Below are 45753 nucleotides of genomic sequence, written 5' to 3' on the forward strand. Positions count from 1 at the left end.
GCGCCGACGAACCCGACCGATGGTGTGCTTTGTGAACGTCAAAAGCGTGGACCGAATCATCTACTCCATTTTCCAGAGATTTACCCTGGAATGGAAAACCCGCACCCTCAAGCTATTTACACAAGCCGCGTGACATCACCCTTTTATCTTCCTTTCAGTTGAAACAGCGACACTTTCGTGCTGCAATATTTGCCGTCATGTCCATGCGGCTCTCCAAGGGCAAGCTGTCGCACAAGGTGCTTCAGGATTACTTCGAAGCGCTGGCCGACAGCCCGGAGCAGCCCAGCAGCAAGCAGCGCGCCCGCCAGTTGCTGGCGTCGTACGCTGAGTTGCGCTTCCGCCTCTCCGGCGGCAGCCGCTGCCCGCTATGCCGCGCGCACGTGCGCCATGTGGTGCCGGTCACCGTTTATCGCAAAGACGGCAGCATCGCCCACTTCGCGTGCCTCTGCCATCGCTGCCTGGAAGGCGAACGTGCCCAGGCCGAGAAGCTTGAGATGCGGATCGGCAACGCGGAATGGGTGATGTGATTTGTTATTGGCTGTCTGTTATTTGTGATTGTTGCGGGATCGTGGCTGCCTGCGCGGCCGTCGCAAATAGGAAATAACCAGTCGTCAATAACAAATGGGCTACTTCTCCGCCACCATTTGCTCGACGATCAGGTCAATCGTCTCGAGCGCCCTGCGGCTGGTGAGGTTGTGATTGTTGGCGATCACGGAGAACACCAGCGTGTCGCCCCCGGCGGTCTTCACGTATCCGCTCAGCGCGTTCACGTGGCCGAGCGAACCGGTCTTGGCGAAGACGTGGCCGAGCGCGGGCGAATTGCGGAAGCGGTCGGCAAGGGAGCCATCCATGCCGGCGACGGGCAGCGTGTCGCGAAACGCCGCGTACCAAGGCTGCACGGAAGCGTAGCTGAGCAGCTTCACAATGGCGTGCGGCGTCACCAGGTTCTGCCGTGAGAGGCCCGAGCCGTCGTAGAACACGTACTCTTCGCCCTGTATGCCGGCCTGGGTCAGGAAGCCGTGCACCACTTCGAGCCCCGATTCGATGGTGCCGTTGGCGCCCTTCTCGCGGCCGAGCAGGCGCAGCGTCAATTCAGCGTGCAGGTTCTGGCTTACCTTGTTGATCACGCGCAGGTCCTGCAGGAACGGCTGCGAGTCGTAGCTGGCCAGCACGACCGGCTTGGGGAACAGGTTGGGGGGCACTTCGCTGCCGCCGCCGCCGCCCTGGGCCGAAGCCGTCGTGGTCACGGTAATGGTCGAGAGCTTGGCCAGTTCGGTGTGGCGTGTCCGCGGGCGCCCGTACACCACCACGCCGCGCTGCTCCAGCAGGCTGCGGAACAGCTGCGCCGCGAAGTTCGCCGGGTCTTCGATGGCAAGCGCCTCGTGCGCGCCCGAATCGTCGAGCGGGATGTTGCCCCAGAAGGTGATTTGGTTCGAGCCCGGCTCGCGGTTGATGTAGATCTTGCGGGGCTGCGTGCCCGGCGGCGTGGTCAGGATGCGGTTGTCCACGCGGTAGTACTCGGGGAAGGGGTTCAGGTTGATGAACGCCTTCTCGCCCGCGCGATCGGCCGGCATGATGTCGACGAAAACGACGTTGTCGTTGATGGTGAGCGCGGAAACGGGCGCGCCCCACTCCCAGACGAGATCGTCCTGCGTCCAGCCCTCGCCGTAGCGCTCGAAGGCGTACCAGGAATCGTCGCCCACAATGTCGCCGTCCACGTATTTCAGGCCCTTCTGCACCACCTGGTCAGCCAAGTCGGCGAGCACTTTGGCGGGCGGAAGCTTGCGCTCGGTGCGCGTGTTGTAGGGCAGCGTGCGCCCGGAAAGGTTCGGATCGCCGCGCCCGACCAGGATGAGATCGCCATTCAGGCGGCCGTACTTATCAATGGCGCCAGTCGTCTCTACGGTGGTGCGGAAGCGATAGTCGGGGCCGATGAGCGCCATCGCCGTGGCCGTAGTGAACAGCTTGGTGTTCGACGCGGGCGTGAACAGCTTGTCGGCGTTGCGCGAGTAAAGCGTGGCGCCGCTGTTGAGCGAAACCACCTCGATGCCCCAGAAGCCGCGGGAAACGTCTGTCTGATCGAGGATCTTGTCGATTCGCGCGCCGAGGGTGCTCTTGGAATCTTTTTTCTTGTTTGCAGCCGGAAGCGGCTGCGCAATCAGCGCAATCAGCAGCAGGAAAACGGCGGAGTAGCGCGCGCGCTGCATCGGGGTGAGTAGAAGTTTAGCACGGTTTCGTGCGCCTTTTCAGCGGGCGCTTGGCACGTGCAGCCACTGGCCCCGGTGGCAGCATTGGTGCAGCCGCGGTTCTCGAGAGCGGTGCGAACGGTCCTCGGCAGCTCCCGAACGCGCTCGGAGGCACGCGCTGGATGTCGCGCTCGGCCCCTGCCAGAACTGGGGCGGATAAGACTGCTGCGATGCAATCAGGAATGCGAGCCGAAGAACCACAAACGCGACCGTGTGCTCACCGCGTATTCTACTGGTAAATGCGCCCGAACTTCACATGGCGGCTCCGCTCGCGCACGCTGGCGCTCGGCCAGCGCACGCTGGTGATGGGCGTGGTCAACGTCACGCCTGATTCGTTCAGCGACGGCGGGCTTTACGTCTCAGCCGAGCGCGCCATTGAGCATGCGCTACGGCTTGTCGGGGAAGGCGCTGACATCCTCGATATCGGCGGCGAGTCTACGCGGCCCGGAGCGGGCGTTGGCACGACCGCGGCGGTCAGCGCGCAGCAGGAATCCGATCGCATTCTGCCTGTCATCGAAGGCGTACGGCGTGCGCGGCCGGACGCGATCGTTTCCGTGGACACGTACAAGGCCAGGGTCGCGCGCGCCGCCGTCGTGGCGGGCGCGGAGATCGTGAACGATGTCTCCGCCGGGTTGTGGGACGCGGCCATGCCGCACACCCTCGCCCAGCTCGGCTGCGGCGCCGTGCTCATGCACACCCGCGGCCGGCCCGACGAGTGGCGCAAGTTGCCGCCGGTGGCCGACATGGTTGCGCTGGTGAAGCGCGACCTGGCTGACCGCGCCCGCGCTGCGCTCGACGCCGGCATCGCGCGGGAACGCATTGTGCTCGATCCCGGCTTCGGCTTCGGCAAGAACTTCGAGGAAAACTATCCGCTGCTCGCCCGATTCGCCGACCTGCGCGAGCTCGGCTACCCGCTGCTGGCAGGGACGTCGCGCAAGAGCTTCATTGGGCGCGCGTTGGCGCGCGACGGCAAAGACCTTCCCGCCTCCGAGCGGCTGTACGGCTCACTGGCCGCCGCAACCATGACCATGCTCGCCGGCGCGCACATCGTGCGCGCGCACGACGTGGCGGCGACGGTGCAGGCGGCGCGGGTGGTTGAGGCGGCGCTGAGCCCTGGTTTGTCATCCTGAGCGGAGTCCAGGGTCCGCGTCGCGGACTCTGGCGGGAGTCGAAGGATCCCTGCCACTACCCCAACGTCGCGGTCGAATAGGGACGCTTCAACTCGCCTTCGCTGACGCTCAGACTTCGCTCAGGATGACAAAAACGAAGTCAGAACAATTTTTCGCTGTCCAGCAAGATCGTCACTGGGCCGTCATTCACCAACTCGACCTGCATCATCTCCTGGAAGCGGCCGGTTTCGCAGCGCAGGCCGGTCTCGCGAATCGCCGCCACGAAGCGCTCATATAGAGGGCGCGCCTGCTCGGGGCGCGCAGCGGCGAGGAATGACGGACGGTTCTGGCCGCGGGCATCGCCCAGCAGCGTGAACTGCGAGACCGCAAGCACGGCGCCGTCCACGTCGGCGGCGGCCAGATTCATCTTGCCGTCGGAATCATCAAAGATGCGGAGCTTGCAGACGCGCGCGGCGAGCGCCGTCGCGTCGGCTTCGGTATCACGCGCGGCGACCCCGAGCAACACGAGCAGGCCAGGCCCGATCTCACCAGCCACTTCGCCGTTCACAGTGACGCGCGCGCGGGAGACGCGCTGGACGACGGCTCGCATGTGCGCGAGCTTAACAGAGCGCGTGAACCACAAGGACGCGGAAACACGGAGAAAAGCCGTTTCACGCGAAGCAGACAAAGGTCACACGAAGCCCTTCGGCGAAGCCTTTGTGTGAAGTTTTTCTCCGCGTCTCCGCGGTCCAAACTTCTATCCCCGCGCGGCCGACCCCGCCGGCGCCACCGCCGCCGCGGCGCGCAGGATTGCCGCCGCCGACATCTCCACGTCCTTCTCGCTGGTGGACCAGTTGGAAACCGAGATGCGCATCGCCGCCATCTTGTGCCACGTGGTGCCGCTCAGCCAGCAGGCGCCGTCGCGCTGCACGTGCTCGATCGCCGAGCGCGTGGCCTCGTCGGAACCGTGGAAACGAATCAGCACCTGGTTCAGCACTACGTCGTTCAGGACGCGGACGCCGGGCTGCCCGTCGAGCAGTTTGGCGAACTGCCGGGCGCGGGCGCAGCAGCGCTCGACGAGGTCGCGCACGCCGCTGCGGCCCAAGTGACGCAGCGCCGCATACACGGTGAAGCCGCGGGCGCGACGGGAGAATTCGGGGGTCCAGTTGAAGTTGTCGCGCTCCTGCTTCTCGGAGTGGATCAGGTACGCGGCGGTAATGCCCATCGCCGCCTGGTGCGCCTCCGGGTGCGCACAGATCAAGAACCCCGAGTCGTACGGCACGTTCAGCCACTTGTGGCCGTCGATGGCCCACGAGTCGGCCAACTCGACGCCGCGCACGAGGTGTCGCAGCCGTTCGCTCACCGCGGCCCACAGGCCGAAAGCGCCATCCACATGCAGCCAGGTGGGGTGCGACTTGTCGCGCGCGCGGACCGCCTCGCCGATTTCGGCCAGCGGATCGAATGAGCCGGTGTTTACGTTGCCGGCCTGCGCACACACGATGGCGGGCCCCTGGCACTTGGCCAGCACGGCCTCGAAGTCGCTCGCGACCATCCGGCCCTGCGCATCTGTCGGGACGCGATGCGCCCGGGTGCCGAGCCCGACCATTCGCAGGGCCGCGAGGATGGTGGCGTGCGCTTCGTCGCTGATGACGATGTTGATGCGTGGCGCGCCGATAAGGCCCGCCTCTTCCACGTCCCATCCTGCTTTGCGCAGCACGGCGTGTCGCGCCGCCGCCAGGCCAGTGAAGTTGGCCGTTCCCCCGCCGGTCACAAATCCGACGCTTGCGCTCGCCGGCAACCCGAGTAGTTCGACCAGCCACCCCGCTGCAATCTCTTCCGTGACGGAGGCAGCGGGCGAAGTGGCGTACAAGCCCGAGTTCTGGTCCCAGATCGAGGTGAGCCAGTCGGCGGCGGTGGTGACGGGCAGGCTGCCGCCAATCACGAATCCGAAGTAGCGCGGGCCGGCGCTGGCGACGATGCCGCGATCGGCCGCCTCGGCCAGGTGGCGGACGACTTCCACGGCGTCGAGGCCGTCCTCGTTGAGCGGACCGCCGAGCGCGGCGCGCAGTTCTTCAACCGTCACGCGCGGGAACACGGGCCCGGTGGCGTTGCGTTCTTCGCGGCGTTGGATGGCGTCGATCACCTGATGGAGCAGCGCGTGGGTCATGGTGAACATCCTCGCATGCCGAAGCGTGGGGGCCGCTATCCGGGAACCAATAGCCAACCAGATGTGCGGGAGCCCAGAATGATTCGAAGAGTTTTCTCCGCTTGTTGCAATCCGTTGCATCCTCCCAGGTTCATGCCGTTGTGGGGGCCGCACTCGAAGCTGGACGTGCGATTGGCCACCAGCGGATGAAAAGCCAGCCCTCTGAGGAGCTTCCTCGTAGCGCGTCGTCCCTGATTGACGCGTCCTGCCTGCGCCGCTACACTGCTTCGCTCCCTCGTTTGCAATCAGGAGTCCGATATGCCCAAACAACGCGCCCTGTGGGCTTTTGCGCTCACGGTGCTGTGCAGCGTGTCGCTGGCCGCGCAATCCGGGCCGAGCGCACCGGCTGTTCCGCAGCTCGCGCCTGCGGCTGCCGCGCCGCCGTCGCAAGACGTCGTTATCCGCGGCGGCACGGTGCTGACGGCGACCCACGGCACCATTCCCAACGGCAGCGTGTACATCCACGACGGCAAGATCGCCGCCGTGGGCGCCACGGTAAACGCGCCGGCCGGCGCCACCGTGATTGACGCGACCGGGAAATACGTTACGCCCGGCATCATCGATCCGCACGCGCACATGGCGCTCGACAGCGACGTGAACGAGGCCACCAGCCCCGTGGTGCCGCACATGATGATGCTCGACGCCTTCGATTATGAGGACAAGGCCATCTATCGCGCCCTGGCGGGCGGCGTGACCACGTCGCTGCTGCTGCACGGCTCGGCCGACATGATCGGCGGGCAGGCCGTGGTCATTAAGAACAAGTTCGGACTCGGCCGCGACCAGATGCTATTCCCCGGCGCGCCGCAGTCGATCAAGTTCGCCTCGGGCGAGAACCCCAAGCGCGTTTTCGGCTCGCGCAACCAGCTTCCCTCCACACGCATGGGCAACTTCGCGGTCATGCGCATGGCCTTCACCGAGGCGCGCGACTACATGCACGAGTGGGACGAGTACAACAAGAAAGTGCAGCGCGGCGACAAAGACCCGCGCATGCCGAAGAAAGACCTGAAGCTGGAGGCGCTGGCCGACGTGCTGCGCGGCAAGCTGCTCGTCCAGATCCACATCTACCGGGCCGACGAGTTCCTCACCGAGATCGCGCTGGCCAACGAGTTCGGCTACAAGATCCGCGCCTTCCATCACGCGCTGGAAGCGTACAAGGTGGCGCCGCAGATCGCCGCCGCCGGCGCCGCCATCGCGACCTTCAGCGATTGGTGGGGCTACAAGAACGAGGCCTGGGACGCGATTCCGTGGAACGCCGAAATCTCCATGCACAAAGGCGTGCGCGTGGCGCTGAAAAGCGACTCCAACGACTTCATGCGCCGCCTCAACCAGGAGGCCGGCAAGGTCCTCCGCTACGGCGGCGTTACCGAGGAACAGGCGTTGCAGATGATCACCCTGAATCCGGCGTGGATCATCGGCGTGGACAACCGCACCGGATCGATTGACGTGGGCAAAGACGCCGACATCGTCATCTGGAACGGTCCGCCGCTCTCCAGCTACGCGCTCGCCGACAAAGTGCTGATCGACGGCGAGGTTTACTTCGACCGCTCGCTGCCCGGACTCGGGCTCACGCACTTCCACGCGGAGGGACAATGAAAACGTCGTCGGTTGTTGGTCGCTGGTCGTTGGCTAAGGCGCGCACTGCATCCGCGCTGGTTGTGGTCCTTGCGGCGCTGCCCCTGCTCGCGCAGAAGCAGAAGCCCTCGCCTGGAACGGTTGCCACATCGCCGGCGCCCATCGCGATCCGCGGCGGCAAGCTGCTGACCATCACTCACGGCATTGTAGAGAACGGCGTCGTTGTCATCGAGAACGGGAAAATCACGGCCGTCGGACCGGTGAACGGCACCAACGTTCCCAGGAACGCGCAGGTCATCGATGCCACCGGCATGACGGTGTATCCGGGTCTGTTTGACGCTGAGTCGCACCTTGGCCTGACGGAAATCTCCGCCGAGCCGATGACGAACGACCTGGTCGAGATGAGCGACGAGATCATGCCGCACATGCACGTCTACGACGCGTTCCACGCCGAGAGCGAACTGATTCCGGTCACGCGCATGAACGGAGTGACCAATGCCGTGATCGCCCCGCAGGACGGCGACAGCATGCCCGGGCAGGATTCGATCGCCCAGATGGCGGGTGGGAACCGCGACGAGATGCTGATCGCGCGCGACGTGGCGCTGCCCATCAACTTCATCGGCGAAGTGCGGCGCGGCCAGCGCGGCGGCGCCGGCTCGGCGCAGCAAACACGCTTTCCGGAAACGCGCATGGGCGTGGCCGCGCAGCTGCGCCAGTCGTTCCTCGACGCGCAGAACTACGCGCAGAAGCTGGCGCGCGAAGAGCGGCGCCGGCAGACGGGCGACACGGCGCCGGCGGCGGGCGAGCCGTTCAAGCACGACCTGAAGCTGGAGGCGCTGCTGCCGTATCTGGACGGCAAGAAGCCGGTCGTGCTGGCGGCGCGGCAGTCCGACGAAGTGCTCACCGCCGTCTCGCTGGCGCGCGAGTTTAATTTAAAGATCATCCTCAACCACGTGGACAAGGCGCAGCGCCTGCTCGACCAGATCGCGGCGTTCAAGGTCCCGGTCATCGTGGGACCGATCTACACCTTTCCTGCTGACGACCAGCGCTACGACGCGGTCTACAGCCTGCCGGCGCAGCTCGCCAAGCGCGGCGTGAAAATCGCGTTCGCCAGCTACGATGACGACCACAACGCGCGCAACCTGCCGTACCAGGCCGGCTACGCCGTGGCGTACGGCCTGCCGTACGATGAGGCTCTGAAGGCCATCACCATCAACCCGGCCGAGATGTTCGGCGTGGCCGACCGCCTGGGTTCGCTCGACGTGGGCAAAGACGCCAATGTGGTGATCGCCGACGGCGACCCGCTCGACGTGAAGACCGACGTGAAGCGCGTATTCATCGCCGGCCGCGAAGTGCCGCTGAAGAGCAGGCAGACGGAGCTGCGGGACCGGTACATGGAACGGTGAAGGACCAAATAAGGCTTAGTTTGCAGCGGCTTATACACGCAAATCCAACCATCTCAGGCACGGCAGCATCTAATGGTATACGTAGTATACGCTGTTGGGTGGTAAGCTATTGACATCAAAACAGTAAGAGCTATTATTCGGTTCCCGCCTCCGCTCGGCGGGCCGAACAAAAAGAGAAGGGACTTTCATCATGGCAGACCGAAAGCAGCAGTTTTTCGGCGAGATCAAGCCCGACGCTGACTTGCGAAAATTGCTGGAGGCGTCACGCCAGACGCCGGTGACAGAGGCTGAACTGCGCGAGCAAAGAATCAGTTTTGCATTTGGCAACGCGCCAGCGGACGCGAAAGATATTACTAAGGACAGCGTTCGCCAAGCCTCCAAGCATATTCGACTGGTTCGCTAATCTCTGTGATCCGGCCCATCGCCGGGTCACTACTTACATATGTCGGTACGCGAGAAAGACGATCCCGCGCTTTTCAGACGTATTCAAGAACAAAACCTCCTTCGCCAGTACGACCTGTTGTCAAACTGCGTCGAAATTGGGCTAACGAAAGGGATAGAAGCGTTCGATAAGTACACACTGTGGGCTCTGAACTACACGGCCGTGGCGAATATTGCTCAATTCGGGGGCCGTTATCGCGAGGAGCCGATCTACGTCGGCAACCACACGCCACCGCATTTCGAGAAAGTCCCAAATTTGATGGACAGGTTCTTCTCTCTTATCCATGAAAACTGGACAATACTAGATCATCCCACATGGCTTGCAGGATATGCGCTTTGGCGGCTGAATTGGATTCACCCGTTTGTAGAAGGAAACGGGCGAACAGCGCGCGCTGCTTGCTACTATCTGATCTGCCTGAAGCATGGCGCGTTGCTCCCTGGTAAGAAGATCGTTCCGGAGCGAATACGCGAGAATCGCAAGCCGTACTATGACGCGTTGGCTGCTGCGGATCGTGCATGGGACGAAGGCAAGCTGGACGTTTCGGTCATGGCGAAGTATCTTGAGGAATTGTTGAAGGGCCAGCTTACGGATCAGTGAGTTTCGTCATCTGCGACCTTACAGTCTTTACACGCCCCACCCCGCCCATTACACTGAGGGGTTTGGTATACCGGAGCAGGGCAATTCTTCGCCCAGGAGGCGCACTCCCCATGGCAGCGGTTGAAGAAAAAGTTAAGCAGATCATCGTCGAGCAGCTCGGCGTGGACGAAGCCGAGGTCACGGCCAACGCCTCATTCGTGGACGATCTTGGCGCCGATTCGCTCGACGTGGTCGAGCTGGTCATGGCCTTTGAAGAGGCCTTCGACATCGAGATTCCTGACGAGGATGCGGAGAAAATCCGCACCGTCCGCGACGCCATTGATTACATCGAGAAGAAGGCCAAGGTTTCAAAGTGACCGCGTTTTGCGGGCGTGAGCGACTCCTGAAGAGCAGCGAAGGGAGGAGCGGGAGCCCGCAGCGGTCATCCTGAGCGCGGCGCGCGACCAGCGCGAAGCGAAGGACCTGTTCCACCCACCGCCGCAGCGCCATCCGCCCTGCGGCATTGTTCTGACGGGCGCAACCGTAAGGAGCCAGTTCGTGCGACGTGTCGTAGTCACCGGCCTCGGGCTCATCTGTGCCCTGGGCAACACCAGCGAAGAAGCCTGGAAGAACCTTGTCGCCGGCAAGAGCGGAGTGCGCCGGGTTACGCACTTCGACGTCAGCCAGTTTGCCTGCCAGATCGCCGCCGAGGTCCGCGACTTCGATCCGCTCAACTTCGTCGAGAAAAAAGAACTGAAGAAGATGGGCCGCTTCATCCACCTGGCGCTGGCCGCCACCGATGAAGCGATGAAGATGTCGGGACTCCGGGTGACGCCGGAGAACGCTACCCGTGTGGGTGTGCACATTGGCTCGGGCATCGGCGGGTTCGACGTGATCGAGCGCGAGCACTCCAACCTGATCAGCGGCGGCCCGCGCAAGATCTCGCCGTTCTTCATTCCGGCGGCCATCGTGAACCTCGCGGCCGGACACGTGAGCATCCGCTGGGGCGCCAAGGGCCCGAACGAGGCCACCTGTACCGCCTGCACCACCAGCGCACATGCCATCGGCGACGCCGCCAAGATCATCGCGCGTTGCGATGCCGACGTGATGATCGCCGGCGGCACCGAGGCCGCGATCACGCCGATGGGTGTGGGCGGATTTGCCGCCATGCGCGCGCTCTCCACCCGCAACGACGAGCCGGAAAAAGCCAGCCGCCCGTGGGACGCCGGGCGCGACGGCTTCGTGATCGGCGAAGGCGCAGGGATCCTGATCCTGGAAGAACTCGAGCACGCCCGCCGCCGCAACGCGCCGATTTTCGCCGAACTGGTTGGCTACGGCATGAGCGGCGACGCCTTCCACATCACGCAGCCCGCCGAAGACGGCGACGGCGCTTATCGCGTGATGCTCAACACTCTCAACGACGCCAAGGCGCGCCCCGAAGACGTGCAGTACATCAACGCGCACGGCACCTCGACGCCGATCGGCGACAAGCTGGAAACCATCGCCATCAAGCGCGCCTTCGGTGACCATGCGAAGAAAGTTGCCGTCAGCAGCACCAAGAGCATGACCGGGCACCTGCTGGGCGGCGCCGGCGGCCTGGAGGCCGGCATTACCGTGCTGGCGCTGCGCGACCAGGTGATCCCGCCGACCATCAATCTGGAAACGCCCGACCCGGAGTGCGACCTCGACTACGTCCCCAACCAGGCCCGCCACACCGAAATCAACCTCGCGCTCACCAACTCCTTCGGCTTCGGCGGCACCAACGGCTGCCTGCTGTTCCGCCGCTGGACGGAGTAATAGAAAAAGCGCGGCCTGCCCTCGCAAGCCGCGCTTTTCGCCGACACAGATCGGCTATTTGCCCTTGGCGGAAGTGCAGCTTTCGGAAATCATCTGCACGTCCTCTACCTTGTAGTGCTTTTCCTTTCCTTCCTTCTTTTCCGCGGTCTCGCCCATCGCGGCTGCGGTTGACGCCGTAGCCGTGATCTTCACCTCGTGGCCCACGTGGTCTTTCAACGCGTCGTTGCCGCCAATTTCAACCGTCTTGCCGTTCTTCGCGGTGAGCGTGTAGGCGCCATCGGCGTTCGGACCGCTCAGGCAGCCGGTCATGGTCTTGCCTTTATGGTCCTTGTGCTCCATGGTCTGCATACTGGAGCTCTGGTCGCTTTGGGGCTTGGCCTGGTCGCTTTCGGGTTTCGACTGGGTATGGCCGGGACTCGGGTTGGGTTGCTGGGCAGCCGGCGGGTTCTGATCGGAGGTGCTCGGGGCGCTGGGCGGCGCGCTCGTTTGCGCCATCATCGACAGCGCGAACAGCGACGTCAGGGCCAGGGTAAACAATGCCTTCTTCATAGAACTCTCTCCTTCCGGTACTGATGGCCTGTGCAACATCGACTCGTGGCGCGCCAAGAGGGATGCTGCGGCTGGAAAGCGGGTTGTCAGCCCGAGAGACGCTGCTGGCTCCTGGCTGCTGGCTTGAACCCGGCCGTGCGAAGCCGACAGCTAAGGGCGAAGAGCCAAGGGCGAAGAGCTGAAGAGCGCCCTTAGCTTTTCGCGGGAAACGGGAAACGGAAAGAGGGAAGCGGGAAACAGCCTTTTCAGAAAATGCGGAAGTGAATTGTCAGGTACTTCTTGGGATTCTCGCGAATGGCCTTCACCAGCGTCCGCGTCTCCACCAGCATCTGGTCGGCGTTGTTGTAGAGCGACGGATCTTTCAGCAGCTTGCCTGCTGAGCCCTCGCCGGCCTCGAGCCGGTCAGCGATCTTCGAAATGCGGTCGAGCGTGATGTCGAGCTTGCGCGCCAGTTCCTCGTCCTTGGCGAGCTTGCCGATGGCGCCTTTACCGGCGTTGATGTCGGCCACCAGGGTGTGCGCCTCGTTCACCGTGCTCTTCAGCTTCGCGGCCATCTCCTGGTCTTTGAGCAGGACGCCGACCGTACCCTTGCCGCCGTTGATGTCGTCCACGATCCTGTTCATCTTGTCGACGGCGGAATTCAGCTTCTGGTAGAGCTCGTCGCTGTAGATCAGCTTGCCCACCGAGCCCTTGCCCGAACTGATGTCGGCAACCATGCCCTGCACCTGGCCGAGCGTTTGCGTCAGCCGGTTGTAGAGCGTGGGATCGTTGATGAACTTGCCCACCGATCCCTGGCCGTTCTCAATCGTGCCCACGATCCGGTCCAGGCGCTGGACCAGCGTCTGGATGTTCTGCAGCGTGCCCTGGCTGGCGCGAACAACGTCCTGAATGTCGGGACGGTCGCGGATAGGCAGCTCATCACCATTCTGCGCCGGCGGCGACTTCTGCGCCTGCGTGCTGTCAATGTCCACGAATGTTTCGCCCAGCACGCCGGCCGTGCTCAGCGAGACCTGCGATTCCTTGCGGACGTCGAAGGCGTATCGCGTGCTGATCTTCATGCCGACTTCCACCGGCGTCTGCGGGCGGCCCGCCACGATCCGGATGGAGGTCACGTTGCCGATGTCCACGCCGTGCAGCCGAACCGGCGCGCCCACCCGCAGTCCGCCGGCGTTGTCGAAATACGCGCGAATGAAAATCTTCCGGGTGAAGATGCCGGTAGTGCCGCTCATCAGAAAGATGAGGACCGCCAGAGCGAGACTGGCGAAGATGACCGTCAGACCGACACGCAACTGCGACCATCTCACCTGTTTCTGGCTAGGCAACCGTCCTCCCAAGTTGAAGGGGCAGAGGCCGCGATTCTAGCAGATGCTCCGCGCATCGCAGCATCGGCGCCTTCCTCCATCCGCTGAGCGGCCGCCGCGCGCGGGGAGCGACACCGGACACGGGTGGCCTGTTAACTTCGCAACCGTGAGCGGCCGCCTGGCGAACGTCTGGATGGGAGTGATCACCGTGCTGTGGCTCCTGCCGCTCGTCGCCGTACTGCGGCTCGGCCTGGGCAGCCGCCCCATCCTTGCGGTCACAACCGTTGTGGCCGCGCTGGCGCTGGGGGCGGTCCCTCTGCTTCGGCAATTCGCGGCGTGTTTGCAGTCCGCGCGGGCGAACCTCGGCTCTACTGCCTGCCCGGCGTGACGCCCTCCGGCGATACGTGCTGGGCGGCAGCGCCTTCAACCGCGTCACGCGCCGGACAGCGCCACAGCACTGGATGGTTCGCGGCAAACGATCCCTGCTTGCCGCGGCAGCGCAGACCGTGGCCAGCGAGCGCGTGCACTGGTGCTGGTTGCTGTTCTCGCTGCCGTTTGTGGCGTTCTGCTGTGCCCAGCGATGGACCGGCTGGTCGGTTTCTCTGGCCTTGGCGAACGTGCCGCTGAACGCCTATCCGATCATGATCCAGCGCCTGAATCGCGCCAAGGTCGCGCGCGTGGAACAGCGACTGCACGCCCGGGCCCGCTTGTCTACGGCAGTTTTCTGTCGCGGACGCTAGCCGCCAGGCCGCCTGTGTGCATCTGACTTGAGTGCGCCTGCGGTACCCTTGCGAACGGCCCTTCCGAAGCAGGCGGTCCGCTGACATGGCCGAACGTTATCTCTGCATACACGCCCACTTCTATCAGCCGCCGCGGGAGAATCCCTGGCTGGAAACCGTCGAGATGCAGGACTCAGCCTACCCGTTCCACGACTGGAACGAGCGCATCACGGCGGAGTGTTACGCGTCCAACGCCTCTTCGCGCATTCTGACCGCCGACAACCGCATCGCGCAGATCGTGAGCAACTACTCGAAGATCAGCTTCAACTTCGGGCCCACGCTGCTCTCCTGGCTCGAGGCGAACGCGCCGGAGGTGTACGCGGCCATCTTGGAAGCCGACCGCGCCAGCGCGGAAAAGTTCTCCGGACACGGCTCGGCCATGGCGCAGGTTTACAACCACATGATCCTGCCGCTCGCGTCGCCGCAGGACCGGCAGACGCAGGTGCTGTGGGGCGTGCGTGACTTCGAGCATCGCTTCGGACGGCGTCCTGAAGGGATGTGGCTCGCCGAAACGGCGGCCGACATCCCGACTCTCGAGGCCCTGGCCGAGGCCGGCATTCGCTTCACCATCCTGGCGCCGCACCAGGCCGCGCGCGTGCGGCCAATCGCAGGCGCTTCGGCGGATGGGGCTAACCGGAACGGCAATCAACCGAGCGGCGAGGCCGAGTGGAACGACGTTTCCGGCGGCCGCATCGATACCTCGCGCGCTTACGTGCAGCGCCTGCCCTCGGGCCGCAGCATCAACCTGTTCTTCTACGACGGTCCGACGTCACGCGCCGTGGCCTTCGAGGGCCTGCTCAACAACGGCGAAGCATTCGCCTCGCGCCTGCTGGCCGCGTTCGACGGCGGCCGTGAAGGCCCGCAGCTCGAGCACATCTCCACCGACGGCGAAACTTACGGCCATCACCATCGCCACGGCGACATGGCGCTCGCTTACGCGCTGCATCACGTGGAGAGCAAGCAGCTGGCGCGGCTCACCAACTACGGCGAGTTCCTCGAACTGCACCCGCCGGAGCACGAGGTGGGAATCGCCGAGAGCACATCGTGGAGCTGCGCCCACGGCGTCGAACGCTGGAAGTCTGACTGCGGCTGCAACACCGGTGGACGCGCCGGATGGAACCAGGCGTGGCGCGGCCCACTGCGTGCCGCGCTCGACTGGCTGCGCGATGCGCTGGCGCCGCTCTACGCGCAAGCCGCCGGTGAGTTGCTTCGCGATCCCTGGGCGGCGCGCAACGACTACATCGAAGTCGTGCTCGACCGCACGCCTGAGGGCGTGGCGCGTTTCTTCTCCAGGCATGCGCGCCGCCAACTCACGCCGAGCGAACGTGTCCGCGCGCTCAAGCTGCTGGAGATGCAGCGGCACACGCTCCTGATGTACACCAGCTGCGGCTGGTTCTTCGACGAGCTCAGCGGTCTGGAGAGCGTCCAGGTGGTGGAGTACGCCGGCCGCGCCGTGCAGCTCGCTCAGGAGCTGTTCAGCGACGGGCTGGAAGAACAGTTCCTCACTCGCCTCGCGGAAGCCAGGAGCAACCTGCCCGAAATGGGCGACGGGCGCCGCATCTACGAGATGCTGGTGCGCACGTCGACCATTGACCTGCCCAAGGTCGCGGCGCACTTCGCCATCAGCAGCATGTTCAAGCGCACCGCGGAAGGGGCGCCCACTTACTGCTACTCGGTGGCGCGCATGGATTACCACCCGCTCGAGGCGGGGCGCGCACGGCTGGCGCTGGGACGCGCCCTGGTGACCTCGCGCATCACTGAAGAGAGCGCATTCCTTACGTTCGCGGTGCTGCACTTCGGCGACCACAACCTCAGCGCGGGCGTCAGGCCGGCGACCACCGATGAGCACTTTGCCGAGCTGGCTCGCGAAGCCTCTGAAGTGTTCCAGCGTGACGACCTGCCGGGCACCGTGCGCGTTCTCGATCGGCACTTCGCCGGCGTCAGCTATTCGCTGAAGTCGCTCTTCCGCGACGAGCAGCGCCGCATCGTCGATACGATCGTGACCTCGGTGCTGCGCGAGGCCGAGAGCACCTATCGCGGCGTATACGAACACCACGCGCCGCTGGTGCGCTTCCTCGGCGAGCTGCACCTGCCGGTACCGCCGGTGCTGCGCGCCAGCGCGGAATTTGTGATCAACGCCAGCTTGCGGCGCGAGTTTTCACGAAGCGATCCCGACCTGGACCGCGTGACGGCGCTTTTGGGTTCGGCGGCGCGCGACCACGTGGCGCTCGACGCCGCCGGGCTGGGCTTCGCCCTGAAGAAGACGCTCGAAGAGGCCTTTGCCGGGCTGCTGGCCGCGCCCACCGACCTGGAGTTGCTGCATCGCCTGGACGCGCAGATCAGCATGGCACGCTCGCTGCCGTTCGAAGTGGACCTCTGGCGCGTGCAGAACATCTACAACCAGCTTCTGCTCACCGTGTATCCCGGCGTGCGGCAGCTCGGCAACGACGAAGCCGTGGCGTGGAGCACGCGCTTCGAAACGCTCGGCGAGAAGCTCGGCTTCGCGCTGCAAGCGGCGCCCACGGAGCGCCTGTCGCCGGTCTCCGATCAAGCGTGATCGGCAGCGACTAGGCAGCCAGCCTGCGCACAATCAGCCGGTCGCGCCCGCCGGCCTTGGCCGCATACATGGCCTCGTCGGCGCGCTGGAGCATCTCCTCGGTTGAATCGGGCGGAGGATGGAAGGCGACAGCGCCCATGCTGAAGGTCACCGGCAGCCGGCGGTCCTGCATGGTGTTGTTCAGCACCGCTTGCAGCTTGTCGAGGACGGCGGTGGCCGCCTCGGCGGCGGTCTCGGGAAGCAAAGCGGCAAACTCGTCGCCGCCCAGTCGGCCGACCAGGTCGGCGCGGCGGAGGTTTTCCTGCATGCCGCGGGCGATCGCCATGAGCAGCTCGTCGCCCGCCGCGTGCCCCAAGCGGTCATTCACTTCCTTGAAGTGGTCAAGGTCGATATAGGCGAGCGTGAGCGGCAGGCCATAGCGGCGCGCGCGGACCTTTTCGGTGTCCAGCGCCTCCAGAAAAGCGCGGCGGTTGGGAATGCGCGTGAGCGCGTCAACCCGTGACGAGTGCCGCTCGCGCTCGTAAAGCGCCCGAAGCTCGGAGATGATGAAAACGAAAAACACGAACATGCCGAGGCGCGCGAGTGCGTTCCAGTAGGTCACCGCGAGCGTCAGGTGAGCTTCCATCTCGATCCCCAGCGCGATCCCCGCGCTCAAGCTGGCGGCCAGCAAGCCTGTGCGCCGGCCGAAGTACCAAGTGAGGAACGAAACCGGGACGAGATAGAAGAACGCGGTTTCCAGCCCCGGAGGGCTCATGACATGGCTTACGGTCGCCGCCAGCAGCAGAAAAATGCCGACCGCGGCCTGGAGCTTGCGATCCTGACGTCCCAGGACTTCGGTGATGTTCATGCTGGGGTTGGATGCGGCCATTCGCGCGGGAGCTAAACCGAATTCAGCGCGCGTTCGGCGGTCTTCAACGCCCGAACGCTCCTGCGCCGTGTGATACCGTAGTCGCTTTGCCGCGCGCTCATTGGCGCGGCCGTCGCATGATCGTGGGCACTGGCGTGGACATTGTAGACGTGGCGCGGGTGGCCGCCGCCATGGAGCGCTTCGGCGAGCGCTTTGCCGCGCGCGTTTTCACGGCCGACGAGATTCGCTACTGCCGCTCGAAGCAGAACGCGACCGAACGCTTTGCCGCGCGCTTTGCCGCTAAGGAAGCGGCGATGAAAGCGCTGGGCACGGGATGGCGGCACGGCGTCGCCTGGCGCGACTTCGAAGTGCGCCGCCAGCCGGGCGGGCGCCCCACCATGCGCCTGGCCGGCAAGGCGGCGGAATTCGCGGCGCGCCAGGGCGTGAAGCACATCTCACTCTCGCTCACGCACACCGAGACGCAGGCGATGGCGTTTGTGATCTTCGAAGGAGAATGAAGGGCAAGGCAAAGGGCAAAAGGTAAAAGGCAACAGTAAGGGCCAGTCACTTTTGCCTTTTTCCTTTTTACTTTTTACTTTTGCCTTTCTCCATGACGCAATCTCCCGTCTTATCTCCTCCAGCCGCTGAAGACCGAGGCAGCGCTCGCGCCGTTGCCGCCGCTGTCTCGCTGGCCAGCTTCGCCGGGCTTCTGCTGGAACTTTCGCTCACGCGGCTGTTTTCGGTGGTGCTCTTTTATCACTTTGCATTTTTGGCGATTTCGATTGCGCTGCTGGGACTCGGCGCCGGCGGCGTATTCGCGTACGTGCGCCGCGACTGGCTGGCACGCTGGCCGCTGGCGCGCATCGGGCACACGCTGGGACTGGCCGCCGCCGTGGCGATCGTGGCCGCGCTGGAAGTCGTGATCCATACGCCGGTTTCGCTCGACACCACGCGCGGCAACTTTGCCCGCCTGGCGGTGATTTATCTTGCCGCGGCCGTGCCGTTCTTCATGATCGGCCTGCTGCTGTCGCTGGTTTTTGCGCGGCAGGGCCGCCGGATCGCGCAACTCTACGGCGCTGATCTGCTGGGCGGCGCGCTCGCCTGCGCGCTCGTGGTCCCGCTGCTCGGATTGATCGGCGCGCCCAACTGCGTGCTGCTGGCCGCGGCGGCGGCGGCGAGCGCCGCCGTACTGTGGCGCCGGGCAGCCGGGCCCGCCAGCGACGGCAGTCGCGTTGCGATCGCAGTGACCGCGCTGTTGCTGGTTGCCATCGCGGCCAACTACTCCGGCAAGCTGGTGGACATCGTCTACGCCAAGGGCATTCGCCGCGACCAGCCCTGGATGCTCTTCGCCAAGTGGAACGCGATCTCGCGCGTCGAAGTGAACCAGCAGGGCGAGTCGAAGTACATCGTGATCGATGCCGACGCGTCGAGCGCCATCATGAACGTGGATCCGGCGCGCTGGGCCGAGGACACGCATCCTACGCCGCACGACAACGGCCTGCCGTCGCGCACCGCGGCTGATTCGAACGCTTCAGCGCCGGCCGCGACGGCCTACAACTGGAAGCGCGACCTGATGGCGGCAGCGCCGGCGCTGGCCAACGTGCTGCGTCCGCGCGGCGACTTCGCCATCATCGGGCCGGGCGGCGGCGTGGACGTGCTGCGCGCCGTCGCCAACGGCAGCCAGAACGTGACCGGCATCGAAATCAATCCGATCATCGCCGACACCATCATGCGCGGGCGGTATGCCGACTATGCGTACCACCTCTACGAGCTGCCCCAGGTGCACATTCACGTGGGCGACGGGCGCTCGTATCTGCGCGCCAGCCGCGAGCGCTACGACGTCGTGCAGATGACGCTGGTGGACACGTGGGCGTCGACGGCAGCGGGAGCGTTCGCGCTCAGCGAAAACAGTCTCTACACGGTGGAGGCGTTTCGCGAGTACTTCGATCATTTGAAGCCGGACGGAATCATCGCCATCACGCGGTGGGAGTTTCGGCAGCCGCGCGAGGCGCTGCGCGTGGTGAGCCAGGAGATTGAGGCTTTGGGCGGCGGCATGCGGCCGCGCAACTTTCTTGTCGTTTCCGACGGCGCGCTGGACGAAGACGGCCGTCCCGTCACGGTGCTGGCTAAGAAGACCGAGTTCACGCCGGCGGAAGAAAATGCGGTCTTGGAGCACATTCGCCGGAATCCGAACCTGTTCCTTATTTACGCGCCCTCTGACGCGGACGAAAGCCGTGATCGCCCGGTGCTGCGAGCCAATCCCGTTGCGGCCGCGCCTTTTCGCGAACTAATCAACTCCTCCGACGAACTTCCGCTGTTCTTCAACGGGCGGCAGCACTTCCTCGCGCGATACCCGTACAACATCTCTCCCGTCACCGACAACGCTCCATTTTTCTTTTTCACCATCCGCTCCGGCGACGTGCTCCGCGGCATCCTGGGCGGCACCGGGCGCGGCATGGATTGGCGCATCAACGTCGGCGTGGTCGTGCTGTTCTTTCTGTTGGTGCTGGCGTTCGTCGCTGTGCTCGCGTTTCTGATCGTGCCGCTTGTCCTGTACGGGCGAGCGGCCGGACGAGACGTCCAGCCCCGCCCAAGACGCATCGCTGGGCTGCTCTACTTCGCCGCCGTCGGCCTCGGCTACATCCTGGTGGAGATCGCTTTCATTCAGCGCTTCGTTTTGTTCCTCGGGCATCCCACCTACGCGCTCACCGTGGTCGTCTTCCTCATGCTGCTGGCCAGCGGGATGGGCAGTCTGGCGGCGCGGCACTGGAGCGCGTCGCGGCGCGGGCGGCGGTTGCGCGTGGCGCTCGCGCTCGTGATCGGCGGCGTAGCGGCGCTGGTCGTCGTTCTGCCCGGTACACTGGCGTCGCTGGTGGGGGTCGCATTCCCGCTGAAGCTGCTGTTGAGTGCCGCGCTGCTGGCGCCGCTGGCATTTGCCATGGGCATGCCGTTTCCCACCGGACTGCGCGCGCTCGCGCCCGAGGCCGACGCCGTCCCTGCCGACGAGGTGGGCGTCGCGGGCAACCCGGATTCGATGGTCGAGTGGGCCTGGGCGATCAACGCGGGCTCGAGCGTTCTGGGCTCCGTGCTGGCAATGGTCATCGCGGTGCACCTCGGACTCAATGTGACGCTGGCTGCGGGCGCCCTCGCCTACGCCGCGGCCCTGGCGCTGACCTGGCCGCTTCTGCGGCGAGCGTAATCCCCGATTTCTACGGCTTGCCGCCCAGCGCTCTCGCCGCGAATGAAAGACTTGCTTTATGCAAGTAAAGTTTGCTACCCTGCCGCGGCTGTGCGAAACAGGCGGAAGCAAGCAGTGCGGCGCTCGGGCTGTCCGGTGAGCATTGCGCTGGAGCGCTTCGGCGACCGCTGGTCGTTGCTCATCATTCGCGACCTGATGGTGCGCGGCTATCGCACGTTCAAGGAATTCGAGCAGTCGGGCGAAGGGATCGCCACCAACATCCTGGCGCAGCGGCTGCGGCGCCTGCTGAGCGCCGGCATCATTTCGGTCGCGCGGGAGAAAGGTGACCGCCGGCGGGTGAACTACCGCCTTACGCGCAAAGGCATCGAACTGGCGCCGGTCGTGCTTGAGCTGCTGATCTGGTCCTCGCGCCACGAGCGGACGGGCGCCCCCTGTGCGCTCGTGGAGCAGATGGCCGCCAACCGCCAGCAGGTGCTCGCCGAAGTCCGGCGCCGGTGGGAGGAGCGCGATCCCACGCCTTTGATACCCAAGTTCGATTCACGCCTGGAGAAAGCGTTGCATGAATTTCGGCGAGAAAGTAAGTGAGCGATGTCGAAAGAACATCCACGCGTTCGTTGTAAGGTTGACGGCCTGACCGCCACCAGGAACCAACAAAACCGGGCGTAGCGCGACGCCCCAAGGCAGTTCAACCCTAACCAGCCGTACGACAAAGGAGGAAAGCAAAGATGGCAACACAGCCCACGCACGAACAAGCCCGGCTTCACCTGCAGGTTTTTGAAGAGCGACGTGAAGCGCGGTTGCGCCAGGCGCGCGACTGGTTCTTCAAGAACTACATCGCCAACACCTGGGACGAAGCCATGCGCCTCGCTGCACCCGGTACCGAGGGCGGCACCAACTTCATGATGGTGACCGCCTATTGGGAGCAGGCCTGCGCGCTGCTCAACTATGGCCTTTTGCACGAAGACCTGTTCTTCGAAACAAGCGGCGAGTTCTTCGGTGTCTTTGAGCGCATCCGCCCGACGCTCGCCGAGGGCCGCAAGGTCTTCCATAACCCGCTCTTCCTGGCGCACCTGGAAAAAGCGGCCCAGCGCTATGAAGCCTGGATGGAGAAGCGCTCGCCCGGCACCATTGCCGCCATGCGGGAGTTCATGAAGCAGATGGAGCGCGAGCAGTCGCGGGCGGCTTAAGCAACAAAACTGAGAGACAAACTGGCCGGCGCGCCGGAACGAATTGGTTGACTCCGGCGCGCGCGGCTATCATTCGAGGTCTGCGAAGGAGACGCAATGAGCAAGGTCCGCGTTCTGGTTGGCACGCGCAAAGGCGCATTCATCCTCACATCCGACGGCAAGCGAGACAAGTGGGAAGTCAGCGGCCCGCTCTTCGCCGGCTGGGAGCTCTATCACCTCAAAGGATCGCCGGCCGATCCCAACCGCATCTACGCTTCGCAGACGAGTGGCTGGTTCGGGCAGATCATTCAGCGCTCCGACGACGGCGGCAAGACCTGGCACCAGCCCGGCACGCCGCCCGGCGAAACCAAGGGCCCCGACGGCATGCCCAAGGGCGAGAGCAACAAGTTCGTCTACGACTCGGCGGCTGCGCCGCTGACCACGCACCAGTGGTACGACGGCACACAGCATCCGTGGGAGTTCAAGCGGGTGTGGCACCTGGAGCCCTCGCTCACCGACGCCAACACCGTTTACGCCGGCGTGGAAGACGCGGCGCTGTTCCGCTCAACCGATGGCGGCAAGTCCTGGCACGAACTCCCGGGCCTGCGCGGGCACGGCACCGGCCCCAAGTGGCAGCCGGGCGCGGGCGGGATGTGCCTGCACACCGTGATCCTCGATCCAAAGGACCCCAAACGCATCTATATCGCCATTTCCGCCGCGGGCGCGTTTCGCACCGACGACGGCGGCAAGACGTGGAAGCCCATCAACCGGGGCCTGCACTCGCAGTACATCCCCGATCCCAAGGCCGAGATCGGCCACTGCGTGCACCACATCGCCATGAACCCCAAGCGCCCGGGCGTGCTCTTCATGCAGAAGCACTGGGACGTAATGCGCTCCGACGACGCCGGCGAAAACTGGCGCGAGGTCAGCGGCAACCTGCCCACCGACTTCGGCTTCGCCATCGACGTGCACTCGCACGAGCCGGAGACGATTTACGTAGTACCCATCAAGAGCGACGGCGAGCACTACGTGCACGAAGGCAAACTGCGCGTCTATCGCAGCAAGTCGGGCGGCAACGAGTGGGAGGCGCTCACCAAGGGCCTGCCGCAGGAAAACTGCTACGTGAATGTGCTGCGCGACGCCATGGCCGTGGACACGCTCGATAAGTGCGGCATCTACTTCGGCACCACCGGCGGCCAGGTGTACTGCTCGCCGGACGCGGGCGATTCGTGGTTTCCGATCGTGCGCGATCTGCCCGCCGTCCTGAGCGTTGAAGTACAGACGCTGGCGTGAACGGAGGGTTGATGCGAGCTAAAACAGTGGTTCGTTGGGAGGCCGATCAGCGCCGCATGCTTCGGCTTGCCGATAACGGCGTGTCCCGCTGTCCGGGTATTCGCAGCCGACAGCCGCACACTGTGAAATACACTCGCAACGAAAGCAGATAGCATGATCCGCGTCGTCATCCCGCCGCACCTGCGCACGCTGTCGCACACCGGCGCCGAAATCCAGCTCGAGGTCGCGCCGCCGATCACGCAGAAGTCGGTGCTCGATGCTCTCGAAGCGCGCTATCCCATGCTTTGCGGCGCCATCCGCGACCACGGCACGCTCAAGCGCCGCGCGTTTCTGCGCTTCTTCGCCTGCGAGCAGGACCTGACGCACGATCCGCCTGACGCGCCGCTGCCTGAAGCCGTCGCTTCGGGCAAAGAGCCGTTTATCGTGCTGGGCGCAATCGCCGGCGGATAGCGCGTTCTTCAATCGGCGGCGTTGAATTCCGGAATGTGCGGGGCGGCCGCGAACGCCTGGCTGCGCGCTTTGAGTCCGCTGGCTTCGAGCGCGAGATAGCGCTGGTTGAGGCGACCGAACAGCCATCCGACAAGGGGCGCGAAAAACCCGGAAAATTTCAGAGCCAGCGTCGCGCGAGTGCCGTTGGCGACTGCCTCGACGGAGTGCCGGCCCATTGCGACGACGCCGGCTGCGCGGGTGATCCAGCTGAAGCTGCGGCCCTCGTGGAGTTCGGTGACTTGCCAGACGGCGGGCCGGATTCTCGGCTGGCGCACGAGGGCGCGCGAGCCGACGCGCAGGGGTCCGCCGGCGTCGAGCCGCTGAATGCTGCTGATGCTGGCCGTCCACTCCGACCAGCGCTCTACATCGCTCATCACGTCCCATACGAGTTCGGGGGGAGCCGCGATGTCCACGGAGATTTTGTAGTCGGTCATGTCCGGTAGATGCCGCGGCAATCTTGATGGATTCGAGAAAAGCCCGGCCGGGGGCCGGGCTCCATTGCTGATCCTTTCGGACGAGCACTTCACCGGGCCAGCCGGAAGAAATCAAGCCTGCCGTCGGAAGAACTGCTCGCCGCGAGCGTGCCGTCTGCGTTCACCGCATACGCGCGCCAGCGGTCGGAGCTGACGTAGAGCGTGCGGCCGTCGAAGTCGAGCGCGGCAAATGCAGGCTGCGCGCTGGTGATGGCCGCGCCGACTTGTTTCACGGGCGCGCCGCTGGCCGGATCGAGGCCAAATACGGTCACGCTGCCCGAATCGGGAGCGGGGCCGCCGGCGAAATAAGCAAACTTGCCGTCGCGGCTCGGCGAGATGGAGAGGACCGGGCTGTTCGTGAGGTCGACCGACTTGGTGAGCGTAAGGTCACGGTTGTCGCCCAGCTTCAGCACGGCGTATCCGCGATTGGGCATCCAGCCGGGAATCCACGTGTAGAGGAAGCGGCCGGCGGCGCTGCCGGTGATGCAGTCGGCATAGAGCACGGCCAGCGAGTTGGCCGGCGTGAGGCGGCCGGTGGCGGCGTCGATCGCGAACGTGCTCACGCGTCCGTTGCCGGCGTGCACCAGCGTGCCGCCGTCAGGCGTGACCCAGAGCCGCCATCCGGTGGCGGGCACCGATCCGGTCTGCGTGAGCGCGCCGCTTTGCTGATCGACCGACCAGACCTGGATCGAATTGTTCGCGCTGATGTAAACGAAGCTTCCTGACGGATCGATCGCCATCCCGGTGGGGAACACCGCCGTCGGATACGGGCCGCCTTCGACCAGCGTCAGCGATCCGCTGGCGCGGTCGATCGTGAAGGCGGCGACCGAATCAATGCCGAGCACGTTGATGCCCGAGGAATAGCGCTGATAAAGCGCGAACACGAATCGGCCCTTCGGGTCGGGGGCAACGTCCACAAGCTGTCCCTGGCTGAAAGCCGGCGCGGCGTTGCCCCAGTTCACGCCGCCGATGCCGGTGACCTGGCGATTCTGCAGACGCGCACCCCAAACCTGCATGCCGCGGCTGCCGTAGAGAAGCTGCGCCGCAGCGGGTGCGGCCAGAGGTGTGACCGCATCCGCCGACGGCGCTGCCATGGTGGTCGTGGTCGCCGATTGCGAAACTGAGTTACAGCCCAGGAACGAAATCAGCGAGGCAACAACGAAGAGAAACAACAGATGGCGAGCGGGGCCCATGGGGAACCTGTCTTCCTGCAACCCAATGTAAGAAGCTGAAATCGCACAGGAGGTTTGCAGCAGCTCACGTCAACGTGCGCCGCGAAGCGAACTTTCTTACGTCGGAAGAAAAGATCGTCGAGATTGTGCGTGCCGACGGGCGAGGGCGCCCGTCGCTACAACGTGAAAGGCGCTGGCGCTACAGCGTGAAAAAGCCCGGCCGGGGGCGGCCGGGCGATGGAAGCGAGCAGCGAGTTACGTTTCTACACAACCTTTTCCTCCGGCAGCTCCTCCACGAATTCCTTGCCCATGCGGGCGGCGCTGAAGAGCTTGCCGAGGGCGTGGTGATAGGGGACGCCCGAGAAGGTGTGGTGACTTTTTGTTACAAAATCCGTTCCCGGCGCCCATTCCTTCTTCTGCAGATCGATATAGCCCTGCTCCTGCTTTTCTGCCATGGCCATGAGCAGCTCGCTCAGGCCGTGACCGGTGGCGTGCTGCGCGCCGAGCGTAATAAAGATGAAGCCCACGCCCATGGCGCCGAGTTCGGCGAAGGTCATCGGGTCGGGATCGTTGAACCACTTGAAGCTCGACGACCAGTTGAAGGCGAAGCGCGCCCCAGGGAAGCGCTTGCGGATTTCCGTGGAGAATTTCTCCACCGGGCCGCGGTCGCTGGTGGGGAATTCGCACCACAGCAGGTCGGGAAGCCCTGTGTCGAGATAGCGCAGGCCGCGGTCGATGGCCAGGTCCATGCCGCGGAGCGACTCGGGCGCGTCCACCGCGCTGAGACCGTCGGTGCGCGCGATGAGGACGAAGTCGCGGTTGCCCAGGTCGTCGGCCACGGCGCGCGCCATGCGCAGCTTGCCGATCATTTCCTGCGCGCTGACCAGCGCCTTGCCGCCGATGTGTCCGCAGCGCTTGGGCAACACCTGGTCTTCGATGTGCGCGGCGGCGACCCCGGCGTTGACGTACAGCTCGGTGGTGCGCTGCACGTTGAAGATGTTTCCGTAGCCGCCGTCCATGTCGACGATGACGGGCGGGATGTGCAGCGTGCGCGGCGCGATGCCCTTGTCGGGCTCGCCCACGGCGCAGGTGAGCTGGAACTTGCGCAGCGCGCTCACGGTGCGGCGCGCCGCGTCGGCGATTTCCACGCTTGAGTACAGGTCCATGTCGGTGGAGCCGACGTGGCTGATGGCGAACGAGTAGCCGCTGAAGTACACGGCCTTGAAGCCGTAGTACATCACCAGCTGCGCCGTCATCGGGTCGTAGACGCCGGGCCCGAACAGGTAAGGTTCGGTGGCGAGTAATTGCCGCATGCGCGTGGATGGATGCACGAAGCGGCTCGCCGGGACACAGCAGCCCTCGGGCAGCAGCGGCGTGGCCACGAGCTGGTTCAGATCGCTCGCGGGCGCCGGAGTGGTCCCGGCGACGCGAACGTGGCGCTTGTGGCCGTTGGGGTTGTGCTTGCGGCCGTTGGTCTTCGTGACGAGAGCGAGTTTGCGTTTCATGAGCGTGCCTCTGTGCGGCGAAATTCAAATCTCACCGCGGACGAACGCGGATGAACACGGATCAAAGCAGTTCGGGTTTCATGCATCCGTGTCATCCGTGCAAAGCCGTGGTGATCTTCGGTTTTCATGACCTCTAGAACGGATCAAACTCCCGGTTGCGGACCATGGCCTCGCCGATCTGGCGCGCTTCCGAGTATGTGGCGCGCGCCGCGTCGGGCGTTTGCGGCGGTAGCGCCGCAAGAATTTTGTCCAGCTCCTCGTCGAAGAGCCGGGTAATAAGCTGGGGCGTGTGGGCGACCGGCTGGCCCTCGTCGCCGATAATTGGCGACTGGCTGTAGTGCTGCATGCGCTGCGCGATCATCAGCCGGTAGATGCGATCGGTTGCCAGGTCTTCCATGTAGCCGTCGAGCAGGCTCGCGCCTTTTCCGTTGAGCACGCCATTGCGATAGCGGATAACGGTGCGCACGGCCGCGCGAGTGCCGGCGAGCGTGCGCTGGCCCACGCCTTCGGGCACCGGACGCAGATCGGGATAGCGCTCCGCGCCAGGCCGGCGCTTCTTCACCTGGTTAGGCTCGGGAAACTGCGCGATGGCGATGGCGTTCTGATCGGGATGGCCGGTCCAGGCGCCGTCCATCAGCGAGAGCGCCTCGTTCTTCTTGTCTTTTTCCAGCACCGCGAGCGCGCGGGCGTTGAGTTCGGGATCTTCGCGGCTGGGGTAGAGCGCGGTCATGCCGCCGATGGCGAGGATGCCGCGCTTGTGGCAGATCTCCGGCAGCAGGTCGCGCAGGTTCTGGAAGAACGGCACGTCGTGCGGAATCGTGTTGCGGTCGGGCAGCACCCAGTTCGGGTCTTCCAGGTTGAAGTGGATGAGCGACGCCATGTAGTCCCAGCGGCCCAGGTTCAGCGCCAGGATGTGGTCGCGCAGGTTATAGACAAACTCCTCCATCTGGAACGCCAGCGGATGCGACTCCACCAGCGCCATGCACTTGATGGCCGTGGGCGGCCAGCCGCGGGCCTCGGCGAGGGCGCGGAACAGGTCGCGCCACCACAGCGCTTCTTCGGCCGACTCCGATTTCGGGATGTAGAAAGTCAGCGGGTGCTTGAGCGCGAGCGGATCGGCCTGGAACACAACGCTGGCCACGTCGTAGAGCGAAGCTGAGATGACCGAGTCGTCGCCAGCGCCTGCGGCGGCGTCCGGAAAAGCGATCCCACCCTGGCTGATGTGCAGCCCGCGCGGCCTGATAAGAATGACCGTGTTGCTCGGCTTAATGCCGACCTGCGCGTTGCGCTTCTTGTCGAAGTAGCTGAGCTCGCCGCGCAGCGACTTCATGATGTTTTCCACGCCGCGCAGTTGGTGGGTGAAGTCGTTAACGGTGGAGTCTTCTAGGTCAAGCATGACGCCGGGCGCGCCGGAGTTGAGCATCTTGACGCAGAGCTCGGCGTCGTCGGCGGGGCCGGTCATCTGGTTGCGCTGGTCGGCCACCCAGGCGGGCAATTCGATCTTCCACTCGCCGATGGTTGCCTCCGAAGGCGGCAGGTGCTCGGGCAGGCGTCCGCGATGCGCGTCGGCGAGCGCGCGTTTGCGCGCGGCGAGCAGTTCGCGCTGGCGGCGCGTGAACTGGCGATGCAGGGGCTCAAGAAATTCCGGGAAGCCGCGAGGCAGCAGTTTTGCAACATCGACGCCCTGCGGCGGACGGTTCAGATGGAAGCCGGCGGAGCCGCGGCGCGTTGGAGCCACGAATTGGTTGGTCGAGCTGACCGCCATGCTTTCATCTCCCGCTGGCAGCGGCGCGAGGTTCGCGCACGGCCGTCCGGCGAGCAGTTAGAAGCTTGCTGCAGAGGGGCGGTTTGCCGGTAGCACATTGTGAGACACGCAAATGTCTGGAGTAACAGGGTTTGGTGACTTTGGTGATGAATCAAGGCCTTTCACCACAGGGGGCACAGAGGAACGCGGAGGAAAAACATCAAGGAAAGCAACTTCATTTGCCACGGATTTGCACGATTCTCACGGATCAAAAAGAACTGATCCGGTTTGTCCGTGGCGATCCGTGTGAATCCGTGGCAAGCGATGAGGGTCCTACTCCACGCGGATCAGGGGCTTGGTGGGCGGAAGGACTTCGCCGATGGCGGCGGCGGGGACGCCGGAGTCCTTGAGCGCCCGGGCGAGCGCGTCGGCGTCGGCGGCGGCGACCGAGATGAGCAGGCCGCCGGCGGTCTGGGGATCGAAGAGCATGGTGCGAAGGTCTTCGGGCACCTCGGGCGCGTATTCCACCACGCACTCGGCGAATTCCCGGTTGGCCCTAAGGCCGCCGGGGATGTGTCCGGCGCGAACGCACTCCAGTGCGCCGGGCAGGAGCGGGATGCGTGGCGCATCAAGGCGCAGGCTGACGCTGCTGGCGCGCGCCAGCTCGCGCGCGTGTCCGACGAGGCCGAAGCCGGTAATGTCGGTCATGGTGTGCACGGTGAACTCCGGTCGCGTCACGACCTCCGCCGCTGTCTTGTTCAGCGTGGTCATGGAGCGGACAGCGCCTTCCACCCATGCGGTCTCGGCTTCCTGTTTTTTGAGCGCGGTCGAGATCACGCCCGTCCCGAGCGACTTGGTGAGCAGCAGGCGGTCGCCGGCGCGCGCGCCGTTGTTGGCGAAGACGCGCGCCGGGTGGATGGAGCCCGTAACGGCGTAGCCGAACTTGATCTCGTCGTCGCGAATGCTGTGCCCGCCGATGACGGCGCATCCGGCTTCCATCATCTTCGCCAGGCCGCCGGCGAGGATGCGCTCCAGCACGTCAAGGTCGCCCTTCTCGGGGAAGCAGACCATGGCGAGCGCTGAGAGCGGGCGCCCGCCCATGGCGTAGACGTCGCTCAGCGAGTTGGTCGCGGCGACCTGGCCGAAGGTATACGGGTCGTCGACGATCGGCGTGAAGAAGTCGACGGTCTGGACGAGCGCCAGGTCGGCCGAAAGTTTGTACACCCCGGCGTCGTCGGCATGATCGAAGCCGACCAGGACGTTCGGGTCGTGCTGCCGGGCCAATTTCCCAAGCACCAAGTCCAGCGCCGCCGGACTCAGCTTGGACGCTCAACCGGCGGCTTTCGACGCTTCGGTGAGGCGGACGGGCTTAGGGGACGACATGAGGTGATTGTAACGGCATTGAATATCGGGTCATCGGTCCAGTGATCATCGGACCGGGATTCTCAATGGCCCGGTGCCCCGATTGCACAATGTTCATTTGGTCGTGACGCTCACGATCTTCAGCTCCGGCATGGATTGCGCCCAGTCGGCCGAGACGTGCTCGAACGTGAGGCGAAACTGGCGCGACTGGCCGGCCGGGAGGGGCGCCGCGCTCAGGTCAACCGCGTCGGAATAGCCGGGACGGGTTTCCAGGACCATCAGCGGCACGGTCTCGCGCTGCACCACTTCATTGAGCGAGTTGCGAAAGGTGACCTCGACCACGGCGTGCGCGAGCGTCTTGCCGCCGTTGTTGGTGACCTTGCCTTCGGTGTAGGTGACGGTGGCGCCAACGAAGTTCTGCGCCGTGGCCAGCTTCAAGTCCGAAAGCTGAATCGCTGCCGCCTCCGGCGGGACTTGCGTGGCGCCCGCTTGCTGCTGCGCGGCCGGCCGGCTGAACAGCCAGATCACCGCGACCATGACCAACACAGCTGCAATGCCGATGAAGATCAGAATCCGCCGACGGGCGTCGCCCTGGACAGACGGCGGGATCGGCGGTATCGGTCCCAGCGGCAGCGTGGACATGGGGGAATTCTAGCTGAGCAACGCAGGTCCAAGGTTTCGAAGTTTCGACGATGCGGCCGGCCGCCGGCTCGAAACCTTCTTCCCATGTCCTCAGAACAAACGATCCCCTGTGTACAGCAGCACGCCATCCTTCATCCGCGCGTCGGCGGTCAGCTTGTGCTCGCGCGGCGGCTTGGCGTCGTCAATGTGGAGCACTCGGTTGCCGCTCGCAACCACATAGTCGGAGATCAGCATGCGGTGGCAATGAAACCACACGCGCTCCGCGCACATCACGGCCGTGGGTCGTGAAGCGGCGATGCCGAGAAGTTCAGTTGCGGCGCGCTGGAATTCCGGCGTCAGCATGTAGTCGGCGTAGTTGCGGAATTGCGGGTTGCGCAGCGCGAGGTTGGGCGAGTCCTCGCGCAGCTTCTTGCGGCGCCCGCCCAAAGCCGCCATCCAGCGATATTCGATTCCGGCCTCGGGCAGGGAAGCTTCCAGCGATTCACGGTTGAAGTGCGGCAGGCGGCGCGACATCGGAAATGCCCGGACATCCACGAGGGTCTGAATGCCGTGCGCCCGCAGCGCTTCCATCAATTCGCCGAGCGAGCGCGTGGAGTGGCCGATGGTGTACAGGGTCAGCAATCAAACCTTAGTATTCAGCAATCACCACTCAGCATTCAGCCCTCGATCATCCCGGCCAACATGACAACACTTCGCGCGCAGGGGACTGAATGCTGAGTGCCGATGGCTGATTGCTTCATCGCCGTCGTCCCCGATACAAATCCGCGATTGCCCAGGTGAATCCGGCGACGTAGACAACGTTCGGCACGTTGCCGATCACCCGGTACTGCACGGCAGCGTCGATCACCAGGCGCGGCTTGGGCGTGTAGGTCACGGCCCACAGGTTCTGCACCAACGGCCCGGTCGGACCGGCCCGGGTGACGCCCGAGAATTCCATGGCGAGTGCCCACTTGCCCCTGATGGGATGCGCCAGCGTGAACGCCGGGAGCCATGCCTGGTCGAAGCCGCCGCGCGCGGCGCCGGCCCGGGGGCGGCCAAGCCAGAGCCGGGTGAGATTGGCGTCGAGGTGGAACTGCGCCGGCAGGTCTTTGCTCACCAGCACGCCGAGGCCGTGGTCGGATTCTCCCGAGCCGAGCAAGGCGCCGGCGGTGGGCAGCGTGGCGGTGTATTGCAGCGACACGGTTGGCTGCACCCTTGCCTGATGCAGCAGGCGCCAGCGCAAACCGAGATCGGTGTCGGTCACGCCGCCGGTGCGGAGCGCCGAGTCGTGCTGCCAGGGCGAGCCCGCCCAGCGCAGCTCCAGGTCGCGCAGCAGGCCGAACTTCAGCAGGCCCACCAGCGCCTGTTCGCGGTGCGTGGCGGCGATGCCGAACTCCAGTTCGAGCACGCCGCGCTGGGTGGTTTCGGCGATGTCGGTGACCGTCGGCCGGTTGGGCGTGGCGGTGAGTTCGTCAGGATTCGGCTCCGACTGTGCGAAGACGGTTGTTGCCGCGCACGCGGCGCAGAGCAACCCCGCGGCCAGCCTTTGCCGCCTGGATGTTCGGCGGGATGACGATGTCAATAGGACCAAGCGGATATGTTAACTATAGTAAACACGCTAAGCAATACCTCAGTTTATGTCGTTTCCGGGAGAGAACGCCCGCTACGAGCAGGCCGAAGTCAGCGCTCGGAGCACGGCGGTGTCTTCGTCGGGGAAGACGGTGCGCAGGTCCAGGAGAACGCGTCCTTCTTCGACGCGCGCGATGACGGGGGGCGTTGCCGCGCGCAGGCGGGCAGCGAGTTCGCCGGCGCTAAGGTTTGCGCAGGTCACGGCGAGCAGACGCGTGGGCAGCGTGGCCGCGGGCGCGGCGCCTCCGCCGGTGATGGATTCGCCCTCAATGACCTCGGCGCGCAACTCCTTCGATCCGGCGAGCTGCCGCGCCAGCGCGTTGGCGCGGACTCCGATTCCCGCGGCGCCGAGGCGCAGCATGCGCAGCGCCGGAATGGCGTCGTGGTCCTGGCGCAGGTAGGCGAGCAGCGTAATCTGCAGCGCGGCGTAGGTGAGCTTGTCCACGCGCAGCGCGCGGAACAGCGGGTTGGCGCGGATGCGCGCGATCGCGTCGGCGCGTCCGCTGATGATGCCCGCCTGCGGGCCGCCGAGCAGCTTGTCGCCGCTGTAGGTGACCACGTCCACGCCGGCGCGCAGGCTGTCGTCCACGCCCGGCTCGCCCTCGATGCCCACCGAGCGCAGGTCGAACAGCGCCCCCGAGCCCAGGTCCTCCATCACCGGAACCTTGTGCTTGCGGCCGAGCTTGACCAATTCCGGCAGAGAGGGCTGCTCGGTGAAGCCCACGATCTGAAAATTCGACCGGTGGACGCGCAGCAGCAGCCGCGTGCGTTCGCCGATGGCGCGTTCGTAGTCGGCCAGGCGCGTACGATTGGTGGCGCCGACTTCGCGCAGGACCGCGCCGGACTTCGCCATGATCTCCGGAATCCGGAACGATCCGCCAATCTCCACCAGCTCGCCGCGCGAGACGACGACCTCGCCGCCTTCGCCCAGCGTATTGAGCGCCAGCAGCACGGCCGCGGCGTTGTTGTTGACGACCACCGTGGCCACGTCTTTGCCCACGCCGGTTGCGGCGAACAGGCGCGAAAACAGCGACTGCGCGTGAACGTCGCGCTTGCCACGCTCGCCGGTCTCGAGGTCGAACTCGAGGTTGGTGAAGCGCGTCGCGGTGGCGGAAATGTGTTCGGCGGCAGCCGAGGCCAGCGGCGCGCGTCCCAGATTGGTGTGCAGCACGACGCCGGTGGCGTTGATCACGTTGCGCAGCGCGGGCGCAAGCGCGCGGCGCAGTTCGCGCTCCACTGCGCCGGCGAGGGCGTCGGTCGAGAGCGCCAGCTCCAGGCGCGCGGCGTCGAGCGTCTTCTGCGCGATCTGGCGCCGCAGCGAGGCGAGCACGGTACGGGCCGCCTCGGCCACTGCAGCATGGCCTTCGCGGTTAGCGAGCGCGGCAATGCGCTCCAGCCGCATGAGCTCATCCACCGCAGGCAGCTTGCGGAACAGGTCCGACTTGGCGGATGCTTTCACCCGCCGGAATTATAACGATCCGGCGATCCGGTCATCGGCGACCTGGACATCTACGTCGGCCACGCCGACGACAACCGCGAGCTGGACCATTGCGTCGGTCAGCGTTCAATCAGTGTGCCCTCGCTGCCAGACTGACCGACTGGCCGGCTGACCGACTCCAACCAGGCAACAGCACCGCAATTCACCCGTCATACACTGATGCCGGCGCGGTGTGCGCCGTGCATGCTGGACCGGATTACGCCGCTCGTCATCACTTACAACGAAGCGCCCAACCTGCGGCGCACGCTGGACAAGCTTGCCTGGGCGCGCGACATCCTGATCGTTGACAGCTTCAGCACCGACGAGACGCTTGCCATCGCGCGCTCGTTTCCGCAAGTCCGCGTGGTGCAGCGCGGGTTCGATACGTTTGCCACGCAGTGCAACTTCGGACTCGCACATGTCCGCAGCGAGTGGGTGCTTTCCTTCGACGCCGACTACGTGCTGACCGACGAGCTGCGCGCGGAAATTGCGGCGCTCGATCCCGATGGCTCGGTGGCCGGATACCGCGCGCGCTTCCGTTATTGCATTCAGGGACACACTCTGCGGGCAAGCCTCTATCCGCCGCGCATGGTGCTGTATCGTCGCGCGAAAGCGCGCTATCGCGACGAAGGGCACGGGCATCGCGTTGAGGTCGACGGCGACGTGCGCGAGCTGGGCGGCTACGTGCTGCACGACGACCGCAAGCCGCTGGAGCGCTGGCTCGCCGAACAGAATCGCTATGCGCTGCGCGAAGCCGAGCACCTGCTGGCCACGCCGGTGTGGCAATTGAATCGCGCCGACCGGATCCGCCGCAAAGTGGTGCTGGCGCCGGCGATGGTCTTCTTCTACACGCTGATCGGCCAGAGATTGATTTCCGACGGCCTGCCCGGCTGGATCTACGTGGCGCAGCGGACGACGGCGGAGCTGATCTTGTCGATGAGGTTGGCGGAGCGGAAGCTAGGAGTTGGGCGTTAGTGCCGCTGGCTTCGCCAGCTTAACGGTCCATTCCGCAAACAACCCACAGCTTACGCTGTGCTACAAAACTGCCGCTGGCTTCGCCAGCTGCGCGGACGGCGGCGCCCGCGCCACGCGGACCTATCCCACTTCGACGAGCCCATATCTCCGCTGCCAGTGCGACTTCAGATGCTGAATCGCCTGGGCGGCTTCCTCCTTGCTCACGTCTTTCGCGGCGCCTGACACTACATCGGCGGCTTCGCGCTTGGCGTGCTCCAGCAGCTCGCGGTCGCGCAGGATGTTGGCCACGCGGAAGTCGGGCATGCCGGCCTGGCGCGTGCCGAAGACTTCGCCCGGGCCGCGCTGTTCCAGGTCGAGTTCGGCGATCTCGAAGCCGTTGGTGGTGCGCACCATGGCGTCAAGCCGTCGCTCGGCTTCTTCGGTCACTTTGCCGCCGGTCATGAGCACGCAGAAGGACTTGGCGCTGCCGCGGCCGATGCGTCCACGCAACTGATGCAACTGTGACAAGCCGAAGCGCTCGGCGTGCTCGACGACCATGATGTTGGCGTTGGGCACGTCCACGCCGACTTCGATCACGGTGGTGGAGACGAGCACGTCGATTTCGCCGCGCTGGAAGCGGCGCATCACGATTTCTTTGTCGTCGGGCGGCAGACGGCCGTGCAGCAGCCCGACGCGCAGGCCGGGGAAGACCTGCTTGCGCAGTTTCTCGTACATCTGCTCGGCGGCCTTCAGGCTGGCGGCGGTCTTCTTCTTGTCTGCTTTCTCCGCCGTGAGCGCGAAGTCGAGCGCGGGCTGCTCGTCGTCGCGGCCCTCGATGACGGGATAGACGATGTAGGCCTGATGGCCGGCTGCGACCTGCTTGCGCACGAAGTCCCAGACTTCGCTGGAGCGCTCGTCGGAGATGCGGCGCGTCACGATGGGCGAGCGGCCGGGCGGAAGCTCGTCGAGCAGGCTCACGTCGAGGTCGCCGTAGAGGGTGAGCGCGAGCGTACGCGGGATGGGCGTGGCGGTCATGACGAGCACGTCGGGCTCGGGATCGGCGGCGGCGGCGGCGGGCGGGCCGGCGGGCTTCTTCATCAGCTTGAAGCGCTGCATCACGCCGAAGCGATGCTGCTCGTCGACGATGACCAGGCCGAGCCGAGCGAATTCCACCTTCTCTTCGATCAGCGCGTGGGTGCCGATGACGAGTTGCGCGTCGCCGCGGGCGATGTGACGGCGCGTGCTCCGCTTGGCCTCCAGGTCGAGCGAGCCGGTGAGCAGCACGATGCGGTATCCGGCGTTCTCCAGAATGCGGCGGGCGGAGAGGTAATGCTGCGTGGCCAGAATTTCGGTGGGCGCCATGAGCGCCACCTGGTATCCGTTTTCGATGGCGATGATGGCGGCCTCGAGCGCGACGATGGTCTTGCCCGAGCCGACATCGCCCTGGAGCAGGCGGCGCATGGGCGTGGGCTGCGCCATGTCGTCCGCAATTTCTTTCAGTACGCGCTTCTGGGCGGCCGTCGGATGGAACGGCAGGATGCGCTTGATGGCGGCGCGGACCTTGTCGTCGAGCGCGAAGCCGATGCCCGGCTGCGCGCGCAGGCGGCGGCGCTTCAGCTCCAGGCCAAGCTCGAGGAAGAACAATTCCTCGAAAATCAGGCGGCGATGCGCGGGGGTGCGCGCGTCGCGCAGGTCGAGCAGGCTCTCGCCAGGCCCGGGCCAGTGCGCTTCCTGGAACGCCTGGCGGCGCGGGGGCAGCGCGAGGCGGCGTCGAATCGCGGCGGGGACGGCGTCGGGAATGTCGGCGGCCAGGTCCTGGAGCGCGCCGTGGATGATGCGCCGGAACCAGCGCGAGGTGAGCTTGCCCTGCCACGCTGATTCGTAAATGGGAACGATGCGGCCGATCTCCAGCGAGACCCAATTCGACGAATCGGCGGCATCGTCGCGCGCCCCACGTCTGCCGACACGGGGCAGACGCGGGGCGCCCTGGGCATCATCGTTATCGTGCGAGGCGCCTGCGCCGTCGGGTTCGCCGAGGATTTCAAATTGCGGCTGGACAATCTGGAGGCCGCGTCCTTTGAATCCTTCTTCGACCTTGCCGTAGAGGGCCACGATCTGGCCGGGCCTGAACTTGTCTTTGAGATACGTGGCGTTGAACCAGGTGCACTTCAGCGTGGGCCGGGCGCGCATGAGCCCGGCGCGGAGCGCGGGGGCATCCTGGTCATGGCCAGGCGGCGCTGTGGCAGCGGTTTGCAATAACAAATTCTCGATCTGGCCCGCCGTCATCTCGAAAATCGGCATGCGCCTGGTGCGGAACAGGCCGGAAGACCGCACTTCGGCGATGACGGTGGCCATCTCGCCGGGACGAAGTTCGGCGATGGAGCGGGGATTGAGGCGGTCTTCGTAGCGGAACGGCAGGTAGTAGAGCAGGTCTTCGACGCTGTGGATGCCCTTGGTGGCGAGCGCGCCGGCCAGGCGCGGGCCAATGCCCTTCACGTACTTCACCGCGGTGTGCAATTCCAGCATCCAAAGCGATGGTAACTCAGCGCATGCGACGCAACCTGCTCAAGTCCCTGGCGGCGGTGCTGGCGGGCAACGCGATTTATTTCCTGCTGCTGGCGCCGTATGCGCCACCGGCGGCGCGCCACCAGCCGCTTCGTCCTGACCTGGGATTGCTGCTGGACTTCGGCCTATGCGTGATCGTCTATGCGGCGCTGCAGTGGGCTGATCGGCGGTGGAGCCGGTGATGCGGCCCACTGGCTAGTACCCCCTGCCCCCCCGGGGCGCCTTCTATTGTTTGCAACGAGTTGCGCGGCTCTTTTCCGGCAAAATATTGAGCGGAGATGGTTTAAGACCGAGGTCTTAAACCCAAGCGGCCCAGTCAGTTGTCAAATAACAAGCCCGGCTGCCGCGAGGCTGGCCCGCGGGCGGGGCATCTACTTCCAGAGTAGCAAACTCGGCGGGGGAAATGGGAAGGTGCGCGCGATTTTTATCGGCTGTGTTTCGTTCAGGTTAAGGGAAGTTTCACGGCCGACGGGGCTTGACATCAGATGTAGGGCGCCGCTCAGGTCCTCGCCAATCTCTGGGACAAACCGGCGGCCGGCCACTGGTTGAGCAGCACCGGGCCGGACTCGTCGAACGCATGCGCTCGATAACGGCTCCAGCGCCACAGCCCGGGCGTGGTGACCAGGCCGCGTTTCACTGGATTGCGGTGCATGTACTTGAGCTTTTCGATGCGCTTCTTTGCCGTGAATACATTGAAGTCGTAGAAGCGGGTTTGCCAGAACGTGGCCGGGCCCTCGGCTGCTTCCCAGAGCAACGGCTGGCTGGAGCTTCTTCTCTTGCGCCGCCGCGCACGGCGCGCCACCCGCTGCTTCAGCACTTGGAGCACGGTCGAAGGGTTTCCGACCTCAGGCTCGGAGATCAGCAGGTGAAAGTGTTCGGGCATGACTACATATCCGACTACCACGAAGCGATACTTCTTCCGGACTTCTTCCAGGATGCGGAGAAACAAGTCGCGGCGTTTTGCTGAGCCAAGATAGGTTTGCCGGCGATAGCAGCTCGAGGTGATAAAGTGCAGGTGCTGTGCGCCATAGTATCGTTTTAGCCCGGCAGGCACGCATGGATTGTAGGGCCGCCCACCCTTTGCGGAGCAAACTGCGCTCCGCCAAGGATGGGGCACCCAAAATCGAGTTGGATGATGGGGAAGGGTGGGCCACACGCCTGGCTGGAGTGGCCAAAGCGGCCCTTGACTCTGGAGCTTACTCCATAGTTTACGCTGTGCTCGTCGGGCGTGTGACATGGCACAGGGCATTCAGATCGGCAAAGTCGCGGAGCAGACCGGCCTCAGCATTGACACGATTCGCTTTTATCAGAAGATCGGCCTGGTCAAGCAGCCGGCCCGCAGCGAGGGCGGATTCCGGCTGTTCAGCGAGAGTGAAATAAGGGACCTGGTCTTCATTCAGAAGGCCCAAGAGCTCGGGTTTTCCCTGACCGAAATCAAGCAATTGTCTGTCCTGAATCAGCAGCATGACCACGCCTGCTCTCAGGTGCGCGACCTGCTTACCAGCAAACTCAGAGAAATTCACGAGAAAGCGGACCAGCTCTTGCGGCTTGAGGGAGAGCTGAAAAGGGCGCTCCGAAAATGCAACCGCGACCTGCGCTCCAATAAGGGATCGCGGCACGAGGAGTGCTGTCCGCTGCTGAAGAACCTGGAACGAAAGAGCGCCAAACGACGGCAGCGTCGCCATGATCCCTAACGGGCATTCTGAAAGCTGTAAAAAATCTTGTATCTGGAGCCAAGTCCAGAGTGCATCTGATTCGAAAAAGCGACGATTCTGAGATGAAGGTTGAGGTCCTCTACTTCGAAGGCTGCCCGAATCACGCACCCACAGTGGAGAGGGTGCGTGAGGCGTTGCGGTCTGAAAACGAGACAGCCGATGTCCGAGAAATCGAGGTTCGGACGCAGGCGGAAGCCGAATCCCTGGGCTTCCTCGGTTCGCCGAGCGTTCGCATCAATGGATTGGACATCGAACCGGAAGCTCGCAGCCTCAGGAGTTACGGGTTGAGCTGCCGTACTTATCTGGACGGACCGACAAGGAGCGGTATGCCCTCCCAAGACATTATTCGTCGCGCGCTCAAGGAGCAGAGAGCATCAGGCGGTTCTTGTTGCCAAACCGATTCAACAACGTGCCGCACGCCAGCCTCGCCTGTGGGCGGTGCTCGGGGAACGCGCACCGCGCTATTCGCAGGAGGGATCGCCGCGACTTTGGCGTCGGTCTGTTGTCTTGGCCCTCTGCTTCTGGTCACAGTCGGCGTCAGCGGCGCTTGGATCGGAAACCTGACGCGGCTTGAGCCGTACCGCCCAATTTTCATTGTTGTCGCGGTAGCGGCCCTGTTTTTTGCGTGGCGGAGCATTTATCGGCCGGCGCAGGCGTGCGAGCCCGGCGAAGTTTGTGCTGTGCCGCAGACGCGTCGTCTTTACAAAATCCTGTTTTGGGCCAGCGTGGCGCTCACTTTGGTCGCGCTGTTGTATCCGTACTTTGCCAAATACTTTTACTGAAGGAGAGCTTTCTATGAACAGAATGATTCGACGCTTTACCTCAATCCTATCCATCGCGGCCATGTCCACATCGGTTTGGGCGGCCACGAAGACTGTCACTCTGAACGTGCCCGGCATGACCTGCCCAACCTGCCCCATCACCATCAAGAAAGCGCTCAACAAAGTGCAAGGCGTTTCCAAGGTCGAGGTCAATTACGAGAAGAAACAGGCGGTGGTCACCTTCGATGATGCCAAAACTGACACTAAGACCCTGGTGAAAGCGACGACCGACGCCGGATATCCGTCAACGCCAGAAGCGACCGCCAAGAATTGAACCGCTCCCATTGTCGCATCGGAAGCTCCCGGTTGGCGGTGGCGCAGCACGCGGCTGACGGTGGCACGCGAGACCTGGTGCGCCTTGGCGATCTCGCGCAGGCTTTGACCGCGAATGGCGGTCGCGGCGGATGGCCTGGCGGTCGAGCTCGAGCGGGCGCCGGCCGATGTGCCGGCCCTCCAGGCGGGAGGCATCCGCTGCTAATTCCCCCAAGGCTCGCCACTGGTTCGTAACCGGGCCATGGAAACGGGCGTGGCCTGCGCGGGGCGCGCACAGTAGAATCTGCGCATCGCATGCAGCGGGTGGCCCTACTCTACGACGCCAGCCAGGCGGTGCTGGGGACGTTCGACCTGGATCAGGTGCTGAATCAGATCCTGGCCATCGTCCGCGACTACTTCCGTCTGGAAAAAGGGACGGTGTTCCTGGTGGACGAGCGCACCGGGCACCTGAGTCCGCGGCGCTGGATCGGGCGGCAGGGCAATTCGGCGCGCAGCATCGAAATCGGCAAAGGCCTGGTGGGCCACGCGGCGCAGCTCAAGCGCCCTATCTATGCGCCCGACGTGGAGAAAGACCCGCGCTACGTGCCCAACCTGCCGGGCACCCGGTCCGAGCTGGCGATCCCGCTGCTCCTGAAAGACAAGGTCGTGGGCGTGCTCGACTTCCAGAGCGACAGGGAAGATTACTTCGACAACGAAACTGTGGACCTGCTCACGCTGTTTGCGACGCAGGCCTCGATCGGATTGCAGAACGCCACGCTCTACCAGCTGGAGCAGAGGCGGGCGGCGCAACTGGAGGCGATCAACGCCATCGCGCGCGAGGCCGCCGCCGTGCTCGACATGAGCGAGATGCTGGAGAAGCTGTGCGCGGTGGTGCTGCAGCACTTCCGCAGCGTCCAGCACATCTCGGTGCTGCTCTGGGAGAACGATCACCTGTTCCTGCGGCGGTCGCGGGGCAAGCTGGATTGCACGCTTCCCGAGGGGCAGCACCTGCCGGCGGGGGCGGGACTGGCGTCGCAGGCGCTGATCAGGCGCGAGCCGGTAGTGGCCAACAACGTGGCCGACGCGCCGGGTTATGTGCCCGGCGTGGCGAACGCCGTTTCCGAGCTGTGCCTGCCGCTGGTGAGCTTTGGCGATCCGCTCGGCGTGCTGGTGATGGACAACACAAAAGCCAACGCCTTCAGTGAAGACGACGTGCGGGCGCTGAGTCCGGTGGCCGACATCTGCGCCACCGCGCTGCAGAACGCGCGCCACTACGAAAACGCGCGCCAGCTGGCCAACATAGACGGCCTCACCGGAATCTTCAACCGCCGCTACTTCGAGCAGCGCATTGTGGAAGAGCTGGAGCGCAGCGCCCGCTACAACACGCCGTTCTCGGTGGTCATGATCGACATTGACAATTTCAAGAAGCTGAATGACGAGTTCGGGCACCTGCTGGGCGACGAAGTGTTGCGCCAGGCAGCGCAGATTTTGCGCCAGCAATTGCGCAAGATTGACCGCGTATGCCGCTACGGCGGCGAAGAGTTCGCCATCATCATGCCGGAAACGAACGGACCGGCAGCCGTGCAGGGCGCCGAGAAGCTGCGCCGCACCGTGGAAGGATGGCGCTTCCCGGGCGTGCCGCGCCCGGTCACCGTGAGCGGCGGGGTGGCCGAGTTCCCGGCGCACGGCGCCACACGCGACGAGCTGGTGCGCGCGGCCGATAGCGCCCTCTACCTGGCCAAGAGCGCCGGGCGCAACCGCATTGTGGGTTACGCGCTCAATGCCGCTCCGGCGTGAAGTTCCTGCTGCGCGCGACAAACCGCATCCGATCCTGACGCTCCTACTTGCCAATCACGCCGCTTAACGACAGAATGACCCTTCCCGTCACGCAGAAAAGGCCAGTTCGATGAGCCCAGAAGGAACCGGAACGGCAATGGTGGCCGCCAGGAAGGCGGTAGCGCGCGTGGCCCTGGTAGGCCTGGGCGCCAACGCCACCGGCATGATGCGCGACGCCTTCCGCCAGTTCGGGATTGAGGCTTCCGAGCTGAAGCACGCCGAGCTGCAGCGGCTGGCGCGCGAAAAGCTGGAGGGCTGCGTGGTGCAGCTGGACGCGCAGGCGGAGGAGGTGCTGAAGGCGGCGCGCAATTCCAAGTCGAACCGCCGGGTGGTGCTCTACGGCGTGAGCGACGACCCGCAGCAGGCGCTGAAGTACTCCAAGTACGGCCTGAATGTCGTTCTGCGGCATCCGCTGGAACGGCAGGAAGTGATCAAAGCGGTGCGCTCCACGCAGTTGCTGCTCATCCATGAGCTGCGCTGTTATGTCCGCATCCCGCTGGTCACCGAAGTGAAGCTGGAGGGAGACCGCCGCATCAGCGCCACCAGCCAGGAAGTGTCCGGCGGCGGCATGTCGCTGAAGACCGAGACGCTGCCAAAGCTGGGTGAAACCTTCGACGTGAGCTTCGAGCTGCCCGGCAAGCGCGCGCTGAAGGTGACAGCCACCGTGTGCTGGACGCGCGAGCCGGCGAGCCTGTTCGGCATCCGCTTCGACGCCGCCGACACCGGCCGCCAGGGCGTGAAGGCCTGGATCGACGAGTACCTGGAAATCACGTAAGACAGGTTTCGAGGTTTCAAAGTTTCGATGTCGGGCCTATAAGCGCAGGTTCGCCATCTTCGAACATCAAAACCTTGAAACATGGAAATCTTGAAACCGATCCTGGCTGAATTGTCGGCATGACGACTCCCGTCCTCGAGCTGCGCAGCGTGCGCAAGGCGTACGACAGCTTTGTTGCGGTAGACAGCCTGTCGTTTTCCATCGCGCGCGGAACGATCTTCGGGCTGCTGGGGCCGAACGGCGCGGGCAAGACCAGCACCATTCGGATGATGATCGGCATCACCGCGCCCGATTCGGGCGAAGTGCGCGTCTTTGGCGAGACGTTCCGGCGGAAGCACCTGGACCGGATCGGCTACCTGCCGGAAGAGCGCGGGCTTTACAAGAAGATGAAAGTCATCGACCAGCTGATCTTCCTGGGACGCCTGCACGGAGTGCCCGCCGCGAGCGCGCGAAGCAAGGCACAGGAGTGGTGCCGCAAGCTGGAAATTGCCGACTGGACGCAGAAAAAAGTGGAAGAGCTGAGCAAGGGCATGCAGCAGAAGATCCAGTTCATCGCCGCCCTGCTGCACGATCCCGAGTTCATCATCATGGACGAGCCCTTCTTCGGGCTCGATCCGGTGAACTCCACGCTGCTGAAGAACGTTTTGCTGGAGCTGAAGCAGGGCGGCAAGACCATCCTGTTCTCCACCCACCGCATGGACCAGGTGGAGAAGCTGTGCGACGCCATCTGCCTGGTGAACCGGGGCAAGCCGGTGCTGCAGGGCGAGCTGCGCGACATCAAATCGCGATACGGGCGCAACAACGTGCAAATCCAGTACGAAGGCGACGGCAGCTTCCTGAAAGACGGCAACGGGCTGGTGGAGGGCTACAACGACTACGGCAACTACGCCGAGATACGGCTGAAGGCGGGCAGCGACGCGCAGCAACTGCTCGTCTGGGCGGCGGCGCGGGCGCGCATCAGCCGCTTCGAACTGATGGAGCCGTCGCTGGAAGAAATCTTCATTGAAACGGTGGGCAAGAACGATGGCTGAGTCGCTGCGCAACGTGCTGCTGATCGCGGGCCGCGAGTACCTGGAGCGGGTGCGGACCAAGGCGTTCATCTTCTCCACCATCCTGCTGCCCGCGATCATGGGCGGCGCCATCCTGCTGCCCACCAGGCTGGCCATGCGGGCAACGCGTCCGCAGAACATCGTGGTCGTCGCCTCCGATCCCGACACCGCCGCCGCCCTGAAGCAGGGCCTGGAAGACCGGCAGCGCGGCCTGGCGGTGGACTTCAACGTCACCGTGGACCTGAACGCTACCGACGCCGAACACCAGCAGTTGCTCGGGCGCATCCAGCGCAAGGAACTCGACGGCGTGCTCTGGGCGACCAGCGACGCGCTGGCCAAACGCGAGCTGCGCTACGAGACGCGCGAGACCAGCGACTTTGCGCAGCGCGGCAGCCTGACCGGCGCCATCACCAGCGCGATGATGCGGCGCACCCTGCAAACCAGGGGCTTGACCGGGAACGAGACCGACGAGCTGTTCAAGCCGTATCGCGTGGACGTGGTGGACGCGGTGAAGGGCAGCCAGGCGGCCGGCGCGGGCGCGTTCATCGGCGCCATCATCCTGATGATGATGCTGTACCTCACCACGCTGATCTACGGCGTACAGGTGCAGCAGTCGGTGATCGAAGAGAAAACTTCGCGCGTGATGGAGGTGCTGCTCTCCTCGACGACGTCCACGCAACTGCTCGGCGGGAAAATTCTCGGCGTCGGCTCGGTGGGGCTCACGCAGCTGCTCATCTGGGTGCTGCTGGGCGTGGTGACCTCGTCGCCCGCGGTCGCGGCAGTGGGCGGCGCGATGAAAGGCCTTTCGTTCTCGGCGACCGCGGTCGTTTTCTTCCCGGTGTTCTTCCTGCTCGGCTATTTCCTGTACAGCACCATCTTCGCGGCGCTGGGCTCGATGGTGAATTCGCAGCAGGAAGTGCAGTCGCTGCAAACGTTCGTGATGCTGCCGCTGATCTCCTCGACCATCGTGATGATGCCGGTCATCCGCGCGCCCAACTCGCCGATGGCGGTGGCCTTCTCCATGTTTCCGTTCACCGCGCCGCTGATCATGTACCTGCGGATCGTCATCCAGCAGCCGCCCATGATCCAGATCGTGATCTCCGTGGCGCTGCTGGCGCTCACCATCTACGGCATGCTCTGGCTGGCGGCACGGATTTATCGCGTCGGCATCCTGATGTACGGCAAGAAGCCGACCCTGCCGGAAATCGTGAAATGGGTGAAGTATGCGTAGAGCGGTCGTCGGCTCTCGGTCGTCGGTCGCCGGCGAAATCGCGTCATGCGTAGAATGATGGCGTGAGCGTGCCTGCCACCGCGCCGGAAGTCGCCGAAGCCGTATCGCCGGAAGAGCGGCGCTTCACGCTGCGCGAGCGGCTGCTGCTTTGGCTCATTGTGAATGCGGCGTACGCCGTGATCCGGCTGCTGGGCGCGACGTGGCGCACCGAGGGCTCGGGCGAGGAGCCGGGATGGGAGCATTTTCCCGTCAACGGCATCTTCGTCTTCTGGCACCACTGCGTGATTCCCGCCGCGCACTACTTTCGCAACCAGAACATCGCCATCATGACCAGCCGCAGCTTTGACGGCGAGGCCATCGCGCGCCTCGTGGAGAAGCTGGGCTACCAGGCGGTGCGCGGATCGAGTTCGCGCGGCGGCGCGAGGGCGCTGCTGGAGATGCACAAGCTCGCCCAAGACGGCCGCTGCGTGGTCTTCACCGCCGACGGTCCGCGCGGCCCGCGCTTTGTCGCCAAGCCAGGGCCGGTGCTGCTGGCGCGCAACTCGGGGCTGCCCGTGCGTCCGTTTGCTTTTGCCGCGCGGCGCGCGTGGACGCTGAAGAGCTGGGACAGGATGGTGATTCCGCGTCCGTTCAGCCGGATCGTGCTTCGCTTCGGAGGGCCAATCAGCGTGAGCGAGAATGCGACGGAAGACGAAATGACGCGGCGCGTGAAGGAAATGCAGGATGGGCTGGAGCGCGTGCGGGAGTTCGCGGAGAAGGCGGCCATGCAAAATGCAAAATGAAAAAATGCAAGATCAAGAACGAAGATCAACGACTGCGCGAGCCGCGCCAATTCGTCAGTCACACTGAATTTTGCATTTTGCATTGGTTCCGCCGTGTCTCGGCGGTTCAGCCTGGCGGTGACGTAACGTTGATTGTGTAAAAAGCGAGAGGGTGTAAGTTGGCTTTGCCTAGCAAGCGAAGCCGTTCCTGGAAAGGAGACCTACACCCGATGGCGAAGATAATCCGGATTGAGGAGCATTTCCAACATTTTCTGAA

The 45753-nt window shown here is 64.6% G+C and carries 44 protein-coding genes; 27 read left to right on the forward strand and 17 right to left on the reverse strand.

The features are described 5' to 3' along the window. The first annotated feature begins 197 nt into the window (after nt 1-197). On the forward strand, nt 198-527 hold the full coding sequence (locus VFA60_09455) for a hypothetical protein (protein ID HZQ92005.1): 330 nt from the start codon (nt 198-200) through the stop codon (nt 525-527). 99 nt (nt 528-626) lie between these two features. On the opposite strand, the gene dacB is transcribed toward VFA60_09455, so the two are convergent. Then, on the reverse strand, nt 627-2207 hold the full coding sequence (dacB, locus tag VFA60_09460) for a D-alanyl-D-alanine carboxypeptidase/D-alanyl-D-alanine-endopeptidase (protein HZQ92006.1): 1581 nt from the start codon (nt 2205-2207) through the stop codon (nt 627-629). Between the two features lie 278 nt (nt 2208-2485). Between dacB and folP the strand changes: the two genes are divergently transcribed. After that, nucleotides 2486-3376: a dihydropteroate synthase gene (gene folP, locus VFA60_09465; GenBank protein ID HZQ92007.1), complete on the forward strand. Its 891-nt coding sequence runs from the start codon at nt 2486-2488 to the stop codon at nt 3374-3376. 139 nt (nt 3377-3515) lie between these two features. On the opposite strand, the gene dtd is transcribed toward folP, so the two are convergent. Next, nucleotides 3516-3965: a D-aminoacyl-tRNA deacylase gene (dtd, locus tag VFA60_09470; GenBank protein HZQ92008.1), complete on the reverse strand. Its 450-nt coding sequence runs from the start codon at nt 3963-3965 to the stop codon at nt 3516-3518. Nucleotides 3966-4112: 147 nt separating this feature from the next. Next, the gene (locus VFA60_09475; GenBank protein HZQ92009.1) at nt 4113-5522 is read right to left on the reverse strand and encodes an aminotransferase class V-fold PLP-dependent enzyme; all 1410 of its coding nucleotides are present in this window, start codon (nt 5520-5522) and stop codon (nt 4113-4115) included. 297 nt (nt 5523-5819) lie between these two features. Between VFA60_09475 and VFA60_09480 the strand changes: the two genes are divergently transcribed. The 6 genes from VFA60_09480 (at nt 5820) to fabF (ending at nt 11354) form a co-directional block, all read left to right on the forward strand. Further along, complete coding sequence (locus VFA60_09480) at nt 5820-7154, forward strand: amidohydrolase (protein HZQ92010.1); 1335 nt, start codon at nt 5820-5822, stop codon at nt 7152-7154. Then, the gene (locus VFA60_09485; GenBank protein HZQ92011.1) at nt 7151-8539 is read left to right on the forward strand and encodes an amidohydrolase family protein; all 1389 of its coding nucleotides are present in this window, start codon (nt 7151-7153) and stop codon (nt 8537-8539) included. The genes VFA60_09480 and VFA60_09485 overlap by 4 nt, the downstream gene beginning before the upstream one ends. 190 nt (nt 8540-8729) lie before the next feature. After that, a complete protein-coding gene (locus tag VFA60_09490; protein HZQ92012.1) occupies nt 8730-8942 on the forward strand; it encodes a hypothetical protein in 213 nt (70 codons plus the stop codon). A 39-nt stretch (nt 8943-8981) separates the two neighbouring features. Continuing rightward, complete coding sequence (locus VFA60_09495; protein HZQ92013.1) at nt 8982-9578, forward strand: Fic family protein; 597 nt, start codon at nt 8982-8984, stop codon at nt 9576-9578. A 110-nt stretch (nt 9579-9688) separates the two neighbouring features. Next, the gene (gene acpP / locus VFA60_09500) at nt 9689-9934 is read left to right on the forward strand and encodes an acyl carrier protein (protein ID HZQ92014.1); all 246 of its coding nucleotides are present in this window, start codon (nt 9689-9691) and stop codon (nt 9932-9934) included. Between the two features lie 181 nt (nt 9935-10115). Further along, the gene (fabF, locus tag VFA60_09505; GenBank protein HZQ92015.1) at nt 10116-11354 is read left to right on the forward strand and encodes a beta-ketoacyl-ACP synthase II; all 1239 of its coding nucleotides are present in this window, start codon (nt 10116-10118) and stop codon (nt 11352-11354) included. Between the two features lie 54 nt (nt 11355-11408). On the opposite strand, the gene VFA60_09510 is transcribed toward fabF, so the two are convergent. Next, nucleotides 11409-11903, reverse strand: a complete 495-nt coding sequence (locus VFA60_09510) for a hypothetical protein (GenBank protein ID HZQ92016.1) — start codon at nt 11901-11903, stop codon at nt 11409-11411. Nucleotides 11904-12148: 245 nt separating this feature from the next. Beyond that, complete coding sequence (locus VFA60_09515; protein ID HZQ92017.1) at nt 12149-13225, reverse strand: MlaD family protein; 1077 nt, start codon at nt 13223-13225, stop codon at nt 12149-12151. 145 nt (nt 13226-13370) lie between these two features. Here VFA60_09515 and VFA60_09520 point away from each other — a divergent pair, with 145 nt between their 5' ends. From VFA60_09520 to VFA60_09530, 3 genes are all read left to right on the forward strand, one after another. Then, nucleotides 13371-13592: a hypothetical protein gene (locus VFA60_09520; GenBank protein ID HZQ92018.1), complete on the forward strand. Its 222-nt coding sequence runs from the start codon at nt 13371-13373 to the stop codon at nt 13590-13592. Between the two features lie 16 nt (nt 13593-13608). Further along, a complete protein-coding gene (locus VFA60_09525; protein HZQ92019.1) occupies nt 13609-13944 on the forward strand; it encodes a hypothetical protein in 336 nt (111 codons plus the stop codon). An 85-nt stretch (nt 13945-14029) separates the two neighbouring features. Continuing rightward, nucleotides 14030-16540, forward strand: a complete 2511-nt coding sequence (locus tag VFA60_09530) for a DUF3536 domain-containing protein (protein ID HZQ92020.1) — start codon at nt 14030-14032, stop codon at nt 16538-16540. Between the two features lie 10 nt (nt 16541-16550). Here the strand turns inward: VFA60_09530 and VFA60_09535 are convergent, their stop codons facing one another. Then, the gene (locus tag VFA60_09535) at nt 16551-17408 is read right to left on the reverse strand and encodes a diguanylate cyclase (protein HZQ92021.1); all 858 of its coding nucleotides are present in this window, start codon (nt 17406-17408) and stop codon (nt 16551-16553) included. A gap of 116 nt (nt 17409-17524) precedes the next feature. Between VFA60_09535 and VFA60_09540 the strand changes: the two genes are divergently transcribed. From VFA60_09540 to VFA60_09565, 6 genes are all read left to right on the forward strand, one after another. Continuing rightward, the gene (locus VFA60_09540) at nt 17525-17905 is read left to right on the forward strand and encodes a holo-ACP synthase (GenBank protein HZQ92022.1); all 381 of its coding nucleotides are present in this window, start codon (nt 17525-17527) and stop codon (nt 17903-17905) included. 92 nt (nt 17906-17997) lie between these two features. Then, the gene (locus VFA60_09545) at nt 17998-20586 is read left to right on the forward strand and encodes a hypothetical protein (GenBank protein ID HZQ92023.1); all 2589 of its coding nucleotides are present in this window, start codon (nt 17998-18000) and stop codon (nt 20584-20586) included. Nucleotides 20587-20700: 114 nt separating this feature from the next. Continuing rightward, nucleotides 20701-21171 carry a helix-turn-helix domain-containing protein gene (locus tag VFA60_09550; GenBank protein HZQ92024.1) on the forward strand — a complete coding sequence of 157 codons (471 nt, stop codon included), beginning with the start codon at nt 20701-20703 and terminating at the stop codon, nt 21169-21171. 140 nt (nt 21172-21311) lie between these two features. After that, on the forward strand, nt 21312-21773 hold the full coding sequence (locus VFA60_09555; protein HZQ92025.1) for a hypothetical protein: 462 nt from the start codon (nt 21312-21314) through the stop codon (nt 21771-21773). A 96-nt stretch (nt 21774-21869) separates the two neighbouring features. Continuing rightward, nucleotides 21870-23045: an exo-alpha-sialidase gene (locus VFA60_09560; GenBank protein ID HZQ92026.1), complete on the forward strand. Its 1176-nt coding sequence runs from the start codon at nt 21870-21872 to the stop codon at nt 23043-23045. A 153-nt stretch (nt 23046-23198) separates the two neighbouring features. Next, nucleotides 23199-23495 (forward strand): MoaD/ThiS family protein, encoded by a 297-nt coding sequence (locus VFA60_09565; protein ID HZQ92027.1) that lies wholly within the window; start codon nt 23199-23201, stop codon nt 23493-23495. An 8-nt stretch (nt 23496-23503) separates the two neighbouring features. On the opposite strand, the gene VFA60_09570 is transcribed toward VFA60_09565, so the two are convergent. From VFA60_09570 to selA, 9 genes are all read right to left on the reverse strand, one after another. Then, the gene (locus VFA60_09570) at nt 23504-23968 is read right to left on the reverse strand and encodes an SRPBCC family protein (GenBank protein HZQ92028.1); all 465 of its coding nucleotides are present in this window, start codon (nt 23966-23968) and stop codon (nt 23504-23506) included. Nucleotides 23969-24057: 89 nt separating this feature from the next. Beyond that, entirely contained in the window at nt 24058-25200 is a 1143-nt protein-coding gene (locus VFA60_09575) for a beta-propeller fold lactonase family protein (protein ID HZQ92029.1), read from the reverse strand. A 242-nt stretch (nt 25201-25442) separates the two neighbouring features. After that, nucleotides 25443-26684 (reverse strand): isocitrate lyase/PEP mutase family protein, encoded by a 1242-nt coding sequence (locus tag VFA60_09580; GenBank protein ID HZQ92030.1) that lies wholly within the window; start codon nt 26682-26684, stop codon nt 25443-25445. A 133-nt stretch (nt 26685-26817) separates the two neighbouring features. Further along, entirely contained in the window at nt 26818-28449 is a 1632-nt protein-coding gene (locus VFA60_09585) for a hypothetical protein (protein HZQ92031.1), read from the reverse strand. Nucleotides 28450-28761: 312 nt separating this feature from the next. Continuing rightward, nucleotides 28762-29811: a selenide, water dikinase SelD gene (gene selD / locus VFA60_09590; protein HZQ92032.1), complete on the reverse strand. Its 1050-nt coding sequence runs from the start codon at nt 29809-29811 to the stop codon at nt 28762-28764. Nucleotides 29812-29904: 93 nt separating this feature from the next. Further along, the gene (locus tag VFA60_09595) at nt 29905-30432 is read right to left on the reverse strand and encodes a DUF2393 family protein (GenBank protein ID HZQ92033.1); all 528 of its coding nucleotides are present in this window, start codon (nt 30430-30432) and stop codon (nt 29905-29907) included. 90 nt (nt 30433-30522) lie between these two features. Beyond that, nucleotides 30523-31053: a DUF488 domain-containing protein gene (locus VFA60_09600; protein ID HZQ92034.1), complete on the reverse strand. Its 531-nt coding sequence runs from the start codon at nt 31051-31053 to the stop codon at nt 30523-30525. 115 nt (nt 31054-31168) lie between these two features. Next, nucleotides 31169-31942 (reverse strand): transporter, encoded by a 774-nt coding sequence (locus VFA60_09605; GenBank protein HZQ92035.1) that lies wholly within the window; start codon nt 31940-31942, stop codon nt 31169-31171. Between the two features lie 132 nt (nt 31943-32074). Then, nucleotides 32075-33499, reverse strand: coding sequence for an L-seryl-tRNA(Sec) selenium transferase (selA, locus tag VFA60_09610; protein HZQ92036.1), 1425 nt, complete (start codon nt 33497-33499; stop codon nt 32075-32077). 198 nt (nt 33500-33697) lie between these two features. Between selA and VFA60_09615 the strand changes: the two genes are divergently transcribed. Then, a complete protein-coding gene (locus VFA60_09615; GenBank protein HZQ92037.1) occupies nt 33698-34492 on the forward strand; it encodes a glycosyltransferase family 2 protein in 795 nt (264 codons plus the stop codon). Between the two features lie 120 nt (nt 34493-34612). On the opposite strand, the gene recG is transcribed toward VFA60_09615, so the two are convergent. Continuing rightward, the gene (gene recG / locus VFA60_09620; GenBank protein HZQ92038.1) at nt 34613-36997 is read right to left on the reverse strand and encodes an ATP-dependent DNA helicase RecG; all 2385 of its coding nucleotides are present in this window, start codon (nt 36995-36997) and stop codon (nt 34613-34615) included. Between the two features lie 23 nt (nt 36998-37020). On the opposite strand from recG, the gene VFA60_09625 reads away from it, so the two are divergent. Beyond that, entirely contained in the window at nt 37021-37218 is a 198-nt protein-coding gene (locus VFA60_09625; protein HZQ92039.1) for a hypothetical protein, read from the forward strand. A gap of 317 nt (nt 37219-37535) precedes the next feature. On the opposite strand, the gene VFA60_09630 is transcribed toward VFA60_09625, so the two are convergent. Then, nucleotides 37536-38090, reverse strand: a complete 555-nt coding sequence (locus VFA60_09630; GenBank protein ID HZQ92040.1) for a transposase — start codon at nt 38088-38090, stop codon at nt 37536-37538. A 181-nt stretch (nt 38091-38271) separates the two neighbouring features. Here VFA60_09630 and VFA60_09635 point away from each other — a divergent pair, with 181 nt between their 5' ends. The 8 genes from VFA60_09635 (at nt 38272) to VFA60_09670 (ending at nt 45497) form a co-directional block, all read left to right on the forward strand. Next, complete coding sequence (locus VFA60_09635) at nt 38272-38730, forward strand: MerR family transcriptional regulator (protein ID HZQ92041.1); 459 nt, start codon at nt 38272-38274, stop codon at nt 38728-38730. A gap of 452 nt (nt 38731-39182) precedes the next feature. After that, entirely contained in the window at nt 39183-39533 is a 351-nt protein-coding gene (gene merT / locus VFA60_09640; protein ID HZQ92042.1) for a mercuric ion transporter MerT, read from the forward strand. A gap of 25 nt (nt 39534-39558) precedes the next feature. Continuing rightward, nucleotides 39559-39846: a mercury resistance system periplasmic binding protein MerP gene (gene merP, locus VFA60_09645; protein ID HZQ92043.1), complete on the forward strand. Its 288-nt coding sequence runs from the start codon at nt 39559-39561 to the stop codon at nt 39844-39846. A 293-nt stretch (nt 39847-40139) separates the two neighbouring features. Beyond that, nucleotides 40140-41621: a diguanylate cyclase gene (locus VFA60_09650; GenBank protein ID HZQ92044.1), complete on the forward strand. Its 1482-nt coding sequence runs from the start codon at nt 40140-40142 to the stop codon at nt 41619-41621. Between the two features lie 109 nt (nt 41622-41730). After that, nucleotides 41731-42435, forward strand: coding sequence for a PilZ domain-containing protein (locus VFA60_09655; protein ID HZQ92045.1), 705 nt, complete (start codon nt 41731-41733; stop codon nt 42433-42435). A 119-nt stretch (nt 42436-42554) separates the two neighbouring features. Further along, nucleotides 42555-43466: an ATP-binding cassette domain-containing protein gene (locus tag VFA60_09660; protein HZQ92046.1), complete on the forward strand. Its 912-nt coding sequence runs from the start codon at nt 42555-42557 to the stop codon at nt 43464-43466. Further along, complete coding sequence (locus tag VFA60_09665; GenBank protein ID HZQ92047.1) at nt 43459-44715, forward strand: ABC transporter permease; 1257 nt, start codon at nt 43459-43461, stop codon at nt 44713-44715. Before VFA60_09660 ends, VFA60_09665 begins: the two co-directional genes overlap by 8 nt. A gap of 62 nt (nt 44716-44777) precedes the next feature. Next, nucleotides 44778-45497, forward strand: coding sequence for a lysophospholipid acyltransferase family protein (locus VFA60_09670; GenBank protein HZQ92048.1), 720 nt, complete (start codon nt 44778-44780; stop codon nt 45495-45497). Nucleotides 45498-45753: the final 256 nt, after the last annotated feature.

This window comes from Terriglobales bacterium (assembly GCA_035651995.1).
Classification (GTDB): Bacteria; Acidobacteriota; Terriglobia; order Terriglobales; family Acidobacteriaceae; genus DASRER01.

What these genes read in the sequence shown, in the direction of transcription:
- VFA60_09455 (HZQ92005.1), top strand. Translation starts at nt 198, where the DNA reads ATGTCCATGCGGCTCTCCAAGGGCAAGCTGTCGCACAAGGTGCTTCAG.
- dacB (HZQ92006.1), bottom strand. Translation starts at nt 2,207, where the DNA reads ATGCAGCGCGCGCGCTACTCCGCCGTTTTCCTGCTGCTGATTGCGCTG.
- folP (HZQ92007.1), top strand. Translation starts at nt 2,486, where the DNA reads ATGCGCCCGAACTTCACATGGCGGCTCCGCTCGCGCACGCTGGCGCTC.
- dtd (HZQ92008.1), bottom strand. Translation starts at nt 3,965, where the DNA reads ATGCGAGCCGTCGTCCAGCGCGTCTCCCGCGCGCGCGTCACTGTGAAC.
- VFA60_09475 (HZQ92009.1), bottom strand. Translation starts at nt 5,522, where the DNA reads ATGACCCACGCGCTGCTCCATCAGGTGATCGACGCCATCCAACGCCGC.
- VFA60_09480 (HZQ92010.1), top strand. Translation starts at nt 5,820, where the DNA reads ATGCCCAAACAACGCGCCCTGTGGGCTTTTGCGCTCACGGTGCTGTGC.
- VFA60_09485 (HZQ92011.1), top strand. Translation starts at nt 7,151, where the DNA reads ATGAAAACGTCGTCGGTTGTTGGTCGCTGGTCGTTGGCTAAGGCGCGC.
- VFA60_09490 (HZQ92012.1), top strand. Translation starts at nt 8,730, where the DNA reads ATGGCAGACCGAAAGCAGCAGTTTTTCGGCGAGATCAAGCCCGACGCT.
- VFA60_09495 (HZQ92013.1), top strand. Translation starts at nt 8,982, where the DNA reads ATGTCGGTACGCGAGAAAGACGATCCCGCGCTTTTCAGACGTATTCAA.
- acpP (HZQ92014.1), top strand. Translation starts at nt 9,689, where the DNA reads ATGGCAGCGGTTGAAGAAAAAGTTAAGCAGATCATCGTCGAGCAGCTC.
- VFA60_09510 (HZQ92016.1), bottom strand. Translation starts at nt 11,903, where the DNA reads ATGAAGAAGGCATTGTTTACCCTGGCCCTGACGTCGCTGTTCGCGCTG.
- VFA60_09530 (HZQ92020.1), top strand. Translation starts at nt 14,030, where the DNA reads ATGGCCGAACGTTATCTCTGCATACACGCCCACTTCTATCAGCCGCCG.
- VFA60_09535 (HZQ92021.1), bottom strand. Translation starts at nt 17,408, where the DNA reads ATGGCCGCATCCAACCCCAGCATGAACATCACCGAAGTCCTGGGACGT.
- VFA60_09540 (HZQ92022.1), top strand. Translation starts at nt 17,525, where the DNA reads ATGATCGTGGGCACTGGCGTGGACATTGTAGACGTGGCGCGGGTGGCC.
- VFA60_09545 (HZQ92023.1), top strand. Translation starts at nt 17,998, where the DNA reads ATGACGCAATCTCCCGTCTTATCTCCTCCAGCCGCTGAAGACCGAGGC.
- VFA60_09555 (HZQ92025.1), top strand. Translation starts at nt 21,312, where the DNA reads ATGGCAACACAGCCCACGCACGAACAAGCCCGGCTTCACCTGCAGGTT.
- VFA60_09560 (HZQ92026.1), top strand. Translation starts at nt 21,870, where the DNA reads ATGAGCAAGGTCCGCGTTCTGGTTGGCACGCGCAAAGGCGCATTCATC.
- VFA60_09565 (HZQ92027.1), top strand. Translation starts at nt 23,199, where the DNA reads ATGATCCGCGTCGTCATCCCGCCGCACCTGCGCACGCTGTCGCACACC.
- VFA60_09570 (HZQ92028.1), bottom strand. Translation starts at nt 23,968, where the DNA reads ATGACCGACTACAAAATCTCCGTGGACATCGCGGCTCCCCCCGAACTC.
- VFA60_09575 (HZQ92029.1), bottom strand. Translation starts at nt 25,200, where the DNA reads ATGGGCCCCGCTCGCCATCTGTTGTTTCTCTTCGTTGTTGCCTCGCTG.
- VFA60_09580 (HZQ92030.1), bottom strand. Translation starts at nt 26,684, where the DNA reads ATGAAACGCAAACTCGCTCTCGTCACGAAGACCAACGGCCGCAAGCAC.
- VFA60_09585 (HZQ92031.1), bottom strand. Translation starts at nt 28,449, where the DNA reads ATGGCGGTCAGCTCGACCAACCAATTCGTGGCTCCAACGCGCCGCGGC.
- VFA60_09595 (HZQ92033.1), bottom strand. Translation starts at nt 30,432, where the DNA reads ATGTCCACGCTGCCGCTGGGACCGATACCGCCGATCCCGCCGTCTGTC.
- VFA60_09615 (HZQ92037.1), top strand. Translation starts at nt 33,698, where the DNA reads ATGCCGGCGCGGTGTGCGCCGTGCATGCTGGACCGGATTACGCCGCTC.
- recG (HZQ92038.1), bottom strand. Translation starts at nt 36,997, where the DNA reads ATGCTGGAATTGCACACCGCGGTGAAGTACGTGAAGGGCATTGGCCCG.
- VFA60_09625 (HZQ92039.1), top strand. Translation starts at nt 37,021, where the DNA reads ATGCGACGCAACCTGCTCAAGTCCCTGGCGGCGGTGCTGGCGGGCAAC.
- VFA60_09635 (HZQ92041.1), top strand. Translation starts at nt 38,272, where the DNA reads ATGGCACAGGGCATTCAGATCGGCAAAGTCGCGGAGCAGACCGGCCTC.
- VFA60_09650 (HZQ92044.1), top strand. Translation starts at nt 40,140, where the DNA reads ATGCAGCGGGTGGCCCTACTCTACGACGCCAGCCAGGCGGTGCTGGGG.
- VFA60_09655 (HZQ92045.1), top strand. Translation starts at nt 41,731, where the DNA reads ATGAGCCCAGAAGGAACCGGAACGGCAATGGTGGCCGCCAGGAAGGCG.
- VFA60_09660 (HZQ92046.1), top strand. Translation starts at nt 42,555, where the DNA reads ATGACGACTCCCGTCCTCGAGCTGCGCAGCGTGCGCAAGGCGTACGAC.
- VFA60_09665 (HZQ92047.1), top strand. Translation starts at nt 43,459, where the DNA reads ATGGCTGAGTCGCTGCGCAACGTGCTGCTGATCGCGGGCCGCGAGTAC.